Source organism: Amycolatopsis saalfeldensis, assembly GCF_900110575.1.
Taxonomy (GTDB): Bacteria; Actinomycetota; Actinomycetes; order Mycobacteriales; family Pseudonocardiaceae; genus Amycolatopsis; species Amycolatopsis saalfeldensis.
Genome location: NZ_FOEF01000006.1, coordinates 1 through 56,895, shown reverse-complemented (window position 1 = coordinate 56,895; position 56,895 = coordinate 1). Strand labels below are relative to the sequence as shown.

The 56,895-nt window shown below is 72.2% G+C and carries 52 protein-coding genes and 1 pseudogene (1 of these 53 only partly in view); 17 read left to right on the top strand and 36 right to left on the bottom strand.

All coding sequences use genetic code 11. From position 1 onward, the window contains the following. Together BMY97_RS15720 and hisD are read right to left on the bottom strand one after the other, a co-directional pair. A protein-coding gene (locus BMY97_RS15720; protein ID WP_091617587.1) for a histidinol-phosphate transaminase crosses the window boundary here: on the bottom strand, nt 1–1,080 show its 5' portion. The gene continues 30 nt to the left of window position 1, outside the view; only the first 1,080 of its 1,110 coding nucleotides appear in the window; the start codon lies at nt 1,078–1,080; its stop codon lies off the left edge, out of view. Continuing rightward, nucleotides 1,077–2,402, bottom strand: coding sequence for a histidinol dehydrogenase (gene hisD / locus BMY97_RS15715; protein WP_091617903.1), 1,326 nt, complete (start codon nt 2,400–2,402; stop codon nt 1,077–1,079). Before hisD ends, BMY97_RS15720 begins: the two co-directional genes overlap by 4 nt. An 84-nt stretch (nt 2,403–2,486) precedes the next feature. On the opposite strand from hisD, the gene BMY97_RS15710 reads away from it, so the two are divergent. Then, complete coding sequence (locus tag BMY97_RS15710) at nt 2,487–3,281, top strand: carbon-nitrogen hydrolase family protein (protein WP_091617902.1); 795 nt, start codon at nt 2,487–2,489, stop codon at nt 3,279–3,281. A 353-nt stretch (nt 3,282–3,634) separates the two neighbouring features. On the opposite strand, the gene BMY97_RS45960 is transcribed toward BMY97_RS15710, so the two are convergent. Together BMY97_RS45960 and BMY97_RS15705 are read right to left on the bottom strand one after the other, a co-directional pair. Continuing rightward, a complete protein-coding gene (locus tag BMY97_RS45960) occupies nt 3,635–4,840 on the bottom strand; it encodes a hypothetical protein (RefSeq protein ID WP_143086204.1) in 1,206 nt (401 codons plus the stop codon). Between the two features lie 498 nt (nt 4,841–5,338). Continuing rightward, nucleotides 5,339–6,094: an SDR family NAD(P)-dependent oxidoreductase gene (locus BMY97_RS15705; protein WP_245787332.1), complete on the bottom strand. Its 756-nt coding sequence runs from the start codon at nt 6,092–6,094 to the stop codon at nt 5,339–5,341. Between the two features lie 62 nt (nt 6,095–6,156). On the opposite strand from BMY97_RS15705, the gene BMY97_RS15700 reads away from it, so the two are divergent. Then, the gene (locus BMY97_RS15700) at nt 6,157–7,122 is read left to right on the top strand and encodes a helix-turn-helix transcriptional regulator (RefSeq protein ID WP_091617585.1); all 966 of its coding nucleotides are present in this window, start codon (nt 6,157–6,159) and stop codon (nt 7,120–7,122) included. Here the strand turns inward: BMY97_RS15700 and BMY97_RS15695 are convergent. Genes BMY97_RS15695 through eccB form a run of 3 tightly spaced genes read right to left on the bottom strand, consistent with a single transcriptional unit; the run spans nt 7,119 to nt 9,892 of the window. Next, nucleotides 7,119–7,772: a response regulator gene (locus BMY97_RS15695; RefSeq protein ID WP_091617584.1), complete on the bottom strand. Its 654-nt coding sequence runs from the start codon at nt 7,770–7,772 to the stop codon at nt 7,119–7,121. The genes BMY97_RS15700 and BMY97_RS15695 overlap by 4 nt on opposite strands. Nucleotide 7,773: 1 nt before the next feature. After that, nucleotides 7,774–8,457: a response regulator transcription factor gene (locus BMY97_RS15690; RefSeq protein WP_091617583.1), complete on the bottom strand. Its 684-nt coding sequence runs from the start codon at nt 8,455–8,457 to the stop codon at nt 7,774–7,776. Between the two features lie 13 nt (nt 8,458–8,470). Further along, nucleotides 8,471–9,892 (bottom strand): type VII secretion protein EccB, encoded by a 1,422-nt coding sequence (eccB, locus tag BMY97_RS15685; protein ID WP_091617582.1) that lies wholly within the window; start codon nt 9,890–9,892, stop codon nt 8,471–8,473. An 831-nt stretch (nt 9,893–10,723) separates the two neighbouring features. On the opposite strand from eccB, the gene BMY97_RS15675 reads away from it, so the two are divergent. Continuing rightward, on the top strand, nt 10,724–11,881 hold the full coding sequence (locus BMY97_RS15675) for a type VII secretion protein EccE (protein WP_091617580.1): 1,158 nt from the start codon (nt 10,724–10,726) through the stop codon (nt 11,879–11,881). A 462-nt stretch (nt 11,882–12,343) separates the two neighbouring features. On the opposite strand, the gene eccD is transcribed toward BMY97_RS15675, so the two are convergent. The 6 genes from eccD to BMY97_RS15645 are packed head-to-tail and all read right to left on the bottom strand — an operon-like array spanning nt 12,344 to nt 17,774. Then, a complete protein-coding gene (gene eccD / locus BMY97_RS15670; protein ID WP_091617579.1) occupies nt 12,344–13,726 on the bottom strand; it encodes a type VII secretion integral membrane protein EccD in 1,383 nt (460 codons plus the stop codon). Continuing rightward, nucleotides 13,723–14,046: a YbaB/EbfC family nucleoid-associated protein gene (locus tag BMY97_RS15665; protein WP_091617578.1), complete on the bottom strand. Its 324-nt coding sequence runs from the start codon at nt 14,044–14,046 to the stop codon at nt 13,723–13,725. The genes eccD and BMY97_RS15665 overlap by 4 nt, the downstream gene beginning before the upstream one ends. Further along, the gene (locus BMY97_RS15660; protein ID WP_091617901.1) at nt 14,043–14,552 is read right to left on the bottom strand and encodes a hypothetical protein; all 510 of its coding nucleotides are present in this window, start codon (nt 14,550–14,552) and stop codon (nt 14,043–14,045) included. The genes BMY97_RS15665 and BMY97_RS15660 overlap by 4 nt, the downstream gene beginning before the upstream one ends. Before the next feature lie 5 nt (nt 14,553–14,557). Continuing rightward, on the bottom strand, nt 14,558–15,913 hold the full coding sequence (locus tag BMY97_RS15655; protein ID WP_091617577.1) for a WXG100 family type VII secretion target: 1,356 nt from the start codon (nt 15,911–15,913) through the stop codon (nt 14,558–14,560). Between the two features lie 3 nt (nt 15,914–15,916). Further along, entirely contained in the window at nt 15,917–16,954 is a 1,038-nt protein-coding gene (locus tag BMY97_RS15650) for a WXG100 family type VII secretion target (RefSeq protein ID WP_091617576.1), read from the bottom strand. A 31-nt stretch (nt 16,955–16,985) separates the two neighbouring features. After that, nucleotides 16,986–17,774 (bottom strand): WXG100 family type VII secretion target, encoded by a 789-nt coding sequence (locus tag BMY97_RS15645; RefSeq protein WP_177231364.1) that lies wholly within the window; start codon nt 17,772–17,774, stop codon nt 16,986–16,988. Nucleotides 17,775–17,906: 132 nt separating this feature from the next. Here BMY97_RS15645 and eccCa point away from each other — a divergent pair, with 132 nt between their 5' ends. Next, nucleotides 17,907–21,857 carry a type VII secretion protein EccCa gene (gene eccCa / locus BMY97_RS15640; RefSeq protein WP_091617575.1) on the top strand — a complete coding sequence of 1,317 codons (3,951 nt, stop codon included), beginning with the start codon at nt 17,907–17,909 and terminating at the stop codon, nt 21,855–21,857. A 46-nt stretch (nt 21,858–21,903) separates the two neighbouring features. On the opposite strand, the gene BMY97_RS15635 is transcribed toward eccCa, so the two are convergent. Both BMY97_RS15635 and BMY97_RS15630 read right to left on the bottom strand, forming a co-directional pair. After that, nucleotides 21,904–22,137 carry a hypothetical protein gene (locus BMY97_RS15635; protein ID WP_143086203.1) on the bottom strand — a complete coding sequence of 78 codons (234 nt, stop codon included), beginning with the start codon at nt 22,135–22,137 and terminating at the stop codon, nt 21,904–21,906. 329 nt (nt 22,138–22,466) lie between these two features. Beyond that, complete coding sequence (locus BMY97_RS15630; RefSeq protein WP_091617573.1) at nt 22,467–23,198, bottom strand: polysaccharide lyase family 7 protein; 732 nt, start codon at nt 23,196–23,198, stop codon at nt 22,467–22,469. 183 nt (nt 23,199–23,381) lie between these two features. Here BMY97_RS15630 and BMY97_RS15625 point away from each other — a divergent pair, with 183 nt between their 5' ends. Further along, a complete protein-coding gene (locus tag BMY97_RS15625; protein ID WP_091617572.1) occupies nt 23,382–24,086 on the top strand; it encodes a S1 family peptidase in 705 nt (234 codons plus the stop codon). 83 nt (nt 24,087–24,169) lie between these two features. Continuing rightward, nucleotides 24,170–24,655, top strand: a complete 486-nt coding sequence (locus BMY97_RS15620; RefSeq protein WP_218156788.1) for a nucleotidyltransferase domain-containing protein — start codon at nt 24,170–24,172, stop codon at nt 24,653–24,655. A 1-nt stretch (nt 24,656) separates the two neighbouring features. Here the strand turns inward: BMY97_RS15620 and BMY97_RS15615 are convergent, their stop codons facing one another. Beyond that, complete coding sequence (locus tag BMY97_RS15615; protein WP_091617571.1) at nt 24,657–26,078, bottom strand: class I adenylate-forming enzyme family protein; 1,422 nt, start codon at nt 26,076–26,078, stop codon at nt 24,657–24,659. A 24-nt stretch (nt 26,079–26,102) separates the two neighbouring features. Next, nucleotides 26,103–27,071 carry a hypothetical protein gene (locus BMY97_RS15610; protein WP_091617898.1) on the bottom strand — a complete coding sequence of 323 codons (969 nt, stop codon included), beginning with the start codon at nt 27,069–27,071 and terminating at the stop codon, nt 26,103–26,105. Between the two features lie 230 nt (nt 27,072–27,301). Between BMY97_RS15610 and BMY97_RS15605 the strand changes: the two genes are divergently transcribed. From BMY97_RS15605 to BMY97_RS15580, 6 genes are all read left to right on the top strand, one after another. Further along, nucleotides 27,302–27,643: a WXG100 family type VII secretion target gene (locus BMY97_RS15605; RefSeq protein WP_091617570.1), complete on the top strand. Its 342-nt coding sequence runs from the start codon at nt 27,302–27,304 to the stop codon at nt 27,641–27,643. Between the two features lie 19 nt (nt 27,644–27,662). Further along, the gene (locus BMY97_RS15600; RefSeq protein WP_091617569.1) at nt 27,663–27,965 is read left to right on the top strand and encodes a hypothetical protein; all 303 of its coding nucleotides are present in this window, start codon (nt 27,663–27,665) and stop codon (nt 27,963–27,965) included. A gap of 100 nt (nt 27,966–28,065) precedes the next feature. After that, on the top strand, nt 28,066–28,464 hold the full coding sequence (locus BMY97_RS15595; protein WP_091617568.1) for a hypothetical protein: 399 nt from the start codon (nt 28,066–28,068) through the stop codon (nt 28,462–28,464). Beyond that, on the top strand, nt 28,461–29,753 hold the full coding sequence (locus tag BMY97_RS15590; protein ID WP_091617567.1) for a WXG100 family type VII secretion target: 1,293 nt from the start codon (nt 28,461–28,463) through the stop codon (nt 29,751–29,753). Before BMY97_RS15595 ends, BMY97_RS15590 begins: the two co-directional genes overlap by 4 nt. A 17-nt stretch (nt 29,754–29,770) precedes the next feature. After that, entirely contained in the window at nt 29,771–31,090 is a 1,320-nt protein-coding gene (locus tag BMY97_RS15585) for an alpha/beta hydrolase (RefSeq protein ID WP_245787330.1), read from the top strand. Then, nucleotides 31,087–31,458, top strand: coding sequence for a hypothetical protein (locus BMY97_RS15580; RefSeq protein WP_091617565.1), 372 nt, complete (start codon nt 31,087–31,089; stop codon nt 31,456–31,458). The genes BMY97_RS15585 and BMY97_RS15580 overlap by 4 nt, the downstream gene beginning before the upstream one ends. Here the strand turns inward: BMY97_RS15580 and BMY97_RS15575 are convergent. The 5 genes from BMY97_RS15575 to nadA all read right to left on the bottom strand — a co-directional run bounded on the left by BMY97_RS15575 (nt 31,455) and on the right by nadA (nt 37,010). Continuing rightward, nucleotides 31,455–31,817 carry a hypothetical protein gene (locus tag BMY97_RS15575; RefSeq protein ID WP_091617564.1) on the bottom strand — a complete coding sequence of 121 codons (363 nt, stop codon included), beginning with the start codon at nt 31,815–31,817 and terminating at the stop codon, nt 31,455–31,457. The two genes, BMY97_RS15580 and BMY97_RS15575, sit on opposite strands and share 4 nt — an antisense overlap. 406 nt (nt 31,818–32,223) lie before the next feature. After that, complete coding sequence (locus BMY97_RS15565; protein ID WP_091617563.1) at nt 32,224–33,399, bottom strand: S8 family serine peptidase; 1,176 nt, start codon at nt 33,397–33,399, stop codon at nt 32,224–32,226. Between the two features lie 73 nt (nt 33,400–33,472). Continuing rightward, nucleotides 33,473–34,363, bottom strand: coding sequence for a carboxylating nicotinate-nucleotide diphosphorylase (nadC, locus tag BMY97_RS15560; protein ID WP_091617562.1), 891 nt, complete (start codon nt 34,361–34,363; stop codon nt 33,473–33,475). Then, a complete protein-coding gene (locus BMY97_RS15555; protein WP_091617561.1) occupies nt 34,360–36,003 on the bottom strand; it encodes an L-aspartate oxidase in 1,644 nt (547 codons plus the stop codon). The genes nadC and BMY97_RS15555 overlap by 4 nt, the downstream gene beginning before the upstream one ends. Then, nucleotides 36,000–37,010, bottom strand: a complete 1,011-nt coding sequence (gene nadA / locus BMY97_RS15550) for a quinolinate synthase NadA (RefSeq protein WP_091617560.1) — start codon at nt 37,008–37,010, stop codon at nt 36,000–36,002. The genes BMY97_RS15555 and nadA overlap by 4 nt, the downstream gene beginning before the upstream one ends. 115 nt (nt 37,011–37,125) lie before the next feature. On the opposite strand from nadA, the gene BMY97_RS15545 reads away from it, so the two are divergent. Both BMY97_RS15545 and BMY97_RS15540 read left to right on the top strand, forming a co-directional pair. Then, nucleotides 37,126–37,761 (top strand): NUDIX hydrolase, encoded by a 636-nt coding sequence (locus tag BMY97_RS15545; protein ID WP_091617559.1) that lies wholly within the window; start codon nt 37,126–37,128, stop codon nt 37,759–37,761. A 39-nt stretch (nt 37,762–37,800) separates the two neighbouring features. Further along, nucleotides 37,801–38,517 carry an LON peptidase substrate-binding domain-containing protein gene (locus tag BMY97_RS15540; RefSeq protein ID WP_091617558.1) on the top strand — a complete coding sequence of 239 codons (717 nt, stop codon included), beginning with the start codon at nt 37,801–37,803 and terminating at the stop codon, nt 38,515–38,517. A gap of 6 nt (nt 38,518–38,523) precedes the next feature. Here BMY97_RS15540 and BMY97_RS15535 read toward each other — a convergent pair whose 3' ends face one another. The 9 genes from BMY97_RS15535 to BMY97_RS15495 all read right to left on the bottom strand — a co-directional run bounded on the left by BMY97_RS15535 (nt 38,524) and on the right by BMY97_RS15495 (nt 49,134). Further along, on the bottom strand, nt 38,524–39,129 hold the full coding sequence (locus BMY97_RS15535; protein ID WP_091617557.1) for a DUF2567 domain-containing protein: 606 nt from the start codon (nt 39,127–39,129) through the stop codon (nt 38,524–38,526). Nucleotides 39,130–39,198: 69 nt separating this feature from the next. Beyond that, a complete protein-coding gene (bsaP, locus tag BMY97_RS15530) occupies nt 39,199–39,420 on the bottom strand; it encodes a biotin synthase auxiliary protein BsaP (RefSeq protein WP_091617556.1) in 222 nt (73 codons plus the stop codon). Beyond that, nucleotides 39,407–40,432: a biotin synthase BioB gene (gene bioB / locus BMY97_RS15525; protein WP_091617555.1), complete on the bottom strand. Its 1,026-nt coding sequence runs from the start codon at nt 40,430–40,432 to the stop codon at nt 39,407–39,409. Before bioB ends, bsaP begins: the two co-directional genes overlap by 14 nt. A gap of 75 nt (nt 40,433–40,507) precedes the next feature. Next, nucleotides 40,508–41,227 carry a dethiobiotin synthase gene (gene bioD, locus BMY97_RS15520; protein ID WP_177231387.1) on the bottom strand — a complete coding sequence of 240 codons (720 nt, stop codon included), beginning with the start codon at nt 41,225–41,227 and terminating at the stop codon, nt 40,508–40,510. Nucleotides 41,228–41,319: 92 nt separating this feature from the next. Next, the gene (locus tag BMY97_RS15515) at nt 41,320–43,506 is read right to left on the bottom strand and encodes a SulP family inorganic anion transporter (RefSeq protein ID WP_177231363.1); all 2,187 of its coding nucleotides are present in this window, start codon (nt 43,504–43,506) and stop codon (nt 41,320–41,322) included. A 160-nt stretch (nt 43,507–43,666) separates the two neighbouring features. Further along, the gene (locus BMY97_RS15510) at nt 43,667–45,913 is read right to left on the bottom strand and encodes a SulP family inorganic anion transporter (RefSeq protein ID WP_091617552.1); all 2,247 of its coding nucleotides are present in this window, start codon (nt 45,911–45,913) and stop codon (nt 43,667–43,669) included. Between the two features lie 229 nt (nt 45,914–46,142). Then, nucleotides 46,143–47,429 (bottom strand): adenosylmethionine--8-amino-7-oxononanoate transaminase, encoded by a 1,287-nt coding sequence (locus BMY97_RS15505; RefSeq protein ID WP_091617551.1) that lies wholly within the window; start codon nt 47,427–47,429, stop codon nt 46,143–46,145. A gap of 25 nt (nt 47,430–47,454) precedes the next feature. Then, a complete protein-coding gene (locus BMY97_RS15500; RefSeq protein WP_091617550.1) occupies nt 47,455–48,663 on the bottom strand; it encodes a cytochrome P450 family protein in 1,209 nt (402 codons plus the stop codon). A gap of 57 nt (nt 48,664–48,720) precedes the next feature. Continuing rightward, a complete protein-coding gene (locus BMY97_RS15495) occupies nt 48,721–49,134 on the bottom strand; it encodes an SRPBCC domain-containing protein (protein WP_091617549.1) in 414 nt (137 codons plus the stop codon). Nucleotides 49,135–49,198: 64 nt separating this feature from the next. On the opposite strand from BMY97_RS15495, the gene BMY97_RS15490 reads away from it, so the two are divergent. After that, a complete protein-coding gene (locus BMY97_RS15490) occupies nt 49,199–49,834 on the top strand; it encodes a nucleoside/nucleotide kinase family protein (protein ID WP_091617548.1) in 636 nt (211 codons plus the stop codon). Nucleotides 49,835–49,841: 7 nt separating this feature from the next. Here the strand turns inward: BMY97_RS15490 and BMY97_RS15485 are convergent, their stop codons facing one another. The 4 genes from BMY97_RS15485 to BMY97_RS15470 form a co-directional block, all read right to left on the bottom strand. Next, on the bottom strand, nt 49,842–50,999 hold the full coding sequence (locus BMY97_RS15485; protein ID WP_177231362.1) for a glycosyltransferase family 4 protein: 1,158 nt from the start codon (nt 50,997–50,999) through the stop codon (nt 49,842–49,844). Between the two features lie 81 nt (nt 51,000–51,080). Beyond that, nucleotides 51,081–52,145: a C40 family peptidase gene (locus tag BMY97_RS15480; protein ID WP_091617897.1), complete on the bottom strand. Its 1,065-nt coding sequence runs from the start codon at nt 52,143–52,145 to the stop codon at nt 51,081–51,083. 423 nt (nt 52,146–52,568) lie between these two features. Next, nucleotides 52,569–52,826 carry a hypothetical protein gene (locus BMY97_RS15475; RefSeq protein ID WP_091617546.1) on the bottom strand — a complete coding sequence of 86 codons (258 nt, stop codon included), beginning with the start codon at nt 52,824–52,826 and terminating at the stop codon, nt 52,569–52,571. Nucleotides 52,827–52,925: 99 nt separating this feature from the next. Next, the gene (locus tag BMY97_RS15470) at nt 52,926–54,332 is read right to left on the bottom strand and encodes an NYN domain-containing protein (RefSeq protein WP_091617545.1); all 1,407 of its coding nucleotides are present in this window, start codon (nt 54,330–54,332) and stop codon (nt 52,926–52,928) included. 96 nt (nt 54,333–54,428) lie between these two features. Between BMY97_RS15470 and BMY97_RS15465 the strand changes: the two genes are divergently transcribed. Beyond that, complete coding sequence (locus tag BMY97_RS15465; protein WP_091617544.1) at nt 54,429–56,147, top strand: DEDD exonuclease domain-containing protein; 1,719 nt, start codon at nt 54,429–54,431, stop codon at nt 56,145–56,147. A 50-nt stretch (nt 56,148–56,197) separates the two neighbouring features. Continuing rightward, entirely contained in the window at nt 56,198–56,482 is a 285-nt protein-coding gene (locus BMY97_RS15460) for an Lrp/AsnC family transcriptional regulator (RefSeq protein WP_091617543.1), read from the top strand. Nucleotides 56,483–56,553: 71 nt separating this feature from the next. Here BMY97_RS15460 and BMY97_RS15455 read toward each other — a convergent pair. Beyond that, nucleotides 56,554–56,895 (bottom strand): annotated as a pseudogene (locus BMY97_RS15455) (cytochrome bc1 complex cytochrome b subunit); the annotation flags it as partial.

Below are 56,895 nucleotides of genomic sequence, written 5' to 3'. Positions count from 1 at the left end.
GAAGGCGTCGTTTTCTTCCGGGGTGCCGATGCTGACCCGCAGGTGGCCTTCGATGCCGACGTCCCGGATCAGCACGCCGTGGTCTGCATAGGACTTCCAGCTCGCCGGGGCGTCCGCGAACTGTCCGAAGAGGACGAAATTCGCGTCGCTCGGCACCGGCGTGAAACCGAGGCCCAGCAACGACTCCACCACGCGGTCACGCTCCGCAGCCAGCTTGTGCACGGTGGCCAGCGTCGCATCGGCGTGACGCAGCGCGGCGCGCGCGGCCGCCTGCGTGAGCTTCGACAGGTGGTACGGCAGCCGCACGAGCTGCAGTGCGTCGACGATCGCCGGGGCGGCCGCGAGGTAGCCCAGGCGGCCGCCGGCGAAGGCGAACGCCTTGCTCATCGTGCGCGAGACGATCAGCTTCGCCGGGTACTCCGAGATCAGCTCGACCGCGCTCGGCTGCGAGGAGAACTCCGCGTACGCCTCGTCCACCACGACGATGCGCGGCGCGGCGTCCAGCACCGCGCGCAGCCCGGCCAGCGGGATCGAACCGCCGGTCGGGTTGTTCGGGCTGGTCACGAACACGATGTCCGGCCGCCGCTCGCGCACCAGCTCCGCCGCCCGCTCCGCGTCCAGCGAGAAGTCGGGCCGGCGCGGCACCGGCACCCAGTCGGTGCGGGTGCCGGAGGCGATGATCGGGTGCATCGAGTACGACGGCTCGAAGCCGAGCGCGCTGCGGCCCGGCCCGCCGAACGCCTGCAGGATCTGCTGCAGGATCTCGTTGGACCCGTTGGCCGCCCAGACGTTCGCCTCACCCAGCACCACCCGCGTGGACACGGTGAGGTAGTCGGCCAGGTCCGTGCGCAGCGCCACCGCGTCGCGGTCCGGGTAGCGGTGCAGCGAAGCGGCCTCGGCGCGCACGGCCTCGGCGACGTCGGCCACCAGCTCGTCCGGCGGCGGATACGGGTTCTCGTTGGTGTTGAGCCGGACGGGCACGTCGAGCTGCGGCGCGCCGTACGGGGTCTTGCCACGCAGGTCTTCCCGCAGCGGCAAGGCCTCGAGCGTGACTTCGGCCCCGGAGATCGCGTCGGTCATCGGGCCTCCCCCTCGAACCGCGCGGTGACGGCTTCACCGTGCGCGGGCAGGTCTTCGGCGTTGGCCAGCGCGACCACGCGGCCGGCGACCTCGCGCAGCGCCTCTTCCGTGTAGTCCACGACGTGGATGCCCTTGAGGAAGCTCTGCACGGACAGGCCCGAGGAGTGCCGGGCGAACCCGCCGGTGGGCAGCACGTGGTTGGAGCCGGCGCAGTAGTCGCCGAGCGAAACCGGCGCGTACGCCCCGACGAAAACCGCTCCCGCGTTGCGCACCCGCGCGGCGACCTCCCGCGCGTCCGCCGTCTGGATCTCCAGGTGCTCGGCGGCGTACGCGTCGACCACCCGCAATCCGTCGTCCACAGTGGACACCAGGATGACGCCGGACTGCCTGCCGCCGAGCGCCTCGCCCACCCGCTCGGCGTGCTTGGTGGCGGCGACGCGGCCGGCCAGCTCCTTCTCGACGGCGTCGGCCAGCTCCTCCGACGTGGTGACGAGCACGCTGGCCGCCAGCGGGTCGTGCTCCGCCTGGCTGATCAGGTCGGCCGCGACGTGCGCCGGGTCGGCCGTCTCGTCCGCGAGGATGGCGATCTCGGTGGGCCCGGCCTCGGAGTCGATGCCGATCACGCCGCGGACGAGGCGCTTCGCCGCGGTGAGGTAGATGTTGCCGGGCCCGGTGACGATGTCGACCGGCGCGAGCTCGGCGCCGTCGGTGTCCGTGCCGCCGTACGCGGCCAGCGCGACGGCCTGCGCGCCGCCCACGGCCCAGACCTCGTCGACGCCCAGCAGCGCGGCGGCGGCCAGGATCGTCGGGTGCGGCAGGCCGCCGAAGGCCGCCTGCGGGGGCGAGCACAGCACCAGCGAGCGGACGCCCGCGAGCTGCGCCGGGACCACGTTCATCACCACCGTGGACGGGTACACGGCCAGCCCGCCCGGAGCGTACAGCCCGACGCGGTCGACCGGCACCCAGCGCTCGGTGACCGTGCCGCCCTCGACGACCTTCGTGGTCACGTCGTGGCGGCGCTGGTCGGAGTGCACCTTGCGGGCGCGCTTGATCGACTCCTCCAGCGCGGCGCGCACCTCGGGGTCGAGCTCTTCGAGCGCCTTGGCCGGCTCGGCGGCCGGCACGCGCACGGTGGCGGGCCGGACCTTGTCGAACTGCTCGGTGTACTCGAGGACGGCCGCCACACCGCGATCGCGCACCGCCTCGACCACCGGCCGCACGTGATGCAGCGCCGCGTCCACGTCGTATTCGGCGCGTGGCAGCGCGGCACGCAGTTCGGCGGCGGTCGGGACCTGCCCTCGCAGGTCGGTGCGGTTCAACATGGTCACCAGGGTACGAGGTGGCCCCGACAGTTCCGGCAGGGATACTCGGTGGTGACCACTGCCGGGGAAAACGAGGAGGCCGCCGTGCCGCGGATCGGGTTGTGCCAGCTCACTTCGGGCGACGATCCGGAGGCCAACCTGAAACTGGTTCGCTCCGGGGTCGAGGCCGCGGCGACCGGCGGCGCGCACGCCGTGGTGTTCCCGGAGGCGACGATGGCGCGGTTCGGCCGCCCGCTCGCCCCGGTCGCGCAGCCGCTCGACGGCCCGTGGGCGCAGGCCGTCTCGGCGATCGCGGCGGAGCACGGGGTACTGGTGGTCGCGGGCATGTTCACCCCGGCCGAGGACGGGCGCGTGCGCAACACGCTGCTGGTCACCGGGCTCGGGCACCACCTCGGCTACGACAAGATCCACCTGTACGACGCGTTCGGCTTCGCCGAGTCCGACACCGTCGCGCCGGGTGCCGCGCCGCTGACGTTCGAGGCCGGCGGCACCGTGTTCGGCGTCGCGACCTGTTACGACCTGCGCTTCCCGGAGCTGTTCCGCCGCCTCGCGGACGACGGCGCGGACGTGGTGCTGGTCCCGGCGTCCTGGGGCGCGGGCGAGGGCAAGCGCGACCAGTGGGAGGTGCTCGTCCGCGCCCGCGCGCTCGACTCCGGCTGCTGGGTCGCGGCCTGCGGCCAAGCCGACCCGGCGGCCACCGGCACCGAGGTCAACCCGAAGGCCCCCACCGGCATCGGCTGGTCGACGGTCGCCGACGGCTTCGGCCGCGTCGTCGCCCAGCTCGGGGCCGCGCCGGAAAGCGTGGTGCTCGACCTCGACCCGGCCGTCGCGGTGAAGGCCAGGGCCGCCACGGGCGCGCTGGCCAACCGGCGGCTCTAGCTCCTTGTGCCTCTGGCTGGTTTGCGCCCCAATGTGGCGTTCGGTGCGTTCAACGCACCCAAGGCGATCAGACTACTATTTGTCTACTCGTGACCTGCGCTGTCAGCGACGGACCTGTCGCGCATGGGGCAGAAGGGCCGCTAAACTCGTCCCATTGACGAAGCCGGTCAACATGGGTTCTACCTGCGGAAACCTTAGTTCGGCCGGGTGGGACGGGTTGCCTGAAACCCGGCCCGCTGGCCAAATCGGCTGTTCGGCTGACCTTGCGAGAGACGCGCCAGACCAGTCACGTGTCGTCCGCTCCGCTGTGCATTCGCGGCCGACCGCACAACTCGGCGGCGCATAATACGTCACTATCCTTCTGAAACTTGAGGCAACATAGCCGAGAATTCGTACCCGGAAACTGCGGCAAGTAGCGATAGAAGCCGTCTTTCCTGGACGAGGCTGGCACGCTCGAACTCGTATTTCAAAATGTTCTCTGCATGCTCCAAGCCTTCGATGATGATCGGACCAGTCGGGCCACCTAGCTCACTGAACACACGCCGGGCGTCGGCGGAGACCTTGCCAGTTGTCACAATTACCGCCTTGTCCGCACTATAGCGCGCTTTCCGGTAGTTGAACGGATAGGCGTCGCCTGCCCCGAAGTCGCGATCCTTCAATTCAAATATCCAGACGCGGTCTATATAGTCAGCGACGATATCGACCTCCTCGCTAGACTCCTCAATATTCCAGTAGGTGGAGGATAAGGGAACGCCGAGTTTCACCAGAAGATTGCTCACCCATACAGTCATCCAGTGACTGCCATTCAGCATCTCCTTCCCGATCTTATTGAGACTGTAACCCTCTGCGATCAATTCATCTGAAAATGGTCGATTACACGAGGCGCACCGTAAGTCTATCCCATTCCCTGAAGATATATCGTCCTTTCGAGATGTCTTCAACAGTTGCGATGACGTTTTTCGACACTGTAGCAGGTACTCTGTCGATAACAACTCCGTACGTCTAATGTCGTCGATGGCTTTTTGAAATTCGTCATGCTTGGCCCCCCTCTTGGATAGAAGTTCCTGCTCTCTGGCAAAGCCCGATTCACTTAACTCTCTGATCAGTTCGCGGACCGACCTTCGAGAAAATAGCTCAGCGTAACCGACTTTAGCCTGATCAAATTCAGGAGTAGTGAACTTAAAACCAGAGTCTTCCGCCTCTATTTTCGTGACAAGATTTCCCCGGCGTGACGAAAATAGATCCATTGACTCCCACGAAAAGTCTATATGGCGAGATCTACGCCCATCCATCGACGCCTTTATAGCGCCTTCAAACAAGCTGGCAAACCTCTCAACTTCAGCTTTCGCAGAATTTTCGATAGCTGTTACGCCGGCTATTAGCACACCTCCTTCGGGAAACCCTCGCATAATGCCTGGAGCAAGGCGGATCCGTCGCGCGCCGATATAGTTGAGAAGTGCCGACGGATATGTCATTGCACAGAACAAATTCCCTTCAAGTGCAAATACTTCTACTTGTGGGTCCGGCGCATTTGCTCGTCGAGACGAAGGCACCGGCATGTCCACCTCAGGGCGAGAAATAGGGAACCCCGCAACTCGGCTGAGTTCCTCGCTGGCATATGAGAGCAACGCTCTCCCTGCGCCTGATACGGCTATGCCCGAAACTGCCGCCCAGAAATCCTGGGAGTTGACTGTTATATGCGAATGGAGAACATGAACATCGTGCACTCAGGCCCCCGTCGACGGCACAGGCGAATCTCTTGTTCCGACATAGTCGCTGCACGTGGTCGGAGTGTTACGCCGCATGGAGTGCTTGACTGCATATCCACGCCTGCACCCGCCCGATCCAACGGCCGCCGACACGCCAAGACCTGGACCTTCGACAGGCGGCTGTAGGAGTCAAGAACGAACGAACGAACGACCGCCCGCCCGCCCGCCCTGACCAGCAGTAGCCTTGTCGTCGTCCGCCCTGAGGTTGACAGCGGGTCAACAAAACATGGGTCACCAACGCCACATTGGGGCGCTGCGGGCCAGGCTCCGCCGACAGCGCCGGGGGTCTCAGGTGGCGTTGCGGCCGCCGTCGACGTCGAGGATCGCGCCGTGCACGAAGGACGCGTCCTCGCTCGCGAGGTAGGTGACGGCGGCGGCGATCTCCTCGGGGGCCGCGGTCCGGCCGGCGGGCGCGAGGGCGGCGAGCTGGTCGAGGCCCTCGCCGAACAGCGCGGTGCCCTCGGTGCGGGTGGGCCCGGGGCTGACCGCGTTGACCCGCACGCCGCTGGGGCCGAACTCCGCCGCCCACGACTTGGTCAGCAGTTCCAGCGCCGCCTTGCCGGAGCCGTTGAGCGCCATCCCGGCGATCCCGAACCGGGCGGCCATGGTCAGCACGTTGACGATCGCCCCCCGACCGCGCGCGGCCATCGCGGGGGCGAGCTCGGCGACCAGGAGGAACGGCGCCCGGACATTCACCGCGTACACGGCGTCGATCTCTTCGGCGGTGATGTCCGCGGTGGGGCCTCCGCCGAAGACGCCGGCATTGTTGACCAGCACGTCGACGTGCCCGCCACCGAGTTCGACGGCCTGGCGCGCCAAGGCCCGCACGGCGCCGGCGCCGGCGAGGTCGCCCGCGAGGAAGTCGGCCTTTCCGCCGGACTCGCGGATCGCCGTGACGACCTCGTCGCCGCGCGCCGCGTCCCGGCCGGTGACGATCACTTGGGCGCCGCGGGCGGCGAGCGCGACGGCCACCGCCCGGCCGATTCCGCTCGTGGCGCCGGTGACGAGCGCGGTGGCACCGGTCATTTTCGCAATAGTGGTCATACCGACCACGCTAGAACCGATACCGGACAGGATCCGCCCGGTATCCGTGCCAGACTTCCGCCATGACCCGACCGACCGCCCGCGTGCTGGCGCTGCTGGAGATCCTCCAGTCCGGCGGCACCCGCACCGTCGCCGAGCTGGCCGGGCGGCTCGGCGTGGACGAGCGCACCGTCCGGCGCTACGCCGGTCACCTGATCGACCTGGACGTGCCGGTCCGCACGGTGCGCGGGCGGTACGGCGGTTACCGCCTCGCGCCCGGCTTCCGGATGCCGCCGCTGATGCTCACCGACGACGAGGCGCTGGCCGTGCTGCTCGGGCTCGTCGTCGCGCGACGGGACGGGCTGGTGCCCGCGTCCGTGACCGCGGTGGAGAGCGCCACCGCGAAGGTGCGGCGGGTGCTGCCCGAGGCGATCGGGCGGCGGCTGGACGCGCTGCTGGCCACCGCCGAGTTCACCCGTCCGGCCCGCGCCGCGGCGAGCCCCGGGACGGACGTGCTGCTCACGCTCGCGGAAGCGGCGCGGTCCCGCCGTCCGGTCGCTTTCGCTTACACCGCTTGGGGTGGACGGCGCAGCGAGCGCACCGTGCACCCGTACGGGATCGTCGCCCACTCCGGCCGCTGGTACGTGACGGGCGCGGATTCGGACAGCGGCGAGGTGCGCACCTTCCGGCTGGACCGGATCGAGGACGCGACCGTGCAACCGGGCGAGTTCGAGGTGCCCAGCGGGTTCGACCCGGGCGAGCGGGTGCTGTCCGGGCTCGCCGAGGTGCCCTACCGGCACGAGGTTTCGCTGCGCGTCCAGGGCACGGCGGAGCACGTCGCGGCCCGGTTTCCCGCCGGAATCGCCACGGTGGAAGGACTTCCGGACGACGGCTGGGTGCGGGTCCGGCTGCGGGCCGAACGGCTGGACTGGATCCCCGGCGTGCTCGCGCGCCTGGATCACCCGTTTGTCATCGAGCGGCCGGACGCCCTGCGTGACCACGTGCACGCACTGGCCCGGCGGCTCGCCGAAAGCGCCGACGCACGCTAGCGCAGCAGCCCTTCCCGGATGGCCACCCGGACGAACCCCGCCCGGCGCCGCTCCCCCGTCTTGTCGCGGATGCGGTCCAGGTACGAGCGGACCGTGCGGACGCTGATGTTCAGGATCTCCGCCACGTCGACGTCGCGCTCGCCCGCCGCGACCAGGCGCAGCACCTGCCGCTCGCGTTCCGACAGCTCGATCTTCGGGCCCGCGTGCCGGTCTTCGCTGTCCTGGATGATCATCCCGGCCAGCGTGGGCGAGACGTACGCGTTGTCCTCGGCGATGGTGCGGATCGCGCGCAGCAGCTCGTCGCCGTCGACGTCCTTGGACAGGAAGCCCTTGGCGCCCGCCTGCATCGCGCCGAGCACCTCCGGCTGTTCCGCGTGCGCGGACACCACGAGCACCTTGTGCCCCATCTGCCCGACTTCCAGCACCGCCGCCGCGTCCTGCACCCCGCGCAGCTTGAGGTCCAGCACCACGACGCTGCCGGGCGGCTGCTCCTGCACGGCGAAGCGCGCGACGGAGTCCGCCACCGCGCCCAGCTCGATGTCCGGCGCGTCGTTCAGCACCCGCGCCACCGCGTCGCGGTAGAGCGGGTGGTCCTCGATCACGCCGACGTTGATCCGCGGCGGCTGCTCCTGGCCGTCTTCGACCGTCACGTCACGGCTTCCTTCCCGGGCTGCCCACGAGGCCACGGCGGATGGCCTCCTTCACCAGCCCCGGACGGCGCCGCTCCCCCGTCTTGTCCCGGATCCGGTCGAGATAGCCGCGCACGGTGCGCACGCCGATGCCGAGGATCCGGGCGATGTCGATGTCGCGCTCGCCGGCCGCGACCAGCCGCAGCACCTGCTCCTCGCGCGGCGAAAGCTCCGTCTCCGGCCGCGGCACCGGGCGCTCGGTGTTGTCCTTGATGATCATCCCGGCGACCACGGCGGAGACGTACGCGCCGCCCTCGGCTACCGCGCGGATGGCGATCAGCAGCTCGTCGACGTCCACGTCCTTGGACAGGAAACCCTTGGCACCGGCCGCGATCGCGCCCAGCACCTGGTCCGACTCCGCCTGCGCCGAGACCACGAGCACGTGGTGCCCGAGCTCGCACACCTCCAGCACGGCCGCCGCGCCCGCGACCCCGGGCAGCCCCAGGTCCAGCAGCACGACGCTGCCCGCGGGCTGGCGTTCCACGTGGAAGCGGGCGACCGAGTCGACCACCGCGCCCAGCTCGACGTCCGGCGACTCCTCGAGGACGCGTTCCACCGATCGGCGGTACAGCGGGTGGTCCTCGATGACGGCCACCCGGATCCGGCCCGTGCCGGGCACCGCTTCGCCCGGCAGTTCTTCAGTCATCCGCACCGACCCGTCACCCCGTTCCACCCGGCGGGACCGGCTGCCCGGCCGCGGCCGGGTCCAGTGCGGGGCCCGTCGGCACCAGTGCCAGCAGCCCGCTCGGAAGCGGTGACCCGGCCACGGAACCGTAACCGAGCGACGCCAGCGCCGGGGCGCTCGCGACCGGATATTTCCGGCCCATGTCCGTAACCAGGTAGGTCGTGCCGGAACCGGCGTCGGTGACCACGGCGCCCCCGGACGGCGGCACGAAGACCTGGTCGGCGACCCGGGCGTCGCCGCGGCTGGTCACCGGCAGCGCGCGGCCGCCGGCGGGCAGCGGGAGGTCCGCGGAGACGAAGATCCGCCCGCCCTGCGCGCACAGCGTCACGGAGTTGCCGGTGATCGGCGCCTTGCCGGGGATCCGGTCGGGATAGGCGGCGGGGTCCGCGCCCCCCGCGCGCGGCTCGGCGACCTTCGCGACCGAGGCGACGTCCGCGGCCCGGGTCGGGACCGGGGCGGGGCGGCCGTCGTACGCGGCTTCGTTGGCGGAAGTGGTCACCAGCAGGCTCGCCTCGGTCTGGCCGATCGGCTGGAGGCCGGCCTTTTGCACCAGGTAATAGGAATTCGCCGCACCCGGCCCGGCCATCGCGTCGACGACCGCGAGGACTTCGCCGACGCGCGTGGGCGTCGCGCCGACCCGCGGGCCGGTGTCGCCGGCGCCCGCCACCGGAATCGCGCCGAGGTCGCGGCCCGCCGGCACGGTGTCGATCCACCGGGACGAGACGGCGATCGTCGGGTAGCTGTCGAACTGCAGCGCGGCCGCGGCCTCGTCGCTGAGCTTGTACCGCCGCCCGCCCGCCACGAGATAACGGTCGCCTGGGGGCAGCCGGACGATCACGCCGGAGTCACGCGGCAGCTCGACCCCGTTCTGCGGAGCGCCGACGAGCACGGCCACCAGCGGCTCGGCCGAAGCGGGCGCGTCCTGCGTGGTACGGCTGCAACTGCTCCACGGCGCGGTGGTGAGCGCGGCCGCCGCGGGCAGCGAGTCGGGGGCGCCGGGAATGCCGATCTGCGTGCCGCGTGGCGCGGTGCCGAGATTCGCCGAGGACACGGAGACGGTCGAGTCGCCGTTGCCGCCCGCGAGCAACCGGGCGGAGGCGTAGTTGAGCACCGGGTGCACGGCGCCGTCCGCGCCGAGCACGAACCGCGCACCGGTGCCGTCCTCGACGATCACGCGCCCGCCCGCGAGCCAGTCCTTGCCGCCGGAGGGATTCAGCAGCCCGATCACGCCGAACACCGCGGTCACCAGAATCGCGACGGCCAGCCCCAGCACCGTGCCGAGCACCAGCCGCCGACTGGGTGAGGTGGGATGATTGGCGTCGGCCGCGACCAGCGCGGAAACAAGCCGGCGGCGCAGGAACTGGTACGCCTGGATCTGGTCCCGCTGCGTCCACACGCTGTTCCGGCCCCCTGTTCGCGCGCACTGGTCCACGCAGGAGGCTAGGAGCCGCCGGACCCGGCGACGAGGGTAATTTTTACGCCCACACGCGGGTGTGTGGGGCGCTAGCGTCACGGGGCCGGGCCAGGGTGGGTGCCCGGGGAAGGGGAGCCCGTGTCCGTCTCAGCACTGCCTGGCCCAGCGGGGTCTGGCCCGACCGGCTCCGGCTCGGCCATGTCCGGGGCGGCTGGATCCGGGTCGGCTGGGTCCGGCGCAACCGGGCCCGGCTCGACCATGCCCAGCCCGGCAGGACCCGGCCCGGCTGTGCCCGGCGCAGCGGGACCCGGCGCGGCCATGGCCAGCGCAACCGGACCCGGCTCGACCATGCCCAGCCCGGCAGACCTCGGCTCGGCCATGGCCGACTCAACCGGGCCCGGCTCGACTATGCCGAGCCCGGCAAACCCCGGCGCAGCATTGTCCGGCGCAACCGGACCCAGCCGAACCATGGCCGGGCCAACCGGACCCGGCCCAACCATGGCCAGCCCAGCAGACCTCGGCTCGGCCATGTCCGGAGCAGCCATGCCCAGTCCCGCAGGAACCGGCTCGGCCATGGCCGGGTCAACCGAACCCGGCGCGGCCATGTCCGGCGCGACCGGAACCGGCTCGGCCATGCCCAGCCCAGCAGACCTCGGCGCAGCCATGTCCAGCTCAGCCCGACCCGGCTCGACCACGGCCAGCCCAGCAAGCCCCACCGCAGCAATGTCCGACGCAGCCGGACCCAGCCCAACCATGTCCGGCCCAGCAGGACCCAGCGCAGCAAGGTCCGGCCCAGCAGGACCCGGCCCAACCATGCCCGGCCCGATTGGGCCCGGCCACGCTGCGTCCGCCCCCGGTGGCGGGGTGCCGCGCGCCGGGCAAATCCGTGGCGGGCAGGGGGAAGCCGCCGGGGCCGCGCGGTCGTCGTCGCGCGCACGGGCCGGGGCGGGCGCGTTGCCGTGGTTGCTGCCGGTCCGGCCGTTGCAGGTCGCGTTGTGGGAGGTTCTCGCGATCGGCGTGCTGCTGGTCTACACCCAGCCCGGGGTCGCGCAGCCGGTCCGGATCGGCGTTGCCGCGGTGGCCGGGGCGCTTTTGCTCGCGACGTCGATCCGGTTCGCCGGCCGGCACTTCGGCGCGTGGGCGTGGACCTGGCTCGGTTACCGGCTGCGGCGCCACGACAGCCGCCGCGACGGTCCCGACCCGCTGCATCGCGTCGCCGGGACCGTGCTGGTGCGTCAGCACGTGGACCGCGCCGGCAACCGCTTCGGCGTCGCCGAGGTGGACGGCGACTGGTGTGCGATCGTCCGGCTCACCCCCGGCGCGGCCGAGCCGTCGATCGAGGCGCTGGTCGCGATTCTGCGCACCGCCTTCCACGGCACGGACATCCCCCTCGCCGCCGTGCAGCTGCTGACCTGGACGGTCCCGCGCGGTCCCCACGTCTACCGGGTGCGCTGGCTCGCCGTGCGCTACCGCCCGCAAGACGCGCCGATCGCCGCGCTCGCCCGCGGCGGCGGCCAGCTGGGCGCGTTGCGCAGCACCGCGAGCGCCGCGCTCAGCCTGATGGTCGCCCTCGCCGAGGCGGGCTACCCGTCCACTGTGCTCGAAGCCGCCGAGCTGACGACGGAGCTGCGGGTGGCACTCGGCGTCCAGGCCGCGCAGCAGCCGCAAGACGGTGACGGCGACGGCTGGAAGTCCTGGTCCTGGGGCGGCGTCACCCAAGCCTGTTACGCGCCCCGCTCGGCGCGCGACCTCACCCGCACGCTCGGGCTGGCGGTGCCCGGCGCCGCGTTCACCGCGACGTCGGCCACGCTCCGCCGCACGCCCGGCGGCCGCGAGCGCACCGACGTGACCATCCGCGTCGGCGCTCGTCCAGGCGAGGAAGTGCCCGCGCCGCAAGGGGTTTCGGCGGTTCCGCTGCACGGGGCGCACGGCGCGGCGGTACGCCGGACGCTGCCGCTCGCGCTGACCTGATCCCCGGATCGGCCCACTGGAACCCGCACGAATCGGCACTTCTGAGCCAGCCACCCGCCGCTAAGGGTCGAGCGTAGAGATCAGGCACCGCTCGACGTGGCCGTGGCCAACGCGGCCGCCTTCTGAACAGCGGCATGCGGATCGACGCCCGACGCCGAAGATATCGCCGAGCTGACCAAGCTGGCCGAGAACGCGGCGAAGGTCGTCGTCCAAGACGCGTACGGCACCGTCGACCTGTCCGTGCTCGGCCTGAAGCCGAGCTGCCGGTGATGGCGCGCACCGCAGCAGCGTCCACAGTAGACACGCCAGACGCGGTCCGAGCCGATCCACCGGCGCGGCGAAGTCTTCCCGACCGCGTTGCTGGAGCGGGACGACGTGGACCTGTACCGCACCGAACGGGAGGGCGAGCCGGCCGGCGCCTCCGTCGGCGCAACTGACGGGTTGCTCACCCTCGCGGGACGATCAGCCGCGCACCGCCTCGTAGACCCCGGCGATCATCGCCACGAACGGCACCAAAGCCAGCAGCACCAAGAACTCCGAGACGTCCAGGAGCCGGGACCAGTACGGCGAGCGCACCCCGCGGGCCACCCGCGTCGCGTAGGTCAGGCAGACCACCGCCGCGAGCACGAACACCAGGCCGGCCACGAAAATGGCCAGGCGGTTGCCGTCCGCGAGGAGCCAGCCCCCGGCCGTAAGCAGGATCACAACGCCGAAACCCGCCAGCACCAGGCGTTGCGTGCGCCCGGCGTAGGAGCGCGAGCGCTGGACCCACCCGATGCCCAGCAGCCCCGCGAGCCCGGCCTCCCACGGCCCGCCCGCCGCCGCGAGCGTGATCGCCGACGCCAGCACCACCAGGCCGAGCGCCACCAGCAGCCCGGTCAGCAACGCTTGCGCGTGCGTGGTCCGGCCGACCATGTCCTCGCCGAACGAGGGCTGTTCGTTGGCGCGGAAGGATTCCATGTCGTCCGGTACCCGCGGCAGCGGCAGCCGGCCGAGGCGCAGCGCGAGCATCGGCGCGACCGCGGCCAGCGCGGTCGCCACCACGGCGGCGACCGCGGCCGCCGCGACCGGCTTCACCCCGGCCAGCAGCACCACACCCGTGGTGATCGCGCCGAACCCCGCCGAGACCGTCACCGCGACGAACCACGGCAGCCGGTCGGCGACCGACACCGCGGCCAGCACCCCGTAAACGGTCACCGCGGCCAATCCCGCCGCAAGTGGCCCGGCCGAGAGCGAGAACAGCGGGTGCGGCGGCAGGATCGACATCCCGGCGAGCAGTGCCACGCCGACGCCCGCCAGCGCGCCGGCCGAGCCCGCGCCCGAATCGCCGTACGCCCGGCTCAGCGCGCCCCCGGCGAGCAGCAGCACCACCGCGAGCAGCCCGGTGCTGATCGGCGCGAGCGCGCTGCCCGAGGTGGCGGACTGCACCAGCAGCCCGCCGCCGAGCAGCAGCACCACGGCCGCGGCGATCCCGGACCGGCGCGCGATCCGCGGGCCCCACGCGTTCGACGCGGACTCCCCGACGCTGGCGATCGAGTCCACCACGTCATCGAACAGCAGCGGACCCCGCGGGCGCTCCCGCGGGGTCAGGTGCAGCACTTCGCCGTCGCGCACCTGCGCGGCGGCCACGGTGAGGCCGAGTGCGAGCGGCGCGCCGCCGAGCCGGGACAGCACCCAGCCCGGGTGCTCGGCCGCGGCCTGGCCGGACGCGCCGGCCAGCCGCACCAGCTGCGGCACCAGCTCCGCGAACGTGCTCTGCTGCGGCAGCGCGACGTCCACCCGGGCCCGCGGGGTCACGATCGTCACGCGCCGGGTCGAGCCGGCCAGCGCGGCGGGCGCGCTCACTGCACGGACCTGGACGCCTCGATCACCGGGGCGAACTTCGCGCTGCTCGCCTCGGCCAGCTTCCGCAGGCCCGCGTTCACGGCCTCCAGCACGATCTCCGAGAGGTTGCGGGCGTCGTACTCGCGGATCGCGCGCGGGTCGATGTCGATCGAGGTGAACCGGCCGTCGCCGCGCAGCACGACGTTGACCTCGTTCTGCCGCGAGGCCGCTTTGACCTCCATCGCCTCCACCGAGCGCTGGAGGCGCTGGACCTCGTCGGTCTGCCGGCGGACCTGCGCCAGCAGCTCGTCCATGTCCGGCACGGCATAGGGGTCGGTCACGACGGTTCTCCTTCTCCTGCGGGGTTTTTCCGGCGCAGGCGCACGCTGGCGACGAACTGCCGGAAGTCGGGGGTCAGCTGCTGCGCGGCCTCGGGCTCGGCGGTGAAGACGAGTTCCAGCACCACGCGGTCCACCGGCCCGTCGGGACCGGGCACGCTCAGGTGGACCTGGGTCTGCACCAGGTCCTGGCCCTCGCCGGTGCGCATCCGCAGCACCTGCGTCACGCCGGGCGCGGTGGCGTCGCCGATCTCGTGGCGGCTGATCACGTCGAGCAGCGCCATGGTGCGGCCGAGCCGTTCGACCGCCTCTTCGGCGATTTCGGCCATCGGCGCCGCATCGGGCCGTTGCCGCACGCCGAGTGTGATGTTCGGGGTGAAGTCCGCGCCCGGCTCGCGGTGCACGGCAACGAACACCACCCCCGGCGCGCCCGCCTCCGCCGGTGCGAGCGGCGTCCACCCCTCGGGGACGTCGAAGCCCAGCGGGAGCGAAACCGTGTCCGGGGCCATGCCGCTCACCACGAGCCCACGTAGTTGGCGGCGTCGTCCCAAGCGTGGCCGACGGCGTCGGCCGCCTGGCTCGCGGTGGAGCCGACCGCGTCGACGGCCGCGCCGCCGTACTCGGTGATGGTGTGGCCCAGCTTCGGCAGGTCGATGTCGATCTTCGCGCCCACGCCCGCGCCGAGGCCGAGCGCGACCCCGGCCTTGAAGTTCACCTTGATGTGCCCGGCGTCGTACACGGCCTGCCCGTCGAGCTGCGCGCCGAGGCCGTACTGCAGCGTGCCGTTCGCGCCGACACCGACACCGGCGACGTCGGCCGCCACCTCGCCCTCGACCTTGCCGCCGACGAACACGTCGCCGTGCACGCCGAGGCCGTGCGCCCCGAGCTGCGCCGAGCCGGACACCTCGCCGCCCGCGAACGCCGTGCCCTTCGCACTGGCCTCCGCGACGCCCCACTCCTGCTTTCCTTGCACCTCACCGTGCAGCGCCGCGAGTTCCGCGTGCCCGGACGCCTTCGCGTCCCAACCCTGCGAAGTGATCTTCCCGTCGTACTCCGGGTCGAGTCCGTCCTGCTCGTGCTGCGTCTTCGCGTAGGTGATCTCGGTGCTCTTGGCGAGCTTGTCCTTCAGCCCCTCAGGCTCGGGCTGGCCGAAGGGGGTGTTCGCCTTCTTCGGCGCGCGCGTGCCCTCGAGGCCGTCCGCGGTGAGCTTCTTCCAGCCGGAGTTGCCGAACCAGGACGGCACGGTGCGCGGGCGTTTGCGGCCGTCGAGCGGCTCGCCGTTGAGCCAGTGCAGCGCGCCGGTGCCCCACTTGCCCAGCTCGTGCTCCAGCCGTCCGACGCCCTCGGCCGGGAACAGCTGCGCGAGCGCCTCGGACAGCTCGTCACAGACCTGCCTCGCAGCGGCCACCGCCTGTTCGCCGAGCTGGCGCGCCGCGGAGATAAACGCGCCCACCGCGTTCGCGTCGGCGGACTTGGCCTGGCTGGTCAGCTGAGCGCCGTACTGGTCGAACTGCGCGAGCACCGAGTCCACGGCGGCGCGCGCCGATTGCAGGAGCTGCGCCGCCGAGGCCAGTCTTTTGGCCTGGTCGGCCAGTTTCGTGGCGTGCTCGTTGAGGTCTTCGGCCAGCTTCTCCGCTGCGGTGGCATATGCGGTGTAGGCGTCTCCGTCCCAATCGGTGTGAAGTTCCTTCGCCGACTGGGAAATCTCGGTCGCCTTGCCGGCGACCGTCGAGGCCTGGGTGCCGCACCGCTGCGACGCGGCGTTCAGCGCCGCCGGGTCGCCCGTGACCCGGCGCTGGTACTCCACCAGCACCTGCCGATAGCTCGACAGCACCGAGCTGACCACACCGGAGGCGTCGACGGCGGCCACGGCCTAGGCGCCCTTCGCGTCGATGTCCACGTGCTGCTGGAAGTGCTGGCCGTTGTAGGTCAGGTCCAGGTTGATGTCGAGGTCCTGGCCCGAGGGCGCCTCGACGGTCGACTGGCCGGTGGACAGGTCGGTGTGGATGACCACCTCGTTCGCCCCCGCGGGGGCCATCGGTGCGGTCGGTGCGGTGGGCGCAGTCGGTGTGGTCGTGGACGGGTCGACCGCGATCCAGCTGTTCGACGGGTCCAGCGGGCTGCCGTTCGCAGTCCCCAGCGCGGGCGGCGTGTAGTCCGTGAATGACGGCTGACCGGCCGGAACCCCATTGCCACCACCGGTTCCACCCGCGGTCACGCCCGTGCCGCCGATCGCCTGCTGTCCCGAAGCGCTGGCCACCGGCGGGGGCGTGATCGGCGCGGTCACCGGGGTGCCGGAAACCGTCGAGTTGCCCGCAGCCCCGGCGGCGGTCGCGGAGCCCGCGTCCCCACCGTGGAACAGCTTCTCGATCTCGCCGATGATCTGCGCCACCTGCGTGATCTGGTTCGCCAGGTCGACCGCGCCGAGCGCCTTGAGCAGCGCGCCGATCGAGGTGATGAACGCGCGCAGCGAAGCGCTCGTCGCCGTCGAAAGCGCCACCGCGGCGCCGTAAGTCCACCAGTTCGACATCAGCGAGGCGACGGTCGGGTTCACCGCGGAAACCACCGCGCGGTAAGCCTCCTGCGCGGTCTTGATCAGCGTGCCGGAGACGCCCAGCAGCTCGGCGCCCTTCTGCACCACGCCGATGATCTTGGTCAGCTGTGAGAGCGAGTCGGTGATCTTCTTCAGCGCCGATTCCGACGCGGCGCCGGACCAGGTCTTGCCGAGCGCGTCCGCGGCCTTCGTCAGCTCCGTGTAGAGCGAGGTGAACTCGGTCGCCTTGTGCAGCAGGTCCAGCACGTGCTTCGCGATCTGCTCCGGCTGGCCGGTGACGATCTGCGGCAGCACGGTGATCGGGCCGCCCGAGGACGCGGTGGCGTCCATCGCGCTGGAGTTCGGGAAAGTCAGCATCGCACCTACCTTGGTGGGGAATCGGGGGTCATCAGACGACGGCCGCTGGCCGGTACACGCTGACCTTGGCCAGGCCCTGCAGACCGGGGTCGACGAGGCCGTGGTTGTAGAGGGCGCCGGCGTCGCCGGCCACGCCGATCACCGGGCTCGAGCCGGCGGCCAGCAGCGGCTCCACCACCACGACGTCGCCCGAGTGGACGCCGCCGGGCACGTCGCCGAAGGTGCGGGCAGTGCCGGCGTAGACCTCGATGAGGCCCACGCGGGCCTGGTTTCCGGCGTCGCCGGCGAGCCAGTCGTTGAAGTCGGAGACGCCCTGGAAGCGGGTGTCGGTGATCGGGTGGTCGCCGAGCCGGCCGAGGTTCGCGTCGCCGAGGTAGCGCAGCACGTTGCCGACCGAGCCGGGCTCACCGTGCGCCCCGGCGCTGTCGTTGATCGCGAGCGTGGCCAGCTCCCCGGCGTGCGGGGTGCCCCAGATCGACGACGTGGCGGGGGCCGGGCTCGCGGCGTTCCCGTCGTGGCCGCCGTAACCGCCGGCCACGGCCTGGTCCGCCGCCTGGTAGGCGTCGGCGCTGCTCTTGACCAGCCCGTTGATCTGCTGGAGCAGCTGCAGCAGGTTGCGCACGGCCGTGACCTGGCTCGAATGCAGCGCCGAGCCGGCCGCGGCGACCGCGCTGCCGAACGTGGCGAACGACGCCGGCTGCACGACCAGCTTCTCCAGGTCGGAGACCGCGTTGATGCCGTGGGCGATGATGCCGCCGACGTTGCCGACGGCCGAGCGCATCGCCTCGGGCTCAGCCCGGTACTCGCCGGTCGTGACCACGGCTCTCCTTCCTGACGCGTTCGGTGCATCCCCCGTGAGGGCGACTCGGACGAGGGTAAGTTCGCGCCCGGGGGCGGGCGGACGGCAAAAGTACCCACCGCGAGGCCGTGAATGGTGGCCAAAATACGGGGCATGAGCCCGACCCGTGACCGCCTCGACCTGCTCGGCGAGCTGCCCGGGGAGATCATGCTGCAGTCCCCGCCGATGCTGCCCAAGAGCGGCTCGGGCGGGTTGATGCAGCTCATGATGTTCCTGCCGATGATGCTCGGCATGGGCGCGATGTCGTTCGTCTACATCGGACGTGACGGCGGGGTGATGACCTGGATCTTCGGCGCGCTGTTCATCACCGCGATGGGCGGCATGGTGGTCATGTCGCTGGGCCGCGGCGGCATGGCGAAGAAGGCGCAGATCAACGAGGAGCGCCGCGACTACCAGCGTTACCTCGCCGGCCTGCGCACCCGGGTGCGGACGATCGCCGACTCCCAGCGCGCGACGCTGATCGCGCAGCAGCCGGACCCGGCGGACCTGTGGGCGTACGTGGAGACCGGGCAGCACTGGGACCGCCGCCGCGCCGACCGGCACTTCGCGCTGGTGCGCGCGGCCACCGGGCCGCAACCGCTGGCGACGCCGCTGCGCGCGCCGCAGACCGTGCCGCTGGAGGACCTGGACCCGGTCTCGTCGACGAACCTCAAGCACTTCATCCGGACCTACTCCACTGTGGAGGGCCTGCCCGTCTCGCTGCAGCTGCGGTCGTACGCGGCGGCCACCCTTTCCGGCCGGCGCCCGGACGTGCTCGGCCAGGTGCGCGCGCTGCTGGCGCAGCTGGTGACCTTCCACTCCCCCGCCGACCTGCGCGTCGCGTTCTGCGTGCACCCGGACCGGACGCACGACTGGGACTGGGCGAAGTGGCTGCCGCACGCCACCGCCCCCGCGCAGGCCGACGCGACCGGCCCGCGCCGCCTCGTCGCCGCGGAAGCCGCGGAGCTGGCCGGGCTGCTGGGGCCGGACCTGGGCGACCGCCCCGCGTTCACCCGCCGTCCCGCGGCGCCTTCGGAGCTGCCGCACCTCGTGCTGGTCGTCGACGGCGGCAGCACCTACGGCGAGCCGCGGCTGCTGGCCGAGGAGGGCCGGCTGGGGATCACCGTGCTGGAGATCGGCGCCGAACAGCCCCGGACCGCGTCGAACGACCACCTGCTGAGCCTGCACGTCGGGTCGGACCAGCTGGGCATGGTCGTGCTCGACGGCGGAACCGAAGCGCGGCTGGGCTTCCTCGGGACGCCGGACCAGCTCGACCGCGGCGCGGCCGAAGCGCTCTCACGGATGCTGACCCCGCTGTACCAGGGCGCGACCGTGGTCAGCGAGACGCCGATGTCGGCGACGTTCGGGCTGTCCGGGCTGCTCGGCATCGGCGACCCGCGCGACACCGACACCACCGTCACGTGGGCGCCGCGCGCGGCCCGCGACCGGCTGCGGATCCCGCTGGGCGTGAACCCCGAGGGCCGGGCGGTGGACCTGGACCTCAAGGAGTCGGCCGAGGGCGGCATGGGCCCGCACGGGCTGGTCATCGGCGCCACCGGCTCGGGCAAGAGCGAACTGCTGCGCACGCTCGTCACGGCGCTCGCGGTCACGCACTCGTCGGAGAAGCTGAACCTGGCGCTGATCGACTTCAAGGGCGGCGCGACGTTCGCCGGCATGACCGGGCTGCCGCACACCTGCGCGGTGATCACCAACCTGTCCGACGACCTCGCGCTCGTCGACCGCATGGCGGACGCGCTGAACGGCGAACTGCTGCGGCGTCAGGAACTCCTGCACTCGGCGGGGAACTACGCGTCGGTGCGCGACTACGAGAAGGCGCGCGCGGACGGCGTGGCACTGCGGCCGCTGGCCTCGCTGCTGGTGATCATCGACGAGTTCTCCGAGCTGCTCTCGTCCCGGCCGGAGTTCATCGACCTGTTCGTCGCGATCGGGCGGCTCGGGCGTTCGCTGGGCATCCACTTGCTGCTGGCGTCGCAACGGCTGGAGGAGGGGCGGCTGCGCGGGCTCGACTCGCACCTTTCGTACCGCATCGGGCTGCGGACGTTCTCCGCGTCGGAGAGCCGGGCGGTGCTCGGGGTCGCCGACGCGTATCACCTGCCGCCGGTGCCGGGCTCGGCGTACCTGAAGTCCGACAACGACACGCTGATCCGGCTCAAGGCCGCGTACGTCTCGGGCGAGCTGCCGCCGCGCAGCCGGATCGTGCGCGAGGACGGGCAGCAGCTGGGCGTGCTGCCGTTTCTGCTGACGCCGGTGGAGGTTCCGGTCTCGGCGCAGCCGGCCGCGGTCGCCCCGGAGGCCGGGACCGGCGAGACGATCATCGGCGCGATGCTGTCACGGTTGGCGGGTCGTGGCCCGGAAGCGCACCAGATCTGGCTGCCGCCACTGTCCGAGCCGCCGACCCTGGACCAGCTGCTGCCGCCGCTGGGCGAAGACCCGGAGCGCGGCCTGTGCCCGCTGGGCTGGGGCGGCAACGGGAAGCTGATGATCCCGGTGGCGCTGGTGGACAAGCCGTTCGAGCAACGCCGCGACATGCTGTGGGCCGATTTCGCCGGCGGGGCCGGGCACGCGGTGATCGTCGGCGCACCGCAAAGCGGCAAGTCGACTCTGCTGAAGGACATCGCGGCCATGCTGGCACTGACGCACACGCCGGCCGAGGTGCAGCTGTTCGTGCTGGACATGGGTGGTGGCGCGCTGGCGCCGATCGCGGGCCTGCCGCACGTCTCGGGTTACGCGACCCGCCGTGACGCGCAACGCTGCCGTCGGGTGGTGGCGGAGCTGACGACGTTGCTGGAACAGCGCGAGGAGTTCTTCTCCGCCAACGGAATCGAGTCGATGGCCACGTTCCGCCAGCGGCGGGCGGAGTTCACCGAGAGCACCGAAGGCCGCGAGTTCGGCGACGTGTTCCTGTTCGTGGACAACTGGACCACGATCCGGCAGGAGTACGAGCAGCTGGAGGAGCAGATCACCGGCTTGGCCACGCGCGGGCTGGGCTTCGGCATCCACGTGATCATCACGCTGAACCAGTGGATCGGCGCCCGCGCCCAGCTGCGCGACGCCATCGGAACCCGCTTCGAGCTGCGCCTGGGCGACCCCGCGGACTCGTCGATCGACCGCAAGGTGGCCCAGAACGTGCCCGCGGACCGCCCCGGCCGCGGCCTGACGGCCGACAAGCTGCACTTCCTGGCCGCCCTCCCCCGCGTCGACGGCGATCAGCGCCCGGACACCATCGGCGGCGGTGGCCTGGACCTGACCCGCCGCGTCACCGCCGCGTGGCCCGGCGCCCGCGCGCCCCAGGTGCGGCTGCTGCCTTCGGAAGTGGCGCTGGACGCGCTGCCGGCGGCGCCTTCCCGGCAGATCACCCTGGGTATCGCGGAGTCGAACCTGCGCCCAGTCCACCTGGACTTCGCGACAGACCCCCATTTCGTGGCCTTCGGCGACGTCGAATCGGGCAAGAGCTCGCTGCTACGAGCAATCGCGACGGGCATTTCCGCTGCTTTCACGCCCGACGAAGCCCTGATCCTGGTGGCCGACTATCGCCGCGCTTTGCTTGGCGTAGTGGACGAACCGCACCTGCTGGGCTACGCGGGCGCGGAGAACCAGCTCACGGGCCTGGTGGACCAATGCGCGACGGCGATGCGCAACCGTCTGCCCGGCCCTTCGGTGACGCCGGAACAGCTGCGGAGCCGTTCTTGGTGGCGTGGGCCGGATCTGTACGTGCTGGTGGACGACTACGAGCTTGTCGCCGCGGTGGGCCGGAATCCTTTGCTGCCGTTGCTGGAATTCCTGCCGCAGGCCCGGGACATCGGGCTCCACCTCGTGATCGCCCGCTCTTCCGGCGGCGCGGGGCGGGCGTTGTTCGAGCCGTTGCTGCAACGGATCCGTGAGCTGGGCTCGCCGGGGCTGGTGATGTCGGGGGCCAAGGAGGAGGGCGCTTTGATGGGTGAGGTGAAGCCTTCACCGCAGCCCCCGGGTCGCGGGACGTTGGTGTCCCGTCGGGGCGGGACTGGGCTGGTTCAGGTGGCTTGGACGAAACCGGTGGAGGGCTGAGCGGGCTTCCCTGTTCGCCAGGCCAAACAAGGAAGTCAGCAACAGATCAGCCCTCGAAATAGCCGGACCGGATGACCTGATCGACCAATTCCGGGTGGTCGATGGTGGATGGCTCACCGTAGGCCAGCCGATCTTCGGACAGATAGATACTCGAGGCAACCACATAGCCTCGGCCCAGGCGGAACTTCCGCGGCAGATCAAAGGGAAAATTCAGCTCAGGCATAGGAGTTCCTAGCCAGAAGGGGTTTGACACGAGATGGCCGCCGATGTAGAAGTCCACGTACTCAAGGACGCCGAGGTCTCGGAACATCACAAGCTCAAGCCAGGTTCCAGCTTGAGCAGTTGGCCGGTAACCCAGACCGTACCCCTCCAGTCCTTGTCGGACATCAGGCTACGCGCACCGATCGTCTTCGCGAACTGCCCGTCATAGCCGTCCTGCAACGACAAAATACGTGTGCAGGCCGTTTTCCCATACAGCCGAACGGAGACACCGCCGACAGAGCCGATGCCGAACTCAGCCTCGGCTGAGGCAGCTCGCTGAGATGCGAAGCGGAATCGACGTGGTAATCCGCATGGTCCGAGTACGGGCATACCGGATGGAAGCCTTCCTCAGGAAGCCGTCAGAGCCGAAAACGTGACCTTCCCCCCGTCTCCGTCTTCGGGATCCCCCTTGAGCTGCTCGTAGTCACCAGCCTGAAAGCGCACGTCTTCACCGGACCACACCGAAGGAACAGGCGCTGTCTTTTCCACAGTGGATCCGTCGCGAGTGGCGGTGAACCGCAAAGTTCCGTCGCCCCGATCGGTGATCGTGTAACTGAAAGCAGTCCCCAGGCCGACATCCGTGAGCAGCGGGTAGTCGAGGTAGTTGCTGCCCGCGGAGAGCTGCTGGTTGACCTTCACGTGCACGGTGCCGCCCGAGTGGTACAGCATCGTGTACGGGTCGGAGTTGCGGTCCTGGTCGCCGTGGATCTGGCCGAGGATGATGGTTTTGCTGGTCTTCGGCACCTGGCTGACGGTCACCGTGGCGGCCAGGGTGTGCGCACCGCCGGTGCCGGAGGTGAAGCCGGTGTTGTCGATCAACTCGGTACGCGGACTGCCCGAGTGGGTGGTCGTCGCGCCGGCGGTCGGCGCCCAGAAGACGAGGCTGCCGTCGGCGGCGCGGGTGAGGTAGGGCGGGTCGAGTTCAGCCGGGTTGAGGACTTCGGCGCCGCCGCTGTCCGACTCCACGGGCAGCGTCAGGCGCCAGCCGTCGAGCGAGGGTGGGCCGGTCGTGCTCGCATCCGCGACACCGCCGGAGGCGAGAAGCAGCGCGCAGCCGAGGAAACCCGAGAATCGCAGCATGGCCCGGACGCTAACCCGACCTCCCCGGGACCCCTCCCCGCGCCGCCCAGTACTACTCCGAATGGCCTACAACGGACTTCGCCCCCAGACCCGACTTCGGTAGGTTACAAAATCACCATCCCCTCTCCTACGTTGGTGAAATCGTTTCGTACGGGACGATTTCCGTTGAGCCAAGGGGATTTTATGCGTTTGTCGAAGGCGGTAGCGGTTGCGGCGGGGGCAGCCGCGGCGCTGAGCATCGTGTCGGTGGGGACGGCGAGTGCCGGGACGAACATCATCGGCGGTACGACCGTCAGCTCCGCGCCGTGGGGGGCGCAGATCTTCTGGGACGACGCCACCGACTTCGGCGGGTTCGAGTGCTCCGGCACGATCATCGCGCCGCAGTGGGTGCTCACGGCGCAGCACTGCCTGAACCAGCCGGGCATGCACGTCAAGGTGGGCGACGTCGCGCTCGGGAAGGGCACCGAGGTCGCCGTGGACCAGCAGAAGGCCTCGCCCGACGGGGACATCGCGCTGCTGCACCTGGCGTCCTCTGTGGACACCACGTTCATGAAGCTGGGCACCGGCGACCCCGGCAAGGGCGCCACCGACCAGATCTACGGCTGGGGCCGCACCGAGGGCAACAGCCCGCCCTCGGACACGCTGAAGACCGCCGACGTCCAGGTCACCGGCAGCAGCACCGACGCCTTCAACGGCACCGCGATCGCCAGCAAGGGCGTCAGCGGCTCGTCGTGGCACGGCGACTCGGGCGGGCCCCAGCTGGACAACGGCGTGCAGGTCGGCGTCTGCTCCACCGGCGAGAACTCCGGCAGTGACAAGAACGGCACGCAGAACTACGCGAGCGTCGCCGCCAGCCGCGACTGGATCTCCTCCACCGCGGGCGTCTGACCGGACACGAGTCAACGCCGCCCGCCGCAGGGGAAAACCCGCGGCGGGCGGCGTTTTCCCAGACCCAAGGCATAATCGACGCCATGCCGATGCCCGCCGCCACCGTGCTGGAGATCCTCGGCCGCCTGCGCACGCGGGACCTCGACGTCCGGCTCGCCGGCGGCTGGGGCATCGACGCGCTGCTGCGCCGTCAGACCCGCGCGCACCGCGACCTCGACCTGCTGCACCGCGCCGAGCAGGAAACCGCTGTGCTGCAAGCACTCGACGACTTCCGCGAGACGGAGAACGCCCGCCCCGTGCGCTTCGTCCTCAGCCGCGACGACGGCGCCGAGCTGGACCTGCACCCCCTGCACTTCGCCCCCGACGGCTCCGCCACCCAGGCCGCCGACGACCGAGGCGGGACTTTCCCTTACCCCGCAGCCTGTTTCGTCACGGGCGAGATCGCGGGAACGCCCGTGCCGTGCCTCTCCGTCGCCCAGCAGCGCTACTTCCACCGCGGCTACGAACCACGGCCCCACGACCTCGCCGACCTGCGCGAGCTGCGCCACGAGTTCGGCGTGGAATCCTGAATCACAGCAAGGAAAGCAGCGCCGCCTTGGCCGGCTTCCCCGAAGCGGCGACGGGCACCGAATCGATCACCCGGAACGTCGCGGGCACCGCCGCGTCCCCCAGCTCCGCGGCGACCAGCGCGCGCAGCTCCCCGAAGTCCGGCGAGCCGCCCGGCGACGCGACGAGAAAGGCGTGCATCGCCTCCCCCGTCCGCTCGTCCGGCGCCCCGACCACGTACGCCTGGTCCACGCCGGCACCGGAAGCGAGAGCGCGCTCGATCGGCCCGGCGTAGTGGATGATCGCGTTGACGATCACCACGTCACGCGCCCGCCCGGTCAGGTGCAGGAAGCCCTCGGCGTCCAGCCGGCCGACGTCCTGGGTGCGGACCCAGCCGTCGCGCAGCACCGAGGCCGTCAGGTCCGGGTTGTTCCAGTAGCCCGCGAACGCCGTCGGAGTCCGCACGTAAACCTCGGAATCCTCCCGCACCTCAACGGAAACCAGCGGTCGCCCCACCGAGCCCAGCGCCGACGGGTGCCGGGCGACGTCCTCGGCGGTCAGGATCGTCAGCTTCCCGGTCTCCGTCTGCCCGTACCCCTGCTGCAGCCCGGGCCCGATCCGCTCGAACGCCTCCGCCATCAGCCCCGGCGCCACCGGCGAGCCCGCGACGGTCAACGCCCGCAGGCCGGACAGGTCGACGTTCTCGCCGCGCAGCACATCGAGCACCTGGTACAGCCGGGGCACGGTCATCAGCGCGGCCGTGATGTCGAGCCGCGGCAGCACCCACGGGAAGTCGGGCAGCGCCGCCGGGATCACGGCCGTGCCGCCGGCGAGCAGGCAGGCCTCCAGGTGCATCACCATCACCGCGCTGGTCAGCGTGCCGAAGAGCAGGAACCGCCGGTACGCGTCGCCGACGTCCCAGCCCGCCGGGCCGCGGTACTCCGGCCCGCGCGCGCCCAGCGCCGCGAAGCTGAACGCCACGCCCTTCGGCACACCCGTGCTGCCGCTGGTGAACACCACCCAGCCGATGTCCTCCGGCCGCCCCTGCGGCACCGGCTCCTCGTACGCCGGCAGCGACGGGCCGATCGGCAGGATCTCGGCGCCCGTCGCACGCAGCTCCGGTGATTCGCCCTGCTCGTCGACGACCACGGCGGCCAGATCCGCGACGACCTCCCGCAGGTGCGCCGCCGGCAGGCCCGGGCGGACCCCGACGGCGCGGCAGCCCAGCACCTGGGCTGCGATCTGCACCGCCCACCCCTCGGGGGTCACGCCGGTCGCGATGCCGACGCCGTCGCCCGGCCCCAGCCCCGCCCCGCGCAACGCCGCGGTGAAGCGGCCGATCAGCTCCAGCGTCTCGCCTCGGCCGACCACCCGCGGCCCGTGCTCGAAGGCCGGCTTCCCCGGTTCCCGGGCGAGCGCGTCCAGCAGTCCTTGCGGATAGACCATGGCCGCATGCCTAGCGGAGAGTTCTCAGAATTCCGTCAGAGCGAACACCTTCCGTGGCCTCAGGGACAGCGCGACACCCGCGGCGACCACCGCGATCAGCCCCGCGGCGGCGGCCAGCGTCCAGAAGTCCGGCCGGACGATCGACTGGCCGCGCAACGCCTGCCAGGTCACCAGCGCCATCAGCCCGGCGTACCCGGCCGCCCCCGTCCACACGAGCCGTCGGCGCACCACCTCGGACGACAGCACGGGGTACCGCCGGGCCAGCGCCGCCAGGCCGAGCGCGAGCAGCGGCAGCGCCTGGATCGCGTGGATCCCCACGAAATGCGGGATGCGCAGGTCTCCCCCGGCCGTGCTCCAGCCCAGCAGCGGCAGTCCCGGCCCGCCGTCGGCCAGCCCCACCGTGTGGCCCCCGACCGACGACGGCTTGCCGCCCGCCGCCCACACCGCCTGCTGCGCCGGAGTGGGCGAGAACATCAGCAGCGCCAGCCCGAGCCCGACGGTCGCGAGCGCCGTCCCCCAGCGCAGCGACGCCGCCAGCGCGCGGTCCGGCAGCTTCTGGAACATCAGCAGCACGACCACGGCCGCGGTCATGCCCCACGCGGTGAACGCGCCGGTCGCCACCGCGTTGTTGATCGCCTGGTCCGCCGGCGTCGCCTGGTTGAAATGCAGCGTGCGGCCCCGGAAGATCACCTGCCACACCAGCATCGTCATGTCGGCGCCGATGCCGACGGCGAACACCGTGCCGAGCCACCAGCCCACCCGGCGGCCGCGAGTCAGCAGCGACAGCAGCCACGCCAGCGTCAGCGCGTACAGCCCCACCGACACCGCGAACTTGAACGGTTTCGCCCAGATCGGCGCGTTGACGAGCGTGCGATCATCGACCAGCAGCCCCCAGGCCGAGGCGACGAGCAGCACCGCCATCGCGCCCGCCAGCACCATCAGCGGGCGGTGCAGCGCACGCGCCCGGTCAAACGTGTTTCCCCAGGAAGTCATGGCTTCGAGCGTCTCGCCGAACACGCCGCGGGGCACTGGAGAACGCCCCCGTCCGCGAGGTGGGGACAGCCCTACTCCGACCGTTGTGGGTAATAGTGCCGTCAACGCGACCGGCAGTTGTGCCGTTTGACCGCGACCCCTCGTTTTCTAGCGTGACATTCACAACGCGCGGCGGGAAAACCGGCCGCGCACCGGGATTTGTCCGCGAGAGGGAAGGAGGTGGCCCGCCGATGTCCAGTCCGGGATTCCAGGCAGATTCAGCTGCTATGACGCGCGCCGTCCAGGGCTTCGAGGAGACGGCGTCCAGCGCCAAGACCACCATGGCCAGCTTGGAGTCGGAGCTGACCGAAACGCTGCGCAACTACAAGGGTGACCAGGCCGTCGCGTTCTGGGACCTGCAGCGCCGGCTCCAGGAGAAGATGACCTCCGCGGTCCGTGAGCTGGACACCATGTCCCAGCTGGTCCACACGAGCCACACGAACTACAACAGCGGCGACTCGGACGTGCACCAGAGCTTCCAGGGCGTCAGCCACAGCGTCGAGGGCAATGTCATCCCTCGACTCAACCTTTGAGCCGAGAGGACACGAGAAGATGGCTGACGTCGTCGAAATCAACTTCGCCGCGCTGCAGTACAGCTCGGCGTCGCTGGCCGCCAAGGCCAAGGCACTGACCTCCCAGCTCGAGCAGCTGCACCAGAACCTGCAGCCGATCACCTCGACCTGGTACGCCTCCGGCAGCTCCGCCGGTGAGGCCGCCCGCCAGTCGGAGACCCGGCTGCGGCAGGCCACCGCCGACATCGTCGCGATCATCGCGCAGTTCGGCGGGAAGGTGGGCGACGCCCACGACCTCCAGTCCCAGCTGGAGAACCGCAACCAGGGCCTGTTCGCGGGCTGAGGGCGCTCCCCACGTCGGCCGGCCGGTGCGAGAAACCCCCCGCTCGCACCGGCCGGCCGGCTTTCCGGTCCCGGCGCACCACGAGAGGGTCTGAACCACGATGCCCGACCAGTCGTACTACGTGCATCTGCAATCACTGAAGGACTTCGTGCGGGAGCTGGAAACCCAGATCCACGCGATGTCCAAGCCGAACGACTTCCTGCGCACCCTCGGCGACCACCCGCTGCTGTTCGGGGAGTTCGGCGAGGCCGCTTCGCTCGTGGAGGCGCACCACGCGGCCGTCGCCGAGATGCAGGGGCTGCTGGACCAGGTCCGCGGCGCGATCACCTTCGCGCAGGACGTGACCACCACCGTCGCCGACGGTTACGAGCAGGCCGACCAGAACGTGGCCGGCGATCTGCACCAGTCGGGCCAGGAGACCGGGCTGCTGGACCCGCTGCTCTCGCTGCTGGGCCTCGGCGGTGGCAGCAACGCGAACTCCGGGGGGACTGAGGGATGACCGACACCACCGCGCACACCGACTTCGCCGCGTACACCCACCAGCAGCTGTACGCGATGCTCCAGGCCGGCGACCCGAGCAGCGCCCAGGCCGCCGCCGACCAGTGGAACTCCACCGCGATCGGGCTGCACGAGCAGGCCGAGAACCTGTCCAAGGAGCTGTCGGACTTCTCCGGCTCGTGGACCGGCGGCGCGGCGGACCAGTACCAGACGATGATCACCGACCTGGTCGGCGGCATCCGGAAGGTCGCCCAGACCGCGCAGGGCATGCAGCACATGCTCGAAGACGCGTCGGAAGCGCTCGTCAAGGCCAAGGCGGAGATGCCGCCGCCGGTCTCGGTGCCGGACGTCTCCCCCACCGACGTCGCGCTGGCGGTGAACCCGCCGCTGCTGCCGCCGGACTCCTCGCCGGCCACCATGCTCGCCGCGGCCCAGCAGCGGCAGCAGGCCATCACGAACGTCGAGGCGCAGCAGCAGGCCGCGAACGCCGCGGGCTCCGCGCACGCCAAGGCGATCGTCGTGATGAGCCAGCTGGCGACGAACTACACCACCGCCGAGGACTCGATCCCGGTGTCGCCGAACGCGGCCACCCCGCCGCAGCCGCCCGCCGCGGGTGGCGGGGCCTCGGGCGGCGGCGTCGCCGGCAACACGCTGACCGGACCGGGCACGGTCGTCGGCCCCCCCGTGGACACGCACCCGCTGCCGGTCGACGGCACCACGCCGGTCGCGCCCGGCACCGGCGCGCCGGCCGCTTCGGGCAGCCCGCTGTTCGGCGACATGTTCACCGCCGGCCTCGCCGCGGCCTCGGCCGCCGCGTTCGGCCGGTTCGGCTCGATCATGCCGAAGGTCCCGGGCTGGGCGAACGGCAAGAGCCCGGACGACAAAAAGGAGGAGCCGCCCGGCACCAAGCTCGGCGGCGGCGCGGGCACTGAGGGCGGCACCGGCGGCGGCGTCCCGATCGGCGGGGGCGACGCCCCTTCGCTCGGCGGCGGCGGGATCCCCACCGGAGGCGGCGGCGACGCGCCGGCGGCGCATTCCGGGCTGGCCGGCGACGCCGGCTCGTCGAACGTCCTCAGTGGACTCGCGGGCGGCGCGGCCGGGGCCGCGGGCGCGGCGGCCAAGAGCGCGATGCCGATGATGCCCATGATGCCGATGGGCGGCATGGGCGCGGGCGGGGACCTCGGCTCCGGCCGGCGGATCCCGGCGTGGCTGGTGGAGACGGAGAACGTCTGGGGCCAGCAGGCACCGGTGGCACCGTCGGTGATCGGCGAAGAACCGGAAGCGTACTGATGGCCGACGGCGGCTCGGTGACTTCTGTCAGCACGGCCGGGGGTTACCGGGTCGCCCCGGCGAAACTCGACGCGGCGGCGGCCGAACTCGGCACGCGCGCGGGCGCGGTCGCCACGGCCCAGAAAGCCGTGGCGGGCGAGAAGGTGACCGCCGCGGCGTTCGGCCGGGTTCCGGCCTCGGCCGCCGCGGCGGCGACGTTCACGAAGACCGTGACCGAGCTGGGCCAGAAGCTCGACGATCAGGTCCAGCGCGCCCGGACACTCCAAAATGGACTGACCTCGGCCGCCGCGGGCTACCGCCGGGCCGACGAGCAGGTGGCCGCGATGTACCGCGCGCTGCTGCCGGAGGACCCGTTGCCCAAGGCGGGCACGCCGGCCGGGGCCGCGGCGAGCGGCACGTGGGCGAACGAGATCGCCGCCAACCGCACCAAGGTGTCCGACGCGCTCACCGCGGAGCAGGACCACCTCAAGCAGCTCCAGGCCAGCGGCACGGACGTCGACGCCATCTCCGCCTCGCAGCGCAAGATCGCGCTGTACCAGGACATCCTGGCGAACAACCGGCAGATCCTGCGGTTCGACCCGGCCGGGAACGGGCGGATCGCCGAGCTGGTCGGGAACATCGAGCCGGGCACCCGCAACGTCGGCCTCTTCGTGCCCGGCGTGAACACACGGATGGACACCTTCCAGAGTTACGCCGACCTCGGCAAGAGCCTGGTCGCCGCCGACCCGTCGGGCCGGACGGCGATGGTCGTCTGGGCCGACGGCGTCTTCCCGCAGAACGCCGTCACCCAAGGCCCCGACGCGAGTTACGCGCAGACGATGGCGCCCGGCCTCAAGTCCTTCGGCGACGAGCTGCGCGGCCAGGTCAACGCCCAGACCGGCGGCGACGCGACGATCACCGCGATCGGCCACAGCTACGGCGGCGCCACCGTCGGGCTCGCCGACCAGCAGGGCCTCGCCGTCGACCGGGTACTGCACGTGGAGTCGGCGGGCATGGGCCACGGCGTGTGGAGCCCGGCGGACCTGCCGGCGAGCCAGGCCGGCGTGCAGCGTTACTCGATGACCGCGCCGCTCGACCCGATCGTGATCGCGCAGGGCAACGCGTGGGGCGCGGAGTGGACGGGCATCGGCCACGGCGCCGACCCGGACACCTTCCCCGGCGTCACGGATCTAGCCACCGGACAGGACGCGGCGGGCGACACGCAGTGGGGCCCCTCGGCGCACAGCGGTGTGCTCAAGCCGGGTTCGGATTCGTGGGAGAACATCTACGGGGTGCTCACCGGCGGGCATCTCACGCCCGCGCCCGTGGCCCCGACGCCGGAGGTGGTTCTGCCGTGATCACCCGGGGACTGGACGATCTGGCCGTCGACCTCACGGCGGTGATCAACAGCGTCGCGCGGGCCTTCGGCGAAGGCGCCGTCCGCACCGTCGACGGCGAACTGGACTGCGACCCGGCCGAGCCCGGCCACCTCGTGTGCTGGCAGTACGGGGTCCGCCTGGAACAGTGCGCCGCCGGCGAACGGCGGCTGGTCGAGGCCGTGCTGCCGATGCTGGAGTCCGCGGGCTGGTCGGCCCGCGACCGCAGCACCGCGCTGGAGCTGATCGCCCGGTTCAGCCGTGACGGCGCGGACTTCACCGTGCACGTCGCGCGCAGCGGCGAGGGTGTCGCGATCGTCGGCTCCACTCGCTGCGTTGAAGTGGGCTAACGCAGCCAGCGCAACGCGGCGTCCGCGCTGTCCTCGGGGTTGCTGTTGAAGGCGATGGCCGCGTTCGGCGCGTGCTGCCGGACCAGGTTGACCACCTTCTCGAACAGCTCGAGCAGCGGCTCGTACCCCCGGATACCGCCGCCGATCACCACACAGGCGTAGTCGCCACCGTCCAGCGCCGCGGCGATCGTCCCTTCGGGATCCTCGTCGACGACCACCAGGCAGACGTCGGCCTCGATGCCGTACGCCTCGAACCGCGCGTTGCCCCGGACGAGCGCCGCCTGCACCGGCGCGGGATCCCAGTCCTCCAGCCGCGCGGGGTCGAGCCCGATCACCAGCACTCGTCCCTGCGGTGTCATGTCTCCACCTTCCGTGCCCGACACGCTAGCTGTCACCTGCCCATCTTGCGCATGCGAGAAGATCGAGTCCATGACGCGAAAACAGCCACAACCGTGCCAACACACTGAACCGGTGGCGGGTACGCGCGGCGTTGCGTTCCTTCGACCCCGCGTTGACCGGCTCGGTGCTGGTCTGCTCCGGCGGCGCAGCCCACGCGGACTCGGTCTCGGAGGCGGCCCTCCTGGCGCATTACGCGATAGCAGAGTGCGGCTTCACCGGCAACGTCCCGACCTCGCCCAACGCCTGGTACGCGCCGCGGACTATCGGCTCGGGGAGGCCTGGCCGGTCAAACCCCTGTTCGCGCTGTACGGTCTGCGCGCCCTGGCCCAGGGCAAACGCGGCCTCGAGCAGTAGCTCCGCGCCGGTTCAGGAACCGAAGCGCGACGGCCGCCAGGAGCGCCGTTTCCCGCGCCGGACTGCGGCGACCGCGACGCCCGCCGCCGCGGCGGCCGCGACCCCGCCCAGCGCGATCACGCCCGCGGCCAGGTCCGTGGCCGGACGGGCGGCCGCGGCGGCCGGGACCACCACGGGCACCGACGCCGGGCTGACCTGGACGCCCGGGCCCAGCACGTCGGCGGGCAGCGTGGACGAAACCGCCGCGTACGCGTCCACCACACCCCAGCCGCGGTGCGGATCGTGGGCCCCGGACGGCGGGCGGGACGCGGTCAGCGTCAGCCGGGTGACGACCTGGTCGCCGGTGAGGTTCGGGTGGGCCGCGCGCACCAGCGCCGCGACCCCGGCCACGTACGCCGCGGCCAGGCCGGGATCCGTGACAGGCCAACGATGCGCGACCGCGCCGCCCCCGCCCGCCGAGGTGCTCACCAGGTTCGCGCCCGGCGCGGCGATGCCCAGGTAGTCCCCGGATTCGGTCTGCACCGGCTGGCCCGCCTGGTTCGTCGAGCCGACCGCGAGCACCCCCGACGACGACGTGGGGTACGAGTGCGCGCCCTGCTGCGTCGCGGCCGCCGGGGAGACGACCACCGCGCCGCCGGCCCGCGCCCGGTCCACCGCCGCGTCGAGGGCCGGGCTGTCGGAACCGGCCGGGACGGCGATCAGCAGCACCGTCGCGCCGCGGTCCAGCGCCGTGCCGATGGCGCCGGCCAGCGCGCCCGGATCGCCGCCGCCCTCGGCCGACGAGCCGTTGCTTTCGGTGTAGCGCAAGGGAAGTATCTTCACGCCGGGCGCGACGCCGGTGAACGTCGTCGCGTCGTCCGGCTGCGCGCCGACGATCCCGGCGGCGATCGTGCCGCGGCCGTCGCAGTCCGACGGCGCCGCCCCCGAGCCGCTCAGCACCTGCCCGGGCGCGAACTGCGCGTTCTGCCCGTCGACGCCGGTGCCGATCACCGCCACCACTTGGCCGTCACCGCGGGAGAGCGGCCAGAGCCGCTGCGGGTCGACCAGCCGCTGGCCCCAGGGCACCGCGCCGGTGTACGTGCCGGAAGGGTTGGCGCACTGCACCACGGCATCGGCCGGCGAGGCCGCGACGACGGGCAGGCCCAGCGCCACGAGGCCGCCCACGGCGACAACAGCTGGCACCCTCACCGCGGCACCCTCCCCCGGAATCTCGATGTCCGACAAGGGGATTCTAGTGGAGAGGGCGCCGCGGGAACAGGCGTCAGCGCAGGTCCATCCCGAGGTCCAGCGCGGGCGAGGAGTGCGTCAGCCCGCCCACCGAAAGGTAGTCCACACCGGACTCGGCGTACGCCCTACCACGCTCGAGGGTCAAGCCACCAGAGGATTCCAGCCGCGTTTCCGGTGAAACCTGGTCGCGTCGCTCGACCGCTTTCGCGCACTCCTCCGGCGTGAAGTTGTCCAGCAGCGCCTCGTCCGCGTGCGCGGCGAGCGCCTCGTCCAGCTGCGCCAGGTCGTCGACCTCCACCTCGCACGCCAGCTCCGGCGCGTGTTCCCGGGCGAGCGCCAGCGCGGCGGTGACGGAGCCGGCCGCGACGACGTGGTTGTCCTTGATCAGCACCGCGTCGCCCAGCCCCAGGCGGTGGTTGACCCCGCCGCCGCAGCGGACCGCGTACTTCTGGAGCAGCCGCAGGCCCGGCAGCGTCTTGCGGGAGTCGCGGATCGCCGCGCCGGTACCGTCCACTTCGGACACCCACGCGGCCGTCGCCGTGGCGATGCCGGAGAGGTGGCACAGCAGGTTCAACGCCGTGCGCTCCGCCGTGAGCAGCCCGCGCACCGGACCGCGAACGACCAGCGCGGGCTCCCCCGCGGCCAGCCGTTCACCGTCCGCGCGACGCGAAACCACCTCGTAGCCCTCGCCCAGCACGGCGTCGAAAACGGCCAGCACCAAGGGAATCCCCGCGACGACGCCCGGGACCCGCGGGGTCAGCTCGGCCAGCGCCACCGTGTCGGCCGGCACCGTGGCCGCCGTGGTGGCGTCCGGGCCGTAACGCAGGTCCTCGCCCAGCGCCGTGGTGACGACGCGGTGGACGTCGGCCGGCTCCAGCCCGGCTTCGGCCAGCGCGCGCTCCGTCACCGGAGAAAACTCGGTCATGCCACACCCTCCAGTGAGGTCTTCTCGGCCAGCACCGGCTGGCCGGACGGGCTGAGCCGGAGCAGCTGGCTGCGCTGCCAGCCCCGCTCGTCCCGTTCGGGGAAATCACTGCGCACGTGACAGCCGCGCGACTCGGTGCGGCGGGCCGCCGCGGTGAGCAAAGCCTGCGCCGCCAAGGTGAGCGCGGCGTCTTCGACCGCCGCGTGCGTCCACAGCGGACTGTCCTTCGTGGACAGGTCGAGCACCGATCCGGCGGCGGCCAGCCCGTCGGCGTCCCGGCCGATGGCGGCGTACCGGCTCATCACGCGCTGCAGCGCATCGCGGTCCGCCGTCGGCGCGGCCACGCGCTCGGGCAGCCGCCCGCGGGACGGATCGGGCAGCAGGCCGGCCGCGAGGTCCGCGGCCACGGTCTCGGCCACCCGGTGCCCGACGACCAGCCCTTCGAGCAGGCTGTTGGACGCCAGGCGGTTCGCGCCGTGCAGGCCGGTGCGGGCCACCTCGCCCGCGGCGTACAGGCCTCGCACGGTGGATCGTCCGTCCACAGTGGCCACCACGCCGCCGCACGCGAAGTGCGCCGCGGGGGTCACCGGGATGGCGTCCACCGCCGGGTCGATGCCGAGCACCGCACACGCCGCGAAGACGGTCGGGAACCGCTTCGCGAAGCCGGGAACGCCGGTGGCGTCGAGGAAAACGTGGTCGTCGACCCCGCCCGGCGCGAGCCCCATCCGCCGGGTGATCGCCGCCGCGACGACGTCGCGCGGGGCCAGGTCGCCCAGCGGGTGCACGCCGTGCATCACGGACGCGCCCGCGCCGTCGACGAGGGTCGCGCCCTCGCCCCGGACGGCCTCGGTGACCAGCGGGCACCGGCCGCGCGCGCCGGGCGTGTAGAGCACCGTCGGGTGAAACTGCACGAACTCGACGTCGGCCACGGCCGCGCCGGCCCGCAGCGCGAGCGCCAGCCCGTCCCCGGTCGCGATCTCCGGGTTCGACGTCGCCTGGTACAGCTGCCCGAACCCGCCGCTGGCCAGCAGCACCGCGGACGCCCGCACCACCCCGGGCACGCCGTCGCGGTCCAGCACGGTCACCCCGGCCACCTCGCCCGCCGGGGTGCGCAGCGCGTCGACCGCGATGAAGTGCTCCAGCACCGGCACCCGCTGGGTGCCCGCCTGCGCCACGAGCGTCCGCTCGACCTCCGCGCCGGTGGCGTCACCGCCGGCGTGGATCACGCGGAACGCGCTGTGCCCGCCCTCCCGGGCCCGCGCCAGGCCCTCGGCGCCGGCGTCGAAAGTCGCGCCGCCACGGCGCAGCCGCGCGACCGCGGCCGGGCCACCGTCGAGGATGGCGCGCACGGCGTCCTCATCGCACAGGCCCGCGCCCGCGGTGAAGGTGTCTTCGGCATGCTTCGCCACGGAGTCGCCCAGGTCGTGCTCGCCCTCCAGGACCACCGCGACGCCGCCCTGCGCCCAGCGCGTGTTGCCGTCCGCGACCGCGGCCTTGGTGACCACGAGGACGTGCAGCCCGAGTTCCCGCGCCCGCAGCGCGGCCGTCAGACCGGCCACCCCGCTGCCGACCACGACGAGGTCCGCGCGCGCTTCCCAGACCGGGGTTTTAGCCTGTGAAGCATTAACCGGCGTGCTCATTCGCCGCCGCCAGGCTTGCCGATTTCGATCATCCGCTGCACCGAGGCACGCGCCTTCGCCGCCGTTTCGAGGTCCACGTGCACCTCGTCGGCGCCCTCACGCAGGCTCCGCAGCAACGCCGCGGGGGTGATCATCTTCATGTACCGGCACGAGGCCCGGTCGTTCACCGCGCGGAAGTCGATCTCCGGCGCGGCCTTGCGCAGCTGGTGGATCATGCCGATCTCGGTGGCCACCAGGACCGACTTCGCGTTGGTGTCCCGCGCCGCGTGCACCATGTCGCCGGTGGAGAGGATCTTCACCCGCTCCGGCGCCACCGCGCCCTCCCCGGCGAGGTAGAGCGCCGACGTCGCGCAGCCGCACTCGGGGTGGATGAACAGGTCGGCGTCGGGGTTCTCCGCGGCCCGCGCGGCCAGCTCGGCGCCGTTGATCCCGGCGTGCACGTGGCACTCCCCGGCCCAGACGCGCATGTTCTCCCGGCCGGTCACCCGCTTGACGTGCGCGCCGAGGAACTGGTCCGGCAGGAAGAGAACCTCCTGGTCAGCCGGGATGGAGGCGACCACGTCGACCGCGTTCGAGGACGTGCAGCAGATGTCGGTCTCGGCCTTCACCTCGGCCGTGGTGTTCACGTAGGAGACGACCACCGCGCCCGGGTGCTCGGCCTTCCACTCACGCAGCTGCGCGCCGGTGATGGAGTCGGCGAGCGAGCAGCCGGCCCGCGCGTCGGGGATCAGCACCGTCTTCTGCGGGGCCAGGATCTTCGCCGTCTCGGCCATGAAGTGCACACCGCAGAAGACGATCGTGGCGGCGTCGCTGCTCGCCGCGATGCGGCTCAGCGCCAGGGAATCACCCGTGAAGTCCGCGATGTCCTGGATCTCCGGAACCTGGTAGTTGTGCGCCAGCAGCACCGCGTCGCGTTCGCGGGCGAGTGCGCGCACCTCCTCGGCCCATTCGGCGTTCGCCTCGACCCCGCCGTAGGGCGTGAGGTCTGCTTCAACCGTAATGCTCATGTCTGGCCCTCCTGTGGACCGCTGGCGGGTTTTCGCCTTATAATCGAAAACCGTGCGAAGCCATATTAACACCCAGACCCCCCTTGCCCACGAGGTTCTGGGCGCGGTCCTTCAAGTGCGCTCCGACACACTGCGGGTGCTGCTCTGGCGCCGGGCGCTGGACCCGCACCTCGGCCGCTGGTCCCTGCCGGGCGGCCGGCTGCGCCCGGACGAGGACGTGGAGACCTCCATCCGGCGCCAGCTCGCGGAGAAGGTCGACGTGCGCCAGCTCAAGCACGTGGAGCAGCTTTCGGTGTTCAGCGCGCCGGACCGCGTGCCGGGGCCGCGGGTCGTGGCGACGGCGTTCCTCGGCCTGGTCCCCTCCGGCGTCGACCCGGCCGTGCCCGAGGACACGGAGTGGCACGACGTGGACGCGTTGCCGCGCACCGCGTTCGACCACGAGGCGATCGTGCTGCGCGCGCGGGACCGGCTGCGCTCGAAGCTGAGCTACACCAACCTCGGCTTCGCGCTGGCGCCCGAGGAGTTCACCGTCTCCGAGTTGCGCGGGCTGTACTCCGCGGCGCTCGGCTACAAGGTTTCCGCGACGAACCTGCAGCGCGTGCTGTCGCGCCGCGGACTGCTCGTGCCGACCGGGAACACGACCTCGCCCGGCCGGGCCGGTGGCCGTCCGGCGGCACAGTTCTCCTTCGCTGGCAAAGGGATGCAGGTGACTGACCCGTTCGCCGTGCTGAAGCCACCACCCGGAAGGTGACGGACTGCGAGCGTGCCCGGGTACCCGTACGGTGGACGCGTGACCGAGCCGGAGCAGGACCCCAGCGGGACGGCGACCCTGCCGTTGTTCCCGTTGCAGACCGTGCTGCTCCCCGGCACCCATCTGCCGCTGCACATCTTCGAGCCGCGTTACCGGCAGCTGGTGTCGGATCTGGTGGGCGGCGGCGTGCCCGGCCGCGAGTTCGGCGTCATCGCGCTCCGTGCCCCATTGGTGCGTGAAGTCACCGGTCTGGACCACGTGTACGGCGTCGGCTGCGCCACGGTGCTGCGCGAGGCCAAGCGCCTGCCCGACGGCCGGTACGACGTGGTCAGCACGGCCAGCCGGCGCTTCCGGCTCCGGGAGATCGACAGCACCTCGGCGCCGTATCTGATGGGCGTGGTCGACTGGCTGCCCGACGAGGTGGTCCCGGCCGCCGCGAACGACACCGCGGCCCGGCTCGGCGAGGTCGCGCGCGCGGCGCACGAGCGCTACTGCGAGGCGGCCTGGCACGCCGAGGACTGGCACCCCCCGGCCGAGGACGCCGACCTCGCCGAACTGGCCTACCAGCTGGCGGCCGACTGCCTCCTGCCGGTCGAAGACCGCCAGCTCCTGCTCGAAGAGGCCCATCCCCTGCGCCGGCTGCGGATCGTCTGCCGGCTGCTCACCCGCGAGGCCGGCTTCCTCTCGACGCTCAGCGCGGTCCCCCTGCCGCCCACCGAACTGGCCGACTTCACCAAGCCGGCCAACCTGAACTAGCCGCGCTCAGCCGAGCCGGCGGCCCAGGTCTTCCCGGCCGTTCCAGGCGGTGAGCAGCGCGTACACCAGCGAGGTCATCAGCGGCGCGATCACCAGCACCCAGCCGGACTCCAGCCGGGGTGCCTGCGCGACGACCGCGCCCAGCGCGGGGGCGGCGTCCACGGCGTACTTCGAGTTCACGAACGCGGACCCGAGCTGCGTGCCCAGCCAGGCGGCGAGGGTGGCCCCGCCGGCCGCGGCCAGGAAGACCACCGGGCCACGGCGTTCCCGCATCAGCCACGCGACGATGCCGATCAGCAGCCCGGTGGCGAGCGCGAGGAAGCCGTAGATCGCCAGATCGTCGAAGCGGTGCCAGCTCTCCAGCTCCAGCGGGGCGAGCTGGCCGTCGGCGGTGACCACGCGCACCCGCTGCGCCGGCGCCAGCAGCGACCACAGCCAGCCGAGCGGAATGCCGAGCAGCCCGGCCGTCGAGAGCACGCTCACGGCGGGCAGCAGGTCCGCCTTCACCACGACCTTGGGCCGCTGGCGGTGCGGCGGGAAGAGCATCGGGACCGACCAGGCCTCGGCCACGGCGGACGACCGGTGTGCTGCCTTGCCCGCGGAATCAACCACCCCGGACTCCCTCCCCTGCGCGTGTGCGGAACCGAGCGTAACCGGTGCCCGCCCGGAGGTCACCCGCGGTCAGCCGCCGGCGGTTTCGCCGTGCCTGCTGCACCGCGCCGTCCAGCCCACCGGGGTCACCTGCACCACCAGCCGCCGCGCGCAGAACACGCAGAACCGCGGCGGTTCCAGCGCCGTACGCGGGTTGTGGCAGGCTTCGTGGTCCCGGCCCCCGGTCGACGGCTGTCCACAATGGACGCAGTAGCCGGGCTGGTCGGCGCCGGGTCGGTCAAAGGCTGTCACTGAGCGCCTTCACCGGCATCTTCAGCTCGTCGAGCATCTTCAGGTCCGCGCTCGCCGGACGGCCGAGGTTGGTCAGGTAGTTGCCGACGATGATCGCGTTGACCCCGCCGAGCATGCCCTGCTCCGCGCCGAGGTCGCCGAGGGTCAGCTCCCGGCCGCCGGCGAAGCGCAGCATCGTGCGCGGCATCGCGAGCCGGAACGCCGCGACGGTGCGCAGCGCGTCCTTCCCCTCGACGATCTCGTAGTGCTCGTACGGCGTGCCGGGCTGCGGGATCAGGAAGTTCATCGGCACCTCGTGCGGGCTCAGCTGCGCCAGCTGCACCGCGAACTCCGCGCGCTGCTCGACGGTCTCGCCCATGCCGATGATGCCGCCGCAGCAGACCTCCATGCCGGCCGCGGCGACCATCCGCAGGGTGTCCCAGCGCTCCTCCCACGAGTGCGTGGTGACCACGTCCGGGAAGTGCGAGCGCGCCGTCTCGAGGTTGTGGTTGTAGCGGTGCACGCCCATCTCGACCAGCTCGTCGACCTGCTCCTGGGTGAGCATGCCGAGCGAGCAGGCGATCTGGATGTCGTTGCCGTCCGCGCGGATCGCCCGCACGCCCTCGCGGACCTGCGAGAGCAGCCGCTGGTCCGGGCCGCGCACGGCGGCGACGATGCAGAACTCGGTGGCGCCCGTCTCGCGGGTCTGGCGGGCGGCCTTGACCAGGCCCGGCACGTCCAGCCAGGCCGAGCGCACCGGCGACGGGAAACGGCCGGACTGGGAGCAGAAGTGGCAGTCCTCGGGGCAGCCGCCGGTCTTCAGGCTGACGATGCCCTCGACCTCCACCTCGGGCCCGCACCAGCGCACGCGGACCTCGTGCGCGAGCTGCAGCGCGTCGGTCAGCCGCTCGTCGGGCAGCCGCAGCACGGCCAGCACCTGCTCCTCCGACAGCCCCACGCCCCGCTCGAGGACCTGCTCGCGCGCGACGGCGAGCACGTCACCGATATCGGTCTTCCCGGGGGCAACGGTCACGACTTCTCCTCGTCCGTGGTGGTCTTCTCTCCGGTCATCGTGCCCGAGCGCCCGGCCGCGAGGCTGCGACACCCGTCACTTCTGCGCGGACACGCTCCCCGCGAACGTCTCGGGGTCGAACTCGCCGCCGAACCACGGCGAGAGCCCGTGGCGCACCCGCTCGGCGAAGGTATCGCGGTTCGCCTCGCCCAGCCCTTCGGAGAGGACCCCCAAGAGCGGCGCGCCGGCCGCCTCCGGGAGGTCACGCAGGTTCTCGACGGCCGCCAGGTCCGGGATGGCGGGCCAGGACCCGATCACGACCCCGGCCACGTTCAGCCCGCGCCGCGTCGCGACCTCCGCGGTCAGCGCGGTCGCGTTGAGCGTGCCGAGGCCGGCCTCGGCGACGATGACCAGCGGCGCGCCGAGCGCCCACGCCACGTCCGCGAGCCCGCTGCCCTGCGGGTCGAACCGGACGAGCAGCCCGCCCGCGCCCTCCACCAGCGTCAGGTCGTGGTCGGCGTCCAGCCCGCCGGCCGCGGCCGCGATCTCGCCCGGTCCCAGCACGGGCAGCCCGCTGCGGCGGGCGGCCGCCTCCGGGGACAGCGGGTCCGGGTAACGCCGCAGCTCGAGGGTGGTCAGGCCCGGCCCGGCCAGCCGCACGACCTCGTCGAGGTCACCCGGCTCTTCCGGGGCCACCCCGGTCTGCGCCGGTTTGAGCACGGCCACGCGCCGCCCCTGTTCGAGGGCGAGGGCCGCGATCGCCGCCGTGGTGATCGTCTTCCCGACGCCGGTCCCGGTACCCGTCATCACCAGCATGGTCACGGGCCATCAACTTAGTCGCCCGCCCGGCGGCCACACCACGGCCCGGTATTCCATCGGATGAATCTTGCGGTTCGCGGCGCCCGCCCTCACCCGCCGTCACGGCTGACGGCCGGCGTGCCCGCGGCGACAAACGCCCCGGTCCCCGGGTCGGACAGGGACACCAGCGCCTCGCCGACGTCGAAGTACAGCCCGGTGAGCACGAGGTCGCCGCGCCGCTCGGCCTCGGCGACCATCGGGTACTGGCGCAGGTGCTCGAGCTGCTGGAGCACGTTGTGCAGGGCCAGCCGGTCCGGCTCCCGGGACGGCCGCTCGCCGTCCAGCGTCACCGGGCCGCGGCGGTCACGGCTCGGCCCGGCGTGCCGCAGCCACGCCTCGAGCGCCGTCCCCGGTGGCGGCCCGTCCGCGAGCGCGGCCATCGCGCCGCAGCCGGAGTGGCCGCAGACCACGATCTCGCGCACGCCCAGCACCCCGACGGCGAACTCCACCGCGGCGTTCATCGACGGGTCCGCCTGAGCGGGCGGCACCAGGTTGCCGATGTTGCGCACGGTGAACAGGTCGCCGGGGCCGCTGGTGGTGATCAGGTTCGGCACGATCCGGGAGTCGCCGCAGGTGATGAACATGGTGTGCGGCCGCTGGCCGTCGGCGAGGCCGCTGAGCGTCTCCCGCAGCAGCGGCGCGGCCCGGCGCTGGAACTCGGTGGCGCCGCGGCGCGTCGGGTGCGCGCGCTGCCCGGGCACGTGGACGTCGGCCGCCTGCCAGTCCGACCACGGCGCGAGCCAGCGCGGCACCGCCCCGGCCGCGCCGGTGCGCCGCAGCGTCGGGTTCCCGGCCCGGCCCTTGGCCAGCCACGGGTGGCCGATCTCGTCGACCGTCACCGTGCCGCCGGCGCGCTCGTGCGCCTGCTGCCAGCCGACCAGGCTCTCGAAGGAGGCGTGGTCGAGGTAGTCGACCACCAATTCGAGGGTCACCGTCGCGCCTTCCGGGACGGTGCCGAGCACCTTCGTCAGCCGCGGCACGGACAGGAAGGTGAGCACGCCTTCCACCACCACGCGCCACTGCTCGCCGTCGCGCTCGACGTGGATGCCGGACCAGACCGTGCGGCGCAGCATGAGCAGCAGGGCCAGCACGATCCCCGCGATCACGCCGGTGAGCAGGTCGAACACCACCACGCCGGCCAGCGTGACCAGGTACAGCGCCAGATCGCCGTGGCGCAGCACCTGCTTGAGGTGCCCGGGGTTCACCAGCTTGGCGCCGACGTGCACCAGCAGTCCGGCCAGCGCGGCCAGCGGGATGTTCTGGATCAGCCCGGCGAGCAGGACCACGAACACCAGCACCCACACCCCGTGCAGGATCGCGGACGCGCGGGTCTTGGCGCCGGCGGCGACGTTGGTCGAGCTGCGCACGATCACGCCGGTCACGGGCAGCCCGCCGAGCGTGCCGGAGACCATGTTGGCGGCGCCCTGGCCGACCAGCTCGCGGTCGAGGCGGGAACGGGCGCCGTTGTGCAGCTTGTCGACGGCGACCGCGGACAGCAGGCTCTCGACGCTCGCGATCAGCGCGATGGTCACGGCGGCGACGGCGACGTCCGCCCAGCCGCCACCGGGCAGCTCGGGCGCGAACCTGATCTGCAGCAGGTCGCCGGGCAGCTCGACGCGCGGCAGCGTCATCCCGGCGGCCACGGACACGGCGGTGGCCAGCGCGATGGCCGCCAGCGGTCCCGGCACCTTCCGCACCGCGGCGGGCAGCCGCGGCCAGAGCACCAGCACGGCGATGGTGAGCAGGCCGATCACGGCCGCGGCGTCGTGGTGGGCGACGATCTGCGCGGGCAGCTCGGCGATGTTCTCGACCGCGGAGCTCTGCGCCTTCCCGCCGAGGATGACGTGCAGCTGGCCCAGCACGATCGTCACGCCGATGCCGGCGAGCATGCCGTGGACGATCGCGGGCGAGATGGCGAGCGCGGCCCTGGCGATCCGGCTGAGCCCGAGCAGCACCTGCAACGCCCCGGCGGCGACGGTGATCAGGCAGGTCACCGCCCAGCCGAAGGTGCTGATCGTCTCGGCCATGATCACGGTCAGCCCGGCGGCGGGCCCGCTGACCTGCAGCGGCGAGCCGCCCAGCGCCCCGGCGACCACACCGCCGACGATCGCGGCGATCAGCCCCGCGACGATCGGGGCGCCGGAGGCCAGCGCGATGCCGAGCGACAGCGGGACAGCGACCAGGAACACCACCAGTGAGGCGGGTACGTCGTGACGAAGCACGGCAAGAGGTCTCATGATCACCAGGGAACCGGGGTTCGTGTGAAATGTCCGCTATGTCTCGCCTGATGGGGTGAATTTATATCGCGCACCCCACTTTCGGGTTGCGCGGCTGGCACTTCTCGTGAGTGGCCAGAACGGTTCTAACCGGCCTGGCCACTCACGAGCCCTGGGCGCGTCAGTGCGTCGCGGCACCGGCCGGGACGAAGTCGCGTCCGGCCGCGTCGAGGAGCGACACCTGGGCGGCGCCGACGTCGAAGTACATGCCCGTCAGCGTCAGCTCACCGCGGGCCAGAGCCGCGGCGACGACCGGGTACCGGCGCAGGTGATCGAGCTGCTGCACGACGTTGTGCAGCGCCAGCTGGTCGGCCTCGGCGGCGGGACGGCGGCCGTCCAGCAACAGCGGGGCCTCGGCCGCCCGGCGGCGCAGGGACGGCTCGCCGTGCCGCAGCCAGCTGCCCAGCTGGGCCATCCCCTCCGGCGCCTGCCCGAGCAGCGCCTTCATCGCGCCGCACGAGGAATGCCCGCACACCACGATTTCCGGCACCTTCAGCACGCCGACGGCGTACTCGATCGCCGCTCCGACGGAGGAGTCCGAACCGTCCGACGCGGTGGGCACCAGGTTGCCGATGTTCCGGACCGTGAACAGGTCGCCCGGCCCGGACGTGGTGATCAGGTTCGGCACGATCCGCGCGTCGCCGCAGGTGAGGAACAGCGTGTGCGGCTGCTGTCCGTGCGCCAGCCCGCTGAGGGTGTCTCGCAGCAGGGGTGCCGTGCGGCGCTGGAACTCCGAAGCGCCACGGCCCAGCGGGGAACCGGTCCGCTGCCCGGGCACCACCGTGTGCTCGGCCTGCCACTGCGACCACGGCGCGAGCCACCGCGGCACCACCCGCGCGGCGACGCTGCGCCGCACCGTCGGCTCCCCTGAGCTGCCGCGCTGGAACCACGGGTGCCCGATCTCGTCGACGGTCACCGTGCCGCCCGCCCTGGTGTACGCCTGCTGCCAGTCGCGCAGGCAGTCGAACGCGGCGTGGTCGAGGTAGTCCACCAGCAGTTCGAGGGTGACGTCAGCGCGCGCGGGCACCTCCGCGAGCACTTTGGTCAGCCGTGGCACGGAAAGGAACGTCAGCGCGCCCTCGATCACCACCCGCGCCCGGCCGTCGCCGGCCTCGACGTGGACGCCGGAGTAGACCATCCGCCGCAGCATGAACACGAGCGCGAGCAGCACGCCGGCGGCCACCCCGGTCAGCAGGTTCACCGCGACGGCACCGGCGACCGTCACCGCGTACACCGCGATGTCGCCGTGGCGCAGGACTTCCTTGAGGGCCGGGAGGTTCACCAGCTTCGCCCCGACGTACACGAGCAAGCCGGCCAGCGCCGCGAGCGGGATGTACCGCAGGACGCCGGTGAGCAGGAGGCAGAACGCGAGAATCCAGCAGCAGTGCAGGATCGCCGACGCGCGGGTCCGGGCGCCCGCCTCGTAGTTGGTCATGCTGCGCACGATCACGCCCGTCACGGGCAGCCCGCCGAGCGCGCCGGCGGCGACGTTCGCCGCACCCTGCCCGATCAGCTCCCGATCGAGGTCGGTGCGCTTGCCGCCGCGCAGTTTGTCCACGGACACGGCCGAAAGCAGGCTCTCCAGGCTCGCGATCAGCGCGATGGTGACCATCGCGACGCCTGCGCCCGCCCAGCCGCCGCCAGGCAGCTGCGGCACGAGGCTCAGCGAAGGCAGCGAGCCCGGCAGGTCGATCCGCGGCAGCGTCATGCCGGTCACGACCGAAAGCCCGGTGGCAACGGTGATCGCGGCGAGCGGGCCGGGCACCTTGCGCACGGCGGCGGGCATTTTCGGCCACGCCACGAGGATCGCGACGGTGAGCACGCCGATCAGCACCGCCTGGTCGTGGTGCCCGACGATCTGGCCGGGCAGGGCGAGCAGGTTCGCCACCGCGGAGCCCTGCGCGCGGCCGCCGAGCACCACGTGCAGCTGGCCGAGCACGATCGTCACGCCGATGCCCGCGAGCAGGCCGTGCACGATCGCGGGCGAAATGGCCAGCGCGGCACGCGCCACGCGAGTGAGGCCGAAGAGGATCTGGAGCAGGCCGGCGCCGACGGTGATGGCGCAGGTGACGGCCCAGCCGTAAGTGGAGATGGTGTCGGCGAGCACCACGGTGAGCGCGGCGGACGGGCCGCTGACTTGCAACGGGGAGCCGCCGAGCAGGCTCGCGACCAGGCCGCCGACGACGGCGGAGATCAGGCCCGCGAGCAGCGGGGCACCGGCGGCGAGCGCGATGCCGAGGGAAAGCGGTACGGCCACGAGGAAAACGACCAGTGAGGCCGGCAGGTCGTGGCGCAGGAGGGTCAGGACGGGGTGGTCACGCCGGGGCGGGGGTCCGGTGTCGTGTTCTCCGCGAACGATCTCGATCATGCCGGTAGGAAAGCGGAAAACCGGCGAAAAGTCCGCTATGCGAACGGGGTTCGGATTCGCTGGTGAATGCGGTAACCAGGACATAACGGATCTTCCTCGCCAACCGGTCAGAGCATGACGAAGCGCAGCACACCTGATCGCGTGGAAACCCCGGATTTTCGACGACTCCACGCACTCATGCACTCACAGATCGTGACGAATGCCTCGAGTCACCCTCGTTGTGGTGAATTCAGGCTTTTTCGGCTGCGGCGAGCATCGCGCCGGTGATCACGGCCAGGTCGTCGTCACCCGTCACGTAGGGCGGCATCGCGTAGACCAGGTCGCGGAACGGCCTCAGCCAGGCGCCCTTCGCCGTCACCACCTCGGTCGCGACGCCCAGGTCCACCTCGTGGTCCAGCTGCAGCACGCCGATGGCGCCGAGCACGCGGACATCCCGCACGCCCGGCAGGTCACGCGCCGGCGCCAAGCCCCGCCGCAGGCCCGCCTCGATGCGGGCGACGTCGGCCTCCCAGGCCCCGTCGGCGAGCAGCCCCAGCGACGCGTTCGCGACGGCGGAGACGAGCGGGTTGCCCATGAACGTCGGCCCGTGCGCGAGCACCGGCAGCTCGCCGCGGGTGATGGCCTCGGCGACCTCGGGGGTGCACAGGGCCGCGGCCATCGTGAGGTAGCCCCCGGTCAGCGCCTTGCCGAGGCACAGCACGTCGGGCGTCACGCCGGCGTGCTCCGCCGCGAACATCCGGCCCGTGCGGCCGAAACCGGTGGCGATCTCGTCGAACACCAGCAGCACGTCGTGCTTGCGCGTGAGCTCCCGCAGCGCGCGCAGGTAGCCGGGGTGGTGGAAGCGCATGCCGCCGGCGCCCTGCACCACGGGTTCGACGATCACCGCGGCCAGTTCTTCGGCGTGCTCCGCCAGAGCCGCGTCCAGGGTGTCTACATAGGACTGTTCCGGGGGCGTGGCGAAACCGGCGGGCGGCTCGGGCACGAACACCTGCTCCGGCAGCACCCCGCGCCACAGCGAGTGCATGCCGCCGTCCGGGTCGCACACGCTCATCGGCGTGAACGTGTCGCCGTGGTAGCCGCCGCGCCAGGTCAGCAGCCGCCGTTTCGCCGTCCGCCCGCGCGAACGCTGGTACTGCAGGCACATCTTGACCGCGACCTCGATCGAGACCGAGCCGGAGTCGCACAGGAACACGTGCTCGAGGCCCTCGGGGGTGAGGTCGACCAGCGTCTTCGCCAGCGTGATCGCGGGCTCGTGGGTGAGCCCGCCGAACATCACGTGGCTCATCCGGCCGGCCTGGCCGGTCAACGCGGCGTCGAGCACCGGGTGCCGGTAACCGTGGATCGCCGCCCACCAGGACGACATGCCGTCGACCAGCTCCCGGCCGTCGGCCAGCCGCAGCCGCACCCCGCTCGCCTCGGTGACCAGCAGCGGCGCCACCCGGCCCGGCATCGGCGCGTACGGATGCCAGACGTGGGCGGCATCGAGGGCGAGCAGGTCGGCGGCGCTGGTTTCCACCCGCCGACCCTACGTCGCCCCCGGCTCAGCGCAGCAGCACGGGCAGCTCCTGCAGGCCGTGCACGAGGGTGCTGTTGCGGTAGCGCAGCTGCTCCGGCTCGACGGCCAGGCGCAGGTCAGGGAACCGCGCGAGCAGGCCGCCCAGCGCGATCTCGGCCTCCAGCCGGGCCAGCGGCGCGCCGACGCAGTAGTGGATGCCGTGCCCGAACGCGACGTGCCCGCCCGCGGGCCGCGTGACGTCCAGCTGGTCCGGGTCGGGGAAGCGCTCGGCATCGCGGTTCGCCGCCAGCAGCGACACCTGGACGAACTCGCCCGCCGGGATCGTCGTCTCGCCGACCTCGATCGGCTCCTTGGTGAAGCGCAGGGTGGCGATGTTGATCGGGCCGTCGAAGCGCAGGAACTCCTCGACCGCGCCGGGCAGCAGGCTCGGGTCGGCCCTCAGCTTCGCCAGCTGCTCGGGCGCGCGCAGCAGCGCCAGCGTCGCGTTCGCGATCAGGTTCACCGTGGTCTCGTGGCCCGCGACCAGCAGCAGGAAGGCCGTGGCGACCAGCTCTTCCTCGCTCATCGCGTCGCCGTCGTCGGTGGTCAGCACCAGATCGGACAGCAGGTCGGGCCCCGGCTCGGCGCGCTTCTGCGCGACCAGCCCGACCAGGTAGGCGGTCATCGACTGCCCGGCCGACTGCATCTCGTCGGCCTCACCGGAGGACAGCAATGTGGTGGACCAGCCGGTGAACTCGCCGCGGTCCTCCTCGCGGATGCCGAGCAGCTCGCAGATCACCGTGATCGGCACCGGCCCGGCGAACGCCGGCATCAGGTCGGCCTGGTCGCGGCCCTCCATCTCGTCGAGCAGCGCCGCGGTGATCTCCTCGATCCGCGGGCGCAGCCGCGCGACCGTGCGGGCGGTGAACGCCTTGTTGATCAGCTTGCGCAGCCGCGTGTGGTCCGGCGGGTCGGCGTTCAGCATGTGCGTGACGAGCGACTGGCCGAAGTCCGAGACGGTGTTCTCCGGGCCGATCTTCGCCGCGATCAGCTGGTGCGCGCCGGCGCTGTCCTTGCTCATGCGCGGGTCGCTCAGCAGCGCGCGGGCGTCCTCGTAGCCGGTCACCAGGTACGACGGCGTGCCGCGTGGCATGACGATCGGGCACACCCGGCCCTCGCCGCGCAGCCGCGCCAGCGTCGAATGGGTGTGCTGCATGAATTCTTCGCCCACCACGGGCAGTTCTTCCACAGTCACGCGATTCCCCCGGAGTCGGTGTGTCAGGGTCGATGTGTCAGGGCCGGTGCTTCGGTGTCAGCGCTCGGCCAGCGCGGCCGCGACGCGCTCGGTCACGTCCTTCCAGTATGCCCGCTGTTCGGCGCGCTCCGCGGCGTCGGCGAGCCATTCCTGGTGGAACTTGAGCGTGCTCCGCCGCCCCTGGCCGACGACCGTCAGCTGCAGCGTGGAGTCGTGGTCCCAGTCCTTCGGACGCCAGGTCAGCCGCACCCGGGTGCCCTCGTGGAAGCTGCGGATCTCGCCGGTGATGCCGTTCGCCGTCTCGTACGCCTCGCCGCGCTCCCGCGGCAGCTCCACCCCCGCGCCGAGCCAGACCTCCACGCCCTCGCGGCCGAGCAGGAACTCCCACAGCCGCGCGCCGGAATACGGCAATGTGCGGGAAACCCCTACCTCCCAACCACTTTGCGCGGTTCTCCCCACCTCTTCACTCATGCCACCATCATGGCATCCGGCACCGACAAAACCCGCCGGCGGCCGGGGTGCAGGATCTCCTGCTGTGCGCTACCGACCCATTTCCCCCGCCGCGCTGGCCGCCGAGCTGACCGCCCGCATCGACTCGTTCACCCAGCGCGGGCGCCTCGCGGTGGCGGTGGACGGCGCCGACGGCGCGACCGGAACCGCCGAACTGGCCGACGCGCTGGTCGATCCCCTGCGCCTGCTGGGCCGCCCGGCCGTGCGGGTGCCGGCCCGCGGGTTCCTGCGCCCCGCGTCGCTGCGGTTCGAGCACGGCAAGCGCAACCCGGACGCGCGCTACACCGACTGGCTCGACCTGGGCGGCCTGCGCCGCGAGGTGCTCGACCCGCTCGCCGACGACGGCACGGGCGAGGTCCTGCCCGCGCTGTGGGACCCCGGGCGCGACCGCGCGACCCGGCTGCCGCGCGTCCCCGTGCCCGAGCGCGGCGTGGTGCTGGTGGACGGGGAGTTCCTGCTGGGCGCCGGGCTCGGCTTCGACCTGGTCGTGCACCTGTGGCTTTCACCGGCCGCGCTGCGCCGGCGCGTGCCCGAGAACGACCAGTGGGCGCTGCCCGCGTACGAGCGTTACGAACAGGAAGTCGACCCGAGCGCGCTGGCGGACGTCGTGGTGCGGGTGGACGACCCGCGCCACCCGGCCGTCTACGAGCCGGAAGCCTGACCCGGGCTCACCGCACCGAGGACACCGGGTCGCCGTCGAGCAGGCCGGACAGCCGTGCAGCCATGCGGTCCCAGCGCCAGTTCTCCGTGACCCAGGCGCGGCCCGCCTCGCCCATCCGGCGGGCGCGCACGGGGTCGGACAGCAGGGCGGCGAGGGTCTCGCGCAGCTGGCCGACGTCGCGGCCGTCGACCACGTGGCCGGTCACCTCGTCCAGCACCGCCTCGGGCGCGCCGCCGGAGGTGCCCGCGACGACCGGCAGCCCGGTCGCCGACGCCTCCAGGTAGACGATCCCGAGCGCCTCCACGTCGAGGCCCTTGCCGCGGGTGCGCGCGGGCATCGCGAACACGTCGCCCGCGTTGTAGTGCGCCGGCAGCTCGGACCACGGCACGGAGCCGGTGATCACCACGTGCTCGGTCACGCCGAGTTCGGCGGCCAGCTCCGTCAGGCGCTTGCGGTACGGCCCGCCGCCGACGATCAGCAGCACCGCGTCCGGCACGCGCTCGCGCAGCCCGGGCAACGCGCGGATGAGCATGTCCTGGCCCTTGCGCGGCACCAGCCGCGAGACGCACACCACCGTCGGACGGTCGCCGAGGCCGTGGCGGGCGCGGATCTCCTCCCGCGCGCCGGAGTCCGGCGCGAACAGCGTGGTGTCCACTCCGGAGGGCAGCATCTCCAGCCCTGCCAACGGTCCGAACGCCGCGGCGAAGCGCCTCCGCGTGTACTTGCTGACGTACGTGAGCACGTCCACCGTGTCGCCGATCCGGCGCAATGCCTGACGCGAGCCCGGCAGCATCGACCAGCCGACCTCGTGCCCGTGCGTGGACGCGACCACCCGGCGCGCGCCGGCCTGGCGCAGCGGCTGCCCCAGCAACGCGAGCGGCGCCGCGGCGCCGAACCACACCGCTTCGCAGTCTCTCGCGCGCATGATCTGCTTCGCGCGGCGAAGCACGTCGGGCGTCGGCAGCATCAGCGACGTCGGGTGCCGGACCACCTCGAACGGCGCGGCGGCGTCGAACTCGACGTGCGAGCCGGACTTCCCCTCCCACGACGGGGCGTAGACGACCAGGTCGTCCCCCGGCAGCCGGGTGGCCAGCGAGTTGAGGTAGTTCTGGATCCCCCCGGGGCGCGGCGGGAAGTCGTTGGTCACGAGCAGGGTCCTCAGCACACCCGGAAGGCTACTGAGCCACGCGGACGCGAAACGGGGCGGCACCGCAGTCGCGGTACCGCCCCGTTCGAAGGGTCCTGCTCAGCTCACGCGGCGGGCGCCGACGTAATTGTTCTGCAGCGGCGAGATCTTGACGACGTCGCCGGAGGTCGGCGCGTGCACCATCTTGCCGTCGCCCAGGTACATGCCGACGTGCGACACGGGCGTGTAGTAGAACACCAGGTCGCCCGGCTGCAGCTGGCTGCGCGAGACGGCGGTGCCGAAGGTCGACTGCTCCCGGCTCGAGCGCGGCAGCGTGATGCCGGCCTGCTTGTAGGCCCACTGCATCAGGCCCGAGCAGTCGAACTGGGACGGGCCGGTGGCACCCCAGACATACGGGCTGCCGAGCTTGCTCAGCGCCGCGTTGACCGCCTGCTGGGCCTGGGGCCCGGGCGCCGGGACGTTCGGCGCGGCGCCGCCGGTGTCGCCCTGCGAGGCCTTGTCCGACTTGCTCAGGAAGCCGTACTGCTTCGTCAGCGCCTCGGTCTGATCCTTCAGCGACTGCTGCTTGGCCTTGATGTCCTCGGTCAGCTTCGCCGCGGCGTCACGGGCGTCCGTGGCCTTCTTGGCGGAGTCGGTCGCGAGCTTCTCGGCGGCCGCCGCCTTCTGCACCGCGTCGGACAGCCCGCTGAGCGCGGCGTCCTTCTCCGCGGCGATCTGGTCGAGGGCCGAGGAGCGCTCGAGGAACTCCTGCGTGGAGGTTCCGGCGAGCAGCGCCGAAAGCTTGTTCATCTGGACGCCGGAGAGGAACGAGGCGCCGGCGAACTTGTCGACGTCGACCCGGTACTTCTTCTCGTTGCCCGCGGCCTGCGCCGCCTGGTCCTTGGCGGCGTTGACGCCGGCGTTGGCCTTGTCCAGGTCGCCCTGCTTGGCGGTGAGGTCGTCCTGGGCCTTGAGGAGGTCCTCGTTCGCCTTCTCCGCCTGTGCCGCGAGGTCGCGGTACTTGGCGAGGGCGTCCGAGCTCGAACCGGTGTCGGGCGGGGCCTGGAGGGAGGGGGAGGGAGCTGCGTTGGCTGTGGCGGCCGGCTGGGCCACGGCGACGATAGCGAACACCGAGGCCGCCGCGAGGGCGCCTGACACCACGCGCTTGACTGGATGCGACTGCACGGTCGCGCGTGTCTCCTTTGCTGTCGGGCCGCCGTCCGGAGCCTTGGCGCCGAAGAGGTCGGGGGCCCTCTTCCGCACGCCCACCGCCCGCGTTCCGGCCGTGCTTCAGCGCATCAGCCTCACGCACGCGGTGTGGTCCCGGTACCTGCTCCCCGACAAAGCCGGTCCGGCGGCGATCCCGTGTCGCCGTCTTGCCGACGGCTGCTGGCCACGAGATCTCGGACAGGTTACGAAAAGACCGCGACCACGTCCACTAGGCCCCCCGTAAAAACTCTCCGTAGTCCGGCGAAACACCATCGGACCAGCAGGGGAGGAAATGTGTGACGGCGGTCACTCCGCATGGTGTCATTCCGGCACTAATCAGCTACCTACCGTTCACCCGATCAGATCGACCACTCGGCGCGCCGGCCTCCCCCGGCCGGGTCAGGCGGACCTCCGTTCCGGTGCGGGCACCAGGCGCAACCGCGGCACCATCCCCGCTTCGGCGAGCGCGTCGACCGCCCGCCGTTCGTCGGCGTCCCAAGCGAGCGCGACGGGTGGGCCGAGCAGCGCGCTCACCACGCAGTCGCCGCATGCTTCGCCGCGCACCGCGCAGCGGTCGCAGTCGACCACCAGGTCGTCGATGTCCGCCAAACCGATGTCCAGCGCGCCGGGCGGGCGGCGCAACGGGCTCTCGTCCATGTGGGTCTCCTCACCCAGCCGTGCTTCCTGAACACACGGTAGGAGCCACCACCGACAATTCCGGCGCGCGACGATCCCGGCACGGAGAAGGAGCGGGCGTCAGACCCGGCCGAGCCTGCTGACCAGCACGGCCGACGGCGCCGGATGCGCCCCGGCCGCGCGCACGGAGTCGGCGACCGCCCGGTCGGACGTCGCCACCACCATCGGGCGGCCCTTCGGCTCGGCCGCGACCAGCGCGCGGATCACGTCGTCGGCCAGCACGCCGCGGTCGGAGAACAGCACCCGCACGCCACGGGGGACGGCGGCGGGCACGGACAGCACGCCCGCGCCGTCGAAGACCACGGTGACCTCGGCGGCGGTGCGCGCGGCGAGGGCGGAGAGCTGGTGGATCAGCCGGTCTCGCTGGTCGGCCAGCGCCAGCTCGGGATAACCGGTCTTGGTGACGTTGTAGCCGTCCACGATCAGGTGGACGTTCGGCAGCGCCAAGTGCCGGTCCAGGGCCGGCACGTCCTGGATCCGGCCGCCGGGCCCGAGCCCGGACGTCACGCCGCGCACCATGTCCGCGGGCCGCGCGCCGCGATCGCCGAGGGCGAGCTCGCGGCGCAGGCCGCTCACGGCCCCGTCGATCGTGTCGATCAGCAGCGCCAGCCGCACCTCGTCGGCCTCACGGGCCTCGCGCGCGGACTGACGGGCGATCTCGGCGTCCGCGGACGCCCGTTCGGCCCTGGCCCGCTCGGTGGCCACCCGCTGCCGCTCACGGCCCAGCTGAGCGTTCAGCGCCTCGAGCTCCACGGCCTGCGCCGCTCCCCCGCGGTCGGCTTCCGTGCGCGCCGCCTCGGCCGCGTCCTTGGCCCGGCGCAGCTGCACCCCTTGCTCGCGCAGCCGGCGCAACAGCTTCTCGACCTCGGCCTCGCGCTCCCCACGGACGTTCTCCGCGGCTCCGCGCGCCTGTTCGAGTTCCAGCCGCAGCTCGGCCACCTCGGCCTCCAGCCGCTGGTTCCGGGCAAGCGCGGCGTCACGCTCGGCCCGCAGCGCGGTTTCCTCGGCGTTCTTGGCGACCAGCCGCACCCGCCCGGCCGCGCCGGACTCGCCGAGCAGCACCGCGGCGGCCGCGGCGGAGACGGATTCGGCGGCGTTCGGGTCGAGCACGTCGGTGCGGTGCTCCCGCAGCCACTCGATCACGGCGGTGCGGAACTGCGCCGAATCGCCTAGCGCCGCCAGCAGCGCCGCGCCGCCCAGCTTCGCGCGCTTGGCGGGGGCGAACTTCGCGACCGGCCGCAGCTGCCGCGGCACGTCCGCCACCGGCAGCTTGGCCACGGCGGCGGCCGCCAGCTCGGCGATCCGCTCGCGCACCGCGTCCGGCAGCGCCGACCAGGTGGCGGGCTCGGGCGCGCCCGCGTCCACAGCGCCTGCAGTGTCCACAGCGGCCTCGCCCGCCCGCGCCGGGACGGCCGAGGGGCCGACGGCATCCCCGGTTTCGTCCGGTTCCGCGGGCAGTGGCTGCATTGGTCCAGGGTAGGCCCCGCCGTCGGATCGCGCGCCGTGCGCCACCCGCTGCTCACGTCCCGGGATTGTCGGTGGGCCGTCCTAGGGTGCGCGATCATGGACACCGGACCGCGGCCCGGCCAGGCGCAGCTGGCCTTCGACGAGCTCGGCACCCCGTTGCGGGACACCACGTTCGTCGTGTTCGACCTCGAGACCACCGGGACCAAGCCGGGGCCGGACGGGATCACCGAGATCGGCGCGGTCAAGGTGCGCGCCGGCCAGGTGCTGGGCGAGTTCGCCACGCTGGTCAACCCCGGTGCGCCGATCCCGCCGCAGATCGTGGAGCTGACCGGCATCACCCAGGCGATGGTCTACGACGCGCCGCGGATCGAGCGCGTGCTGCCCGCGTTCCTCGAGTTCATCGCCGGCACCGTGCTGGTCGCGCACAACTCCGGCTTCGACACCAGCTTCATGCGGGCTGCCTGCGAAGGCCACGGTTACGTCTGGCCGCGCGCGACCGTGGTCTGCACGGTGAAGCTCGCCCGGCGCGTGATCCCGCGGGAGGAGGCGCACAGCTACCGGCTCTCGTCGCTGGCGATGCTGCTCGGCGCGCGCACCCGGCCCACGCACCGTGCGCTCGACGACGCCAGGGCCACCGTCGACGTGCTGCACGCGCTGCTGGAGCGGGTCGGCAACGTCGGTGTCCACACCCTCGAAGAACTTGTGGACTACCTGCCGGAGGTCACCGCGGCGCAGCGCCGCAAACGGCATCTGGCCGCGGATCTGCCCGCGCGGCCGGGCGTCTACCTGTTTCGCGGGCCGCGTGAGGAGGTGTTGTACGTCGGCACCGCGCGTGACCTGCGAAGGCGCGTGCGGCAGTACTTCACCGGGTCGGAGAGCCGCGGCCGGATCCGCGAGATGGTCGCGCTGGCCGAGCGCGTCGAGGCGATCGAGTGCGCCCACTCGCTGGAGGCCGAGATCCGCGAGCTGCGGCTGATCGCGGCGCACCGCCCGATGTACAACCGCCGCTCGAAGAACCCGCACCACGCCTGGTGGATCGGCCTGACCGACGAGGCCTTCCCACGGCTGTCCGTGGTGCGCCTGCCGCGCGCGGGCACGCTCGGGCCGTTCCGGAGCCAGTCCGACGCCCGCACGGCGGCGGACACGCTCGCGGGCGCGAGCGGGCTGCGCACCTGCACCCAGCGCATCTCGGCGAAGTCGGCCTCCGGCACCCCGTGTGTGCTGTTCGAGCTGGGCCGCTGCGGGGCGCCGTGCGCAAGCCGGCAGACCGTCGAGGAGTACTCCCCCGGCGTCGCGGCCGCCCGCGAGCTGATCGAAGGCCGCGACGGCAGCCCGCTGCGCACCGCCGCCGAGCAGCTGGAGCGGCTCTCCGGCGGGCAGCACTACGAGCAGGCCGCCCGCCACCGCGACGAGCTGGCGGACCTCGTCCGCGCGGTCGGCCGGGCGCACCGGCTGGCCGCGCTGGCGTCGATCGCCGAGCTGATCGCCGCCTCCCCGGACGGGAACGGCGGCTGGGAGCTGTCCGTGATCCGCTTCGGCAAGCTCGCGTCCGCCGGGGTCGCGCGCCGGGGCGTGCCGCCCATGCCGATCGTCGAGCAACTGGTCGCGGCCGCCGAGACCGTGCTGCCCGGCGAAGGGCCGCTGCACGGCGCGTCCGGCGAAGAGGTCGGCGTCCTGTTGCGCTGGCTGGCCCGGCCCGGCGTCCGGCTGGTCCGCACCACCCGGCCCTGGGCCGAGCCCACGGCGGTCGCGGGCTGGCGCGGCTGGCTCGACCTCGCGGCGGGCGCCCGGACGCTGGAGCGGGTGGCGGGGTGACCCGGCTACGATCGCGCTCGTCGGTTACCGCCAGGGAGTGGAGGAACGCTGTGATCACGGCGATCGTGCTGATCAATCTAGAGGCCGACTCGATCCCGGAGGCCGCGCAGGCGATCGCGGACCTCGACGGGGTCACCGAGGTCTACTCCTGCGCCGGCGACGTCGACCTGATCGCCACCGTGCGGGTCAAGGCCCACGAGGACCTGGCCGACCTCGTCCCCGGCCGCATCGGCAAGGTCGACGGGGTGCTGGACACCGTCACGCACATCGCGTTCCGCTCCTACTCGCGCGCGGACACCGACTCGGCGTTCGAGATCGGCGTCGAAGGCGTCTGAAAGCGGACCGCTCAAACGGCGAAAGCCCCTCCACCCGCCGGGGTGAAGGGGCTTTCGCCGTAACTGAAGGGCTAGTGCCCGGAGCCGATCTGGTGCGACTCCGGCTGGGTCTCCTGCGAGGCCCCGTCGGCATGCCCGTTGCTGCTGCCGTTGCCGTTGCTGCTGCCGTTGTGGCCGTTGTGCGCGGCCCGCTCCAGCGCGGCCGACTCCTCCGGCGGGTCCGGCCGCAGGAGGGAGCCCGGAACGGCGTGCCCGGCGGTGCCGAGCTTGTTCATCTTCTTCGGCACGGTCGCGCCCTGGTATTCCAGCGGAATGGCGTGGCCGTGGCTGTCCACGCCGCCGAGCGGCTGGTGGAGCTCGATGAACTCGCCGTGCGGCAGGCGCTTGATGATGCCCGTCTCGACGCCGTGCTC

Excerpts from the sequence above, each read along its gene's own strand:
- BMY97_RS15515 (WP_177231363.1), bottom strand. The coding sequence starts at position 43,506 with ATGAGACCTCTTGCCGTGCTTCGTCACGACGTACCCGCCTCACTGGTG.
- BMY97_RS15675 (WP_091617580.1), top strand. The coding sequence starts at position 10,724 with ATGCCCGGCCCGATTGGGCCCGGCCACGCTGCGTCCGCCCCCGGTGGC.
- BMY97_RS15465 (WP_091617544.1), top strand. The coding sequence starts at position 54,429 with ATGGACACCGGACCGCGGCCCGGCCAGGCGCAGCTGGCCTTCGACGAG.
- BMY97_RS15625 (WP_091617572.1), top strand. The coding sequence starts at position 23,382 with ATGCGTTTGTCGAAGGCGGTAGCGGTTGCGGCGGGGGCAGCCGCGGCG.
- bioD (WP_177231387.1), bottom strand. The coding sequence starts at position 41,227 with ATGCTGGTGATGACGGGTACCGGGACCGGCGTCGGGAAGACGATCACC.
- BMY97_RS15650 (WP_091617576.1), bottom strand. The coding sequence starts at position 16,954 with ATGCTGACTTTCCCGAACTCCAGCGCGATGGACGCCACCGCGTCCTCG.
- BMY97_RS15700 (WP_091617585.1), top strand. The coding sequence starts at position 6,157 with ATGACCCGACCGACCGCCCGCGTGCTGGCGCTGCTGGAGATCCTCCAG.
- BMY97_RS15510 (WP_091617552.1), bottom strand. The coding sequence starts at position 45,913 with ATGATCGAGATCGTTCGCGGAGAACACGACACCGGACCCCCGCCCCGG.
- BMY97_RS15600 (WP_091617569.1), top strand. The coding sequence starts at position 27,663 with ATGGCTGACGTCGTCGAAATCAACTTCGCCGCGCTGCAGTACAGCTCG.
- BMY97_RS15660 (WP_091617901.1), bottom strand. The coding sequence starts at position 14,552 with ATGGCCCCGGACACGGTTTCGCTCCCGCTGGGCTTCGACGTCCCCGAG.
- BMY97_RS15475 (WP_091617546.1), bottom strand. The coding sequence starts at position 52,826 with ATGGACGAGAGCCCGTTGCGCCGCCCGCCCGGCGCGCTGGACATCGGT.
- BMY97_RS15590 (WP_091617567.1), top strand. The coding sequence starts at position 28,461 with ATGACCGACACCACCGCGCACACCGACTTCGCCGCGTACACCCACCAG.
- BMY97_RS15495 (WP_091617549.1), bottom strand. The coding sequence starts at position 49,134 with ATGAGTGAAGAGGTGGGGAGAACCGCGCAAAGTGGTTGGGAGGTAGGG.
- BMY97_RS15690 (WP_091617583.1), bottom strand. The coding sequence starts at position 8,457 with ATGACTGAAGAACTGCCGGGCGAAGCGGTGCCCGGCACGGGCCGGATC.
- BMY97_RS15595 (WP_091617568.1), top strand. The coding sequence starts at position 28,066 with ATGCCCGACCAGTCGTACTACGTGCATCTGCAATCACTGAAGGACTTC.
- nadC (WP_091617562.1), bottom strand. The coding sequence starts at position 34,363 with ATGACCGAGTTTTCTCCGGTGACGGAGCGCGCGCTGGCCGAAGCCGGG.
- BMY97_RS45960 (WP_143086204.1), bottom strand. The coding sequence starts at position 4,840 with ATGCCGGTGCCTTCGTCTCGACGAGCAAATGCGCCGGACCCACAAGTA.
- BMY97_RS15575 (WP_091617564.1), bottom strand. The coding sequence starts at position 31,817 with ATGACACCGCAGGGACGAGTGCTGGTGATCGGGCTCGACCCCGCGCGG.
- BMY97_RS15705 (WP_245787332.1), bottom strand. The coding sequence starts at position 6,094 with ATGACCACTATTGCGAAAATGACCGGTGCCACCGCGCTCGTCACCGGC.
- BMY97_RS15630 (WP_091617573.1), bottom strand. The coding sequence starts at position 23,198 with ATGCTGCGATTCTCGGGTTTCCTCGGCTGCGCGCTGCTTCTCGCCTCC.
- BMY97_RS15620 (WP_218156788.1), top strand. The coding sequence starts at position 24,170 with ATGCCGATGCCCGCCGCCACCGTGCTGGAGATCCTCGGCCGCCTGCGC.
- BMY97_RS15605 (WP_091617570.1), top strand. The coding sequence starts at position 27,302 with ATGTCCAGTCCGGGATTCCAGGCAGATTCAGCTGCTATGACGCGCGCC.
- eccCa (WP_091617575.1), top strand. The coding sequence starts at position 17,907 with ATGAGCCCGACCCGTGACCGCCTCGACCTGCTCGGCGAGCTGCCCGGG.
- nadA (WP_091617560.1), bottom strand. The coding sequence starts at position 37,010 with ATGAGCATTACGGTTGAAGCAGACCTCACGCCCTACGGCGGGGTCGAG.
- hisD (WP_091617903.1), bottom strand. The coding sequence starts at position 2,402 with ATGTTGAACCGCACCGACCTGCGAGGGCAGGTCCCGACCGCCGCCGAA.
- BMY97_RS15470 (WP_091617545.1), bottom strand. The coding sequence starts at position 54,332 with ATGCAGCCACTGCCCGCGGAACCGGACGAAACCGGGGATGCCGTCGGC.
- BMY97_RS15555 (WP_091617561.1), bottom strand. The coding sequence starts at position 36,003 with ATGAGCACGCCGGTTAATGCTTCACAGGCTAAAACCCCGGTCTGGGAA.
- BMY97_RS15615 (WP_091617571.1), bottom strand. The coding sequence starts at position 26,078 with ATGGTCTATCCGCAAGGACTGCTGGACGCGCTCGCCCGGGAACCGGGG.
- BMY97_RS15610 (WP_091617898.1), bottom strand. The coding sequence starts at position 27,071 with ATGACTTCCTGGGGAAACACGTTTGACCGGGCGCGTGCGCTGCACCGC.